Consider the following 48531-nt stretch of genomic DNA (forward strand, 5'->3'; position numbering starts at 1 on the left):
CGTTCGTCCTGAGCCAGGATCAAACTCTCCATGAAATATGGAAAGCCGATTGGCTCTCATTTCTCTTTTGGACCGATATATTGCTATATCAGCAAAGAAATTGCCGATTGCTATATGTTCATAGTAATCGATGTTAGATGCTCTCGCATCTCGACATCTGGCTTTACATCATATGATACATGATGTTCTGCATTGTTTAGTTTTCAAAGAACACCCGCGATTCCCTCCGGCGCGGTGCGCCTTTCGTGAATCAGCTTCTATATATTACCTCATCCGTTTCGGCTTGTCAAGAACCTTTTGAATTTATTTTCGCAAGCTCTCAAGGCCGCTTGGGATCCGGCTGCCAGCGGCTTTTGCGCTCGTGGCTGTCTGCCGCCGACTCATAATATATTACACGGTTCGATGCTCCCTGTCAATACTTTTTTCACAAAGTTTTTTCGTTTTCACAAAGTTTTTTGCTTTACTTTATTTAGTACCTAGTATAAAATTTATCTTGTTCCCAAATGATAATAGAAAGAAGGGTTATTTATGTTCGTACAAGATCTCGCCAAGCAGGGCCGTCCAGAGGATCTCGCCATCATCGATCATGAACGACGCTATACATATGAAGCATTCGCCCAGGCTGTGGAGAACTGCCGCGACCGCCTTGCAGCGGCAGGCGTCCGCCCGGGCGACCGCGTCGGCATCTTCTCGCGCAACAGCGCCGATTTCGTCTTCGCGTATTTCGGCATCGTGAGCCTCGGTGCGCTCGCCGTGCCAATCAACTTTCAGCTTTCGGCACGCGAAGTCGCATTCATCATCAAGGATGCGGGCATCAAGGAGATCCTGACCTACCAGCCGCTGAACCTCGTCGACGCACTCGCGCAGCTGCGCTACGATGCGCGCGTCACACAGCACGATATCAAGCTCGTGAGCAAGAAAAAGCCCGATCTGCCTCCCGCCCCTGCCCTCCCGGCTGCCTTTGACGATCAGCATCCCTGCGCGATCATCTATACGTCGGGTACGACGGGCACGCCGAAGGGCGCCGTGCTCTCACACCGCAATCTCATTGCCAACGCGCAGCAGATGGAGATCATGCACTGCCGCCCGGAGCACAAAGTGCTCTGCGTGCTGCCGATGTACCACGCCTTCGGCTGGACCTGTTCAGCGATTTATCCTTTCTACTGCGGCGCAACTGTCGTCATCCTCGATCAGTTCACGCCAAAGGAGACGATCAGCACAATCCGCCGCGAGGGCATCAACGATCTCTACGTAGTTCCTTCGATCTGCAGCCTCCTTACGAAGCTCACGACAAAGGAGGACATGCATACGCTGCGCCTCGTCGTCAGTGGCGGCACGACGCTGCCGCTCAAGATCGAGCAGGATTTCATGGAGAAATTCGGCGTCGATATCTGCGAGGGCTACGGTCTCTCGGAAACGAGCCCTGTCGTGACGATGAACCCGCCCGGCCATGCCAAGGTCGGCTCGATCGGCCCGGTCGTGAAAAACATCGACTGGCGCATCGTCGATGCCAACGGCAACGATGTTCCCTACGGCGAGGCCGGCGAGTTCCTCGTCAAGGGGCCGAACATCATGCTCGGCTACTGGAACAATGAGGAAGCCACACAGGAAGCTATGCGCGGCGGCTATTTCCATACAGGCGATGTCGCACGCCGGGACAAGGACGGCTATTTCTACATCATCGACCGACTCAAGGACATGATCATCAGCATGGGTGAAAATATCTATCCGCGCGAGGTCGAGGAGCTCATCTATCAGTTCCCCGGCATCGCCGAAGCGGCCGTCATCGGCATCGAGGACAAGCTGCGCGGTCAGGCGGGTGCCTGCTTCTACAGCCTGCACGAGGGCGCGACGATCAACATCCGCGAGCTCAAGAAATTCCTCCAGGCAAACCTCGCACTCTACAAGATTCCGCGCGAGTACCACGAGCTGCCGCACCTGCCGCGCACGGCGACAGGAAAGATTGCGAAACGCGTCATCCTCAAAGAATTCATGGATCAGAAGGCGCTGAAAAAATAAGCTGCGGTGTCTGTCCTGCGCGCAGCGCAGACAGGCAGTCCACTCGTGCCCCGCAACCACTTTCACCTAAATAGGTATCCTTCCCAAAACATGACGGCGTGCCGCTCTATGCGGCACGCCGTCATGTTTTGGGAAAATCTGGCCCGTCATTGAGGAATCTCCCCAATGCCTGCGACACCCCCATCCGCCCGTTACGCTTTCACCGGAAAGACCTCCCGTGCCGCGAGCCGACAGGCGAGGCGCACGCAATCGTGGCAGGGAAGCAGCGGTTTTCCCGTCGCCACGCCCTTGAGATCCTTGCAGTAGATGGCGCCTGCCTCCTGCTCGAACGCCTTCATGAGCGTGCGCGCGAGCGCCGCGGTCTGCGGCTTCGAGTCCGGGTGCTCGAGGTGCGCCGTGCTGCGCGAGAGCCCCGCGAGCATGACGGCCCCCACGAGCGCGCCGCAGACGCCCTGCATCGTGCCCATGCCGGAGCCGAAGCCCTCCGCGATGCGGAAGACCGTCGCCTTGTCCGCTCCTGCCTCCTCTGCAAAGACACAAGCCACCGCCTGTGCGCAATTATAGCCGTCTTTCATCAGCGCGACGGCTTTCTCTGACCGTTCTTCCATCTTGCTCCGCCTTTCCTTCTCCTGTGCGCCACGCGCAGGCGGCACCTATGCCCGCGTCAGCAGGCGTATGACCGCCGCCCGCTCTGCCCGCACAACCATCTATGTACGCGGCGCGCGATCCGCAGCCGCGCCGCACGCCGTCCGCTTCGCCAACGGCTCATCGGTCGCAGATCCGCCGTGTGCCGTCCGCCTGGCCATCGACTCAGCAGCCGCAGCTTCCCTGCGCGCCGTATGATCCATACACGGCATGCGCAGGCCGCGCCGCAGATAGCTCCGCTGCAGCGTGAAGACGCTCTGAATCAAACGCTCCTGCTCGCGGGCCGTGAGGCTTTTCTCTAGTGAGACACCGACATGGTAGACGCGCCCCGTCGGCGTCTCAACCGGCGTGCAGCGCTTGACGCGCGCGACGGCGGCCAGCCGCCCGTACTGCGGCAACTGCGGGATGTCGATGGCGATCTGCGCCGCCAGCATGACTTCCTCCGCACGCGCGAAGCAAAGCCCGCCGCCGCTGATATCGACGAGCGCCACCTCCTCCGCGTCATGCAGGCTGCCATGATCCCCCGGCAGGCGCACGGCGAGCGGCAGGCTGATCGGCACGCGCACATAGCGGCGCATCTGAATACGCGACACCGTCGCCGGCCGCTCGAGGAACCACAGGCGCTGTGGCAGGCGCGAGCTACCGCGCAGTCCCGCCGTGAACCGATAGACGCAGCCATCCCCCGCCGCTGCGCAGGCAACCTCCGTCCCCGCAGGCGGCGCACTGCAGAACACATCCGCCGCCACATCGAGCGCCACCGCGAGATACCGGCAGGCAATCTCCTGCAGCCGCCCAGAAACCTCGACGGGCGCATCCGCCACGCTGGTCTGCAGGCGGAGAAACTGCCCGGGATGCAGGACATCCTCCGCCCGTTTCGTATCCTTCGTCATGAGAATGTCCCCTTTCCCCAGCCGCGTCCCGCCCGCGATGGGGCGCGGTCATCTCACCCGCATCTCAGACAATCTGCTCGCCGTGATAGAGCTCGCCGCCGATATGCGGCGCGACGCCGTAGCCAAGTGCCCAGGCCGTCTTGTACTTGACCGCCTGCGCATGGATGGCCTCGACGCGGTTGATCTGCTTCTTCACCTCGCCCGGCACGCCGACGACGAGCGAGTTCGGCGGGATGACCGCGTTCTCCTTGACGAGCGCGCCCGCCGCGATGATCGAGCCGCTGCCGATCTTCGCGCCCGTGAGCACCGTCGCGTTCATGCCGATGAGCACATTGTCTCCCACCGTGCAGGCATGCACGATGGCGCCGTGACCGATCGTCACATAGTCACCGATGATGCACGGCCCCTCATCCGCGACATGCAGGCAGGCGACATCCTGGACATTCGACGCCTCGCCGATGCGGATATAGCTCACATCGCCGCGCACGACCGCGCCCGGCCAGAGACTCGCGTACTTTGCGATCTTCACATCACCGAGCACGACCGCCCCCGGCGCCACGAACGCCTCCGCGTCAATCTCTGGGAATTTGCCCATATAACCATCATTCGGAAGAGTATACATACCGCATCGCTCCTAACAAGTCAAAGCAATTTCAAGTCCAAACAAATCCATTATAACACAGCAGACGCTGCCGCAAAAGAGGTAGCCGCCGCCCCGCATCATGCAATGCGCAGCGCGCAAGCCTCCATTTCGCGGGCATCTTGCGCCCGCCGGAAGCACGCCCCGCCAAGCGCGCTGCGCCTGGGGATATACTGTCCATACGGAGCCGCGCTTCCTCATTGACGCGCCCCCTGCCCTGTGCTAGGCTAATAAGGATGGACGGTATTCCGCGAAGGAAACTGTACTATTTTTCTCCCCCCGGAGCAGCACATCACGAAAGGAGTGATGTGTATGAACATTGGTTTCATCGGCGCAGGCAAGGCCGGTTTCACCCTCGGCAAATATTTCCGCACGCATGGCATCGAAGTTACAGGCTATTACAGCCGCAGCATCCGATCCGCGCGCGAAGCCGCCGCGTTCACCTCATCGAATGTCTACGAGGACGCCGCAGGCGTCCTCTCGAAGAGCGATGTGCTGTTCCTCACCGTCCCCGACGGGAGCATCCGCCCCACCTACGAGGCGCTCGCCCGCGGGGATATCCGGGGAAAGATTTTCTGCCACGCAAGCGGCGCGCTCACAGCAGCCGCCGCTTTCCCGGGCATCGAGCAAAAAGGAGCCTCTGGCTTTTCCGTTCATCCGCTGCTCGCCATCAGCGACCGCTACCGGTCCTATCGCGAGTTAGCGGATTGTTTTTTTACCCTGGAAGGGCCGGAGGAGAGGCGATCTGCGCTGCGCAGCCTGCTCGAGCGGGCAGGGCTCCATGTGCAGATCATCCAAGGAGAGGACAAGGCGCGCTACCACCTCGCCGCCGCAACCGTGAGCAACCTCGTCTGCGCGCTCTTCGCCGCGGGCGAGACGCTGCTCACGCAGTGCGGCTTCTCCGAGGCTGCCGCGCGCGCGGCGCTCGCCCCGCTCTTTCTCGGCAACGCGCGCAGCGTCGCGGCCGCGGGCGCGAGGGACGCTCTGACGGGCCCCGTCGAGCGCGGCGACCTCGGCACGCTGCGCGCCCACCTCGCCTCGCTCGGCGCGCGCGAGGATCAGCTCCTCTACCTCCTCCTCACCGCGAAGCTCCTGCCGCTCGCAGGCGCACGCCATCCGGAGCGCGATGACTCGTCCATCAAAGAATTTCTCGAAGCAGAGACGGCACGCCGTCTCGGGAAAGGATGAGTCCAATGAAAAACACCGTCAAGACATTCGCCAAGATGAAAGCCGCCGGCGAGAAAATCTCCATGCTGACCTGCTACGACTACACGACCGCCAAGCTCGAGGAGGCCGCGGGCATCAACGCCATCCTCGTCGGCGACTCGCTCGGCAACGTCATGCTCGGCTACCCAGACACCCTCTCCGTCACGATGGAGGACATGATCACCTATGGCCGCGCCGTCGCGCGCGCCTGCCACGACACGATGGTCGTCATCGACATGCCATTCATGTCCTACCAGGTCTCCGCCTCCCAGGCGGTCGAGAACGCCGGCCGCCTCATGAAGGAGGGCCGCGCGAACGCCGTGAAGCTCGAGGGCGGCGCGGCCGTCTGCGCGCAGATCGACGCCATCACCGCCGCCGGCATCCCCGTCATGGCCCATCTCGGCATGACGCCGCAGTCCGTCAACGCCTTCGGCGGCAACCGCGTCCAGGGCAAGAGCGAAGACGCCGCCCAAAAGCTCCTCGCGGACGCGAAAGCCGTCGAGCGCGCGGGCGCCTTCGCCGTCGTCCTCGAGTGCATCCCCGCGGACCTCGCCGCCCGCATCACGAGAGAGCTCACCATCCCGACCATCGGCATCGGCGCGGGCGACGCCTGCGACGGGCAGATCCTCGTCTACATGGACATGCTCGGCATGTTCAGCGACTACACGCCGAAATTCGTCAAACACTTCGCGGAGCTCGGCAAAGAGATGAAAGAAGCCTTCGCCGCCTACGACCGCGAAGTCAAGTCCGGCGCGTTCCCCGACGCCGCGCACGCGTTCGGTGCGCCCGCAAAGGATTGAGGCAGACGCCCCGCCTGTACCGGAATATCCGCATGAAAAAAGCCGCCCGCAGGCGGCTTTTTTCATGCGCAGGCGCTGTGCGCGGGACTGGGCCGCGCAGATTCCTGCAGCTTATCGATCCATTTCCTTCTTCAGCTCGTTGAGACGCGGCCACATGATCTTCTTGTAGGCCTCGACGCCCGGCTGGTTGAACGCATCGACGTCCGCGAGCTCGCCCTCGTAGGCGATGGACATCGCGAGCATGTAGAGGAGCTCGCCGAGGTGGTAGGCGTTGAGCTCCGGCAGCGTGAACGTCGCGTTGTAGCGGTGGTTGCCCGTGAGCGCGTCGGCGTTCGACTGGCGCGCGGTCTCGAGGGCGTCGCTCATCGTGACGCCGGCGATGTCGGCGAGCTTCTTCGCCTCGGGGAAGACGTTCGGAATCTTGTAGTCGTGCTTCCAGTTCTTGACCTTGAGGAACTGGATGACCTTGTTGAGGCGGCCCTCCTGGTGCTGCTGCGTCATGGAGTGCATGTCGCGCGTACCGACGGCGACGATCGGCGTGCGGCCGTAGCAGACTTCCTTGCCCTCGCGGTTGTACTGCTTGCCGAGGGACTCGGCGAGGAGCTGGATATACCACATGGAGATGGACTCCATGTAGTCGCCGTAGGGCATCATGACCTCGATGTCGCGGCCGTGCTTCTCGCTCGCGGCGAACTTGAGCGCAGCGTTGAGCATCGCGGGGTTCTGCCAGAGGTCTTCCGTCTGGCAGGCCTTGTCCATGTCCTTCGCGCCGTCGAGGAACGCCTGGATGTCGAAGCCGACGCAGGCCGCGAGCGTGAGGCCGACCTCCGAGAAGATGGAGAAACGGCCGCCGACGCCGTCCGGCACCGCATACTGCGGCCAGCCCTTTTCGATGGCGAGCTTCTTGAGGAGCGTCTGGTTCTCCATGTTCGGATCCGTGACGGCGACGACCTCCTGGTCGATGTCGGCGCATTTGCCGAGCTCGTCGTAGATGACCATGAAGTTCGACATCGTGTCGAGCGTGCCGCCGGACTTCGAGATGACGAGCAGGAGCACCTTGAGCTTGCCGCCCTCATGGCACTTCTTGACCTCGGCCGCCTTCTCGAGGTAGTGGATGAGATCATAGGTGCGCTGCGGGTCGATGTTGTTGCCGCTGAAATAGACTTTCGGGAAGCCGCCGCGCTCTTCCTTCGTCATGCTGTTCCAGAACTCGCCGCACTGCACGTCGAAGATGACCTTGTCGCCGAGGTAGGAGCCGCCGATGCCGAGCGAGACGACGACGTCGACGTTGTCCTTGACGTGGTCGGTGAGCTCCTGCAGATGCTTCATCGAGCTCGGGGAGTTCAGATGGCCCTCCTCGACGTAGGGGAGCTGGGAGAAGAGCACCTTCTCCGGCTCGCCGTCCTTGCTGAGGTGCGCACGGATGAAGCCCTTCTCGCGCATGACCTTCATCGCCTCGTGGGCGCGCTTGAGGTCAGCCTCGTACGACTTGAGGTCGGCGTCTGTGACCTTGCCCTCGCCGTAGAGGTTGTCATAGTCAAATTCAAAACCGGATTTCAGTTTCAGACTCATGTAGAAATGACACTCCTTTTCTTGTCGGAACCGCTGGCAGCGAACGGCGCGCCGCGCGCAACAAACGTTTGCCGTCGCGCGCGGACAGCCGCCGCGGGGACTGCAGCAGCGATTGCCTCGCCTTCAGTCGGATATTCTTATCCCGCCATCATTATAGCATTGAACAAAATCGCTGTGAACCAGCCACAGCGATTTTGTATCATTGGACGCAAATTGTTCCGCAATCTGTAATTTTATGAGACACTTACGCGCGAATCTCTTTGAGGAGCTCCGCCGTCTTTTCCTCGCAGAGCTTCTTGTCGCCGCGCGTCTCGACGTTGAGGCGGATGACCGGTTCCGTGTTCGACTTGCGCAGGTTGAAGCGCCAGTTGTCGAACTCGACGGAAAGGCCGTCGACCTTCGTGACCTTGCCCTTCGGCCCGTAGTCCTTCTCGATGCGGTCGAGCACGGCCTGCGCGTCGGCTACCTTGCTGTTGATCTCACCGGAGATCGGGAATTTCTCCATGCGCTCCTTCATGAGATCCGAGAGCGACTTGCCGCCCGCCTGGGAGAGCAGCTCGAGCACGAGCAGCCAGGGGATCATGCCGCTGTCGCAGTAGGAGAAATCGCGGAAATAATGATGGGCGCTCATCTCGCCGCCGTAGACGGCGTTGACCTTGCGCATCTTGTCCTTGATGAACGCGTGGCCACTCTTGCAGAGCACCGCCTCGCCGCCGTTTTCCTCGCAGATCTCGATGGTGTTCCAGATGAGGCGCGGATCGTAGATGATCTTCGCGCCCGGGTTCTTCTGCAGGAACGCCTTGGCGAGGAAGCCGACCATGTAGTAGCCCTCGATGAAGCCGCCCTTCTCATCGAAGAGGAAGCAGCGGTCGAAGTCGCCGTCCCAGGCGACGCCGACGTCCGCGCCGCTCTCGCGCACGACCTTCGCGGTCGCCTCGCGGTTCTCCGGCAGGATCGGGTTCGGCACGCCGTTGGGGAAATTGCCGTCCGGCTCGTTGTAGACCTTGACGATGTCGAACGGCAGCTTTTTCTCGAGCGCGTTGATGATGGGGCCGGCCGCGCCGTTGCCCGTGTTCGCGACGACCTTGAACGGCTTGAGCTGCGAGAGGTCGATGTAGGAGAGGATGTGATCCACATAGACGTCGAGCACATCTTTCTGTTCGACCTTGCCCGTCGCGGCCTGCGGCGCGAACGTGCCCTCCATGACGGCCTTTTCGAGCTCCTTGAGGCCCGTGTCGCTCGAGATGGGGCGCGACTCCTTGCGCACGAACTTCATGCCGTTGTATTCCTTCGGGTTGTGGCTCGCCGTGATCATGATGCCGCCGTCGAGGCCGAAGTGCGCCGTCGTGAAGTAGATCATCTCCGTGCCGCACTGGCCGATGTCCATGACATCACAGCCCGCCTCCGTGAGGCCCTTGACGAGCGCGTCGCGCAGCGACGGGCCCGAGAGGCGGATGTCGTGACCGACGGCGACCTTCTTCGCGTTGAAGAGACCGGGGAACGCGCGGCCGATGCGGTACGCGAGCTCCTCGTTGACATCCTCAGGATAAATGCCGCGGATGTCGTAAGCGCCGAAACCTTTATTGCTGATTTTCATACGATAACCCCCCATAGCCAGGGAAACACGGCGGCCGCCGCGCTCCTCAATACAAACAGACGGATTTCACTTACTCCATACTATCCTATTCGCGGTTCATCGCCTATTTTCCTGTTTTGCTGCGGAATTTCCTGGAAAATCCTTGGAGCCGGGCAAAATGGGCCGCGTCACAGCGGCGGCCGCCTCACGCCTGCGCGTCCTCCGCCCTCCCGTAGCGCCGCCGGAAGCTGCGCCACGTCCAGAAAAAGGCGATGGCGAGCGGCACGCAGCTGCCGATCCACGCCATGGGATTCGCGAGGCAGGCGCCGAGATAGCCGAGCGAGCTCACGAGGAAGATGGCCGCGCCCGCGCGCATGAGAAGCTCCATGATGCCGGCGATCGTCGGCACGACGCTCTGTCCGAGCCCCTGCAGCGTGTAGCGGAAAATGAAGAGCAGCGAGAGGATCCAGTAGCAGACGCCGTTGACGATGAGGTACTCCTGACCGAGCGAAATGACCTCCTGCTCGCCTGCGCCGACGAAGAGCGCGAGCAGCGACGGGCCGAACGCGATGAGCCCCGCGCCCGCCGCCACGGCGAACGCGAGCGACATGTAGCTGCATTTCCTCACGCCCTCGCCGATGCGGTGGAACTTTCGCGCGCCGTAGTTCTGCGCCGTATAGGCCGCCATCGCGATGCCGAACGACATCATCGGCATCATCGCGATGGACTCGATCTTCTGCGAGGCGGCGTAGGCGGCGACGGCCGTCGGCCCGAGGTGGTTGAGCGCGACCTGCAATATGACGGCGCCGATCGCGATGATGCTCGACTGGAAGCCCATCGGCAGCGCGATGCGCAGATGCGCCCAGTAGAGCGATAGATCCGGCCGCCAGTCCGCGAGATGCGTGTGCAGCGCGGGCACGCGGCGCAGGATGAACGCGAGGCAGAGCAGATTGCCGCAGACCTGCGAGGCGAGCGTCGCGAGCGCCGCGCCCGGGATGCCCCAGCCGAGCACGAGGATCGCGATCGGCTCGAATACGATGTTGAGCGAGAGCCCTGCGGCGAGCAGGATGGTCGGCGTCTTGCTGTCGCCGAGCGCGCGCACGAGGTTCGTCTGCGTCTGGTAGAATACGAAGAGGCAGATGCCCGCGTAGACGAGGCTGATGAAGGAATACGCGCCCTCCATGATCTCCGCCGGTGTCTGCATCCAGAGGAGGAACTGGCGGCAGAAAAAGACGCCGCCAGCCGTGAGCACGATGCTCGCTAAGAGCGAGAGCACGGCGCACGCGGCGACGCTCCGCCGCACGCCCGCCTCGTCACGCGCGCCGAAGCGCTGCCCCGTATAGATGGAGAGCCCCGTCGAAAAGCCGATGACGAACCCGAGCATGAGGAACATCAAGGGCCCCGTCGAGCCGACGGCCGCGAGCGCCGCGACGCCGAGGAACCGCCCGACGATGAGCGTATCGACGAACGCGTAGAGCTGCTGGAAGATATTGCCCGCGATGAGCGGCAGGGTAAAAAAGAGGATGAGCCGCGCGGGCTCGCCCTCCGTGAGATTTTTCGTCATTCAAGATACCTCGTCACCAGTGTCCGCAGCGTCTCCTGCAGCACCGTTACATTGTCGAGCAGCGCCTCCGTCTGCGGGCGCAGCTTCGTATAGTGGAACACGGGATGATGCGTGACCTGGTAATCCGCCGGATACGGCACGACATCGATGCCCTGCTTCTTGAAATTGAGCACGGCGCGCTTCATGTGGAACGCGCTCGTCACGAGGATCGGCTGCGTGAGCCCCTGCGCGCGCAGGATCTCCGCCGAGTAGCGTGCGTTCTGCGTCGTGTTGACGCTCCGCGTCTCGACGAGGATCTGCTCCTCCGGCACGCCGAGGTCGATGAGCATGCGCCGCGCGATCTTCGCCTCCGCGCCCGTATCCTCGTAGACCTGCCCGCCCGAGAGCAGGATGGGCACGCCGAGCTTCCGCTGCAGGCGCACCGCCGTGAGGAGCCTGTTCGCGGGGCTCGCGCAGAGCGCGCCCACGCCATCGACATCGGGCGAGTCCGGCATCGCACCGCCGCCGAGCATGATGATGACGTCGCCCGCGGGCTCCGCCGGCGGCAGATACGCCTGCTCGAGGCTGCCGAGCGTCCGCTCCGCCACCAGCCCCGTGCAGAGCAGATAGAATACAAACGTCACGCCCGCGAGGCACGCGGCGAGCCGGCGCTCCCGCCGCCGCCACGCATACCACGCGAGCGCGAAGAATATCACGATGAAAATGCCCGGCGGCAGCACCCAGCTCGCGCCGAACTTCAGAAAATAAACCATGAATCTCCCTCCACGGCAAGATATCCCCGCCCCTTCCCGCATAACGCGCGACGCCCCACAGACCGCCGGGCAGCAGCCAAGAGAGGGGCCCTAGCGCCCGCAATGCGGACGCTCGTGCAGTCTACTATAACAAATTTTCCTAAAAAAAGAAAGGAAAGCCGCACGCCGCCTCAGCGCCTCAGCGCATTCTCGCGTAGCACTTGCAATTGTTTTGTTCATTTTCAGCGATAATTATCCTTATTTTTGGATTGTTTTTACGTTTTTCATTTCCTATACTAAGAATCAAGAAAGACACCTACCAGGAAGCGCGAAAGAATCCTGCTTCCGAAAAGAAAAAGGGAGGCGAACTACATGAGTGTCGCAATCCAAGCAGACCACGTCATCAAGCGCTACGGGGATCTCACGATCATCCCCGGGCTTTCCGAGAGCATCGAGAACGGCGAGTTCTTCACCCTGCTCGGTCCGTCCGGCTGCGGCAAGACAACGTTGCTGCGCATGATCGCAGGTTTCAATACGATCGAGGGCGGCGAAATCAAGTTCAACGACACGGTCATCAACGACATCCCCGCGCACAAGCGCAATATCGGCATGGTCTTCCAGAGCTACGCGATCTTCCCGCATCTCACCGTGCGCGAGAACGTCGAGTACGGACTGAAGCTCCGCAAAGTGCCGAAGGACGAGATGAAGCGCAAGGTCGACAAGATACTCGACGTCGTGCAGATCACAGAGTATCAGGACCGCCTGCCGGAACGCCTGTCGGGCGGCCAGCAGCAGCGCGTCGCACTCGCGCGCGCCATCGTCATCCATCCGAGCGTCCTCCTGATGGACGAGCCGCTCTCGAACCTCGATGCCAAGCTGCGCGTGGAGATGCGCTCGGCCATCCGCGAGGTGCAGAAGCAGGTCGGCATCACGACGGTCTACGTCACGCACGACCAGGAGGAGGCGCTCTCCATCTCCGACCGCATCGCCGTCATGAAGAAGGGTGAGATCCAGCAGACGGCGTCGCCGCACACGATCTACACGCGCCCCTACAACGTCTTCGTCTCGACCTTCATCGGCCACTCGAACCTCTTCCGCGCGACAGTACGAGACGCCGGCGGCACAAAGGCGATCGTCTTTGCCGACGGCTACACGGTGCCCATGGCGAATCTCTCGTCAGAGGCGACGGACGGCATGCCCGTCATTGTCGCCGTGCGCCCGGAGGAATTCTCCATCCGCGCGCCGGGCGACGGCCTCACCTGCCAGGTGCACAGCAAGGTCTTCCTCGGCAAATACATCACCTACGGCCTCACATTCCCCGAGGAGCTGGTGCTGCCGAAGCAGCCTTCCATCGAATTCAGCCAGGACCTCGGCCACGCGGAAAAGATCCTCGAGACGGGCGACACGGTGACGCTGCGGCCAAACGCGCGGAAGATCAACGTCTTCACCGCCGACGGCAGCCACAGCCTGATGGAAGGTGTGGTGCGTCATGAATAGGAGATTTCGCTGGGATTTCTGGGCGGGCATCACGCTGCTCTCCATCGCCGTCTTCGGCCTCTTCCTCATCTACCCGCTCTTTTCGCTCTTCGTGAGCGCCTTCCAGGATGCGGCGACCGGCAGCTGGTCGCTGGCGAACTTCGCGCACTTCTTCGAGCGCAAATACTACTACCAGTCGATGATCAACAGCTTCTCCGTCACGACCTGCGTGACGCTGCTCGCCGTCCTCATCGGCACGGCGCTCGCCTATTTCATGACGCTCTATCGCGTCCGCGCGAAGAGCGTCGTCGAGGTCTGCATCATCATCTCGCTGCTCTCCCCGCCCTTCATCGGCGCGTACTCCTGGATCCTCATCGGCGGGCGCAGCGGCATATTGACGCGCTGGCTTGCGGACTACGGCATCGACTTCCCATCGATCTATGGCTTCGCCGGCATCCTGCTCGTGCTGACGCTCAAGCTCTATCCGTTCATCTACCTCTACGTCGCGGGCGCGATGAAGAACATCGACTCCGCCCTCATCGAGGCGGCGGAAAGTCTCGGCTGCAGCGGCATCCGCAAAGTCGTGACAATCATCATCCCGCTCATCACACCGACCATCCTCGCAGGCGCGCTCATGGTCTTCATGAACGCCATGGCGGACTTCGGCACGCCGATGCTCATCGGCGAGGGCTTCAACGTCATGCCAGTCATGATCTACTCGGAGTTCATCAACGAGGTTGGCGATCAGGCCAACTTCGCCGCCGCCATGGCCGCCATCATGGTGCTCATCACCTCGACGATCTTCATGGTGCAGAAATACATCGTCAACCGCAAATCATTCACGATGAGCTCTCTGCGCCCCATGCAGACGGGCGCACTGCACGGCTGGAAGAACGTGCTCATGCACGCCTGCATCTACCTGCTCGTCGCGCTCTCGCTCATCCCGCAGCTCGTCGTCATCTACACGTCGTTCCTCAAGACGAGCGGCTCCATCTTCGTCGACGGCTACTCGCTCGACAGTTACCGCACGATCTTCGAGTCCCTCGGCACCGCCATCCGCAACACTTACCTCTTCAGCACGAGCGCGATCGTCATCATCATCTTCCTCGGCATGACGGTCGCCTACCTCACGACGCGCCGCAAGAGCTGGCTGACGGACATCATCGACACGCTGACGATGTTCCCGTACATCATCCCCGGCTCCGTCCTCGGCATCACGCTGCTCCTCGCCTTCAACGACGAGCCGCTGCTGCTCTCCGGCACGGCGTTCATCATCATCATCTCGCTCGTCATCCGGCGCCTGCCGTACACGCTGCGCTCGAGCTCCGCGATCCTCTATCAGCTGAGTCCGAGCATGGAGGAGGCCTCCATCAGCCTTGGCGCGTCACCACTCAAGACGTTCTTCAAGGTCACGGCGGTCATGATGCTTCCAGGCGTCATGAGCGGCGCGATCATCTCCTGGATCACCGCGATCAACGAACTGAGCTCATCCGTCATCCTCTTCACCGGCGCGACGAAGACGATGTCCGTCGCCATCTACACCGAGGTCATCCGCGCGAGCTACGGCACAGCCGCCGCACTCTCGACAATCCTCACACTCACGACCATCACGGCGATGGTGATCTTCTTCAAGGTCTCCGGCCGCCGCGATGTGACGCTGTAAACTCCGATGACGTTCCCATCATTTTCAAAAAGGAGGAATCCCCATGAAACTCAAGAAAGTTCTCGCCACGCTCCTGAGCGCGGCCCTGCTCACCACCTGCTTCGCCGGCTGCGGCGGCAGCAAGGATGCCTCTTCCGGCAGCGCCTCGGCAGGCGACGACGAAAACAAGCTCGTCATCTACTGCCCGCATCCGCTCTCGTTCATCAACCCGCTCGTTGAGGAATTCGAGAAGGAGAGCGGCATCAAGGTCGAAGTCGTCGCCGCCGGCACCGGCGAACTCCTCAAACGCGTCGAATCCGAGAAAGCGAACCCGCTCGCTGATATTTTCTGGGGCGGCTCCCTCTCCACGATGAAGCCGAAGGCCAACCTCTTCGAACCGTACAAATCGGCGAATGAAGAGCATGTACAGGATGCTTTCAAGAACACCGAGGGATCCATCACGCGCTTCACCGACATCCCGAGCGTCATCATGGTCAATACAGACCTCATCGGCGACATCAAAGTCGAAGGCTACGAAGACCTCCTGAACCCGGCGCTCAAGGGTAAGATTGCCATGGCCGATCCCTCGAAATCCTCCTCTTCCTACGAGCACCTCATCAACATGCTCTACGCCATGGGCAACGGCGATCCGGACAAGGGCTGGGACTACGTCGAGAAATTCTGCCGTAACCTCGACGGCAAGCTCCTCTCCGGCTCCTCCGCCGTCTACAAGGGCGTCGCGGACGGCGAGTACGTCGTCGGCTGCACCTTCGAGGAAGGCGGCGCAAAATACGTCGCGGACGGCGCACCCGTCAAACTCGTCTACATGAAGGAAGGCGTCATCTCCAAGCCGGACGGCATCTACATCATCAAGCATGCCAAACACATGGAAAACGCCAAGAAATTCATCGACTTCATCACGAGCAAGGAAGCCCAGACGCTGATCACGCAGAAGCTCCACCGCCGCAGCGTGCGCGATGACGTTCCCGCGCCCGCCGGTCTCCTCGAGAAATCCCAGATCCACATCATCACGGACGACGAGCAGGTCGTCAACAAGGACAAGAAAGCATGGCTGGATAAATTCAAAGACATCTTCACCAGCGTGCAGTGAGCATATTGCCTGCGGGTGCCGCACTTTTTCAAAGAAACGCTGAATGAATCAGTGCTTCCTTGAGGCGGCACCCTTTCTCATCGGCCCTCATTCCTTTATAATGGAAGAAACAGCAAAGGGGAAGCGCTGCCTAGCGCAGTGATTCCCCAAGGAAAGGAAGCGATGACTTGCATCACCAGTTCCAGGAGGAGGTGCGGCGCGCGCTCACGAAATACGCGCTTGTCCCCGTGCTGCTCCTCGCCTTCCTCGGCTCGCTGCTCATCTGCTTCAGCTGGCATCACTACATCGTCATGCGCAACGAGGCGAGTCGGCAGACGGCCGCCGAGGTGCTCACGGGCATCCTCACGGACTACGAGCAGCGCGCGGACCGCGTGGCGGAGCGGCTTGCAGACGGGCCGCAGCCCCTCGCGTCGCTCGGCGCGCCCAGCCCGCTGCGCACGGAGCTCTACGCCTATCTCTACCATGAAGTGAACATCACGCACGACGCGACGCAGTTCTTCCTACTCGACCGCAGCTGCCGCGTCCTCTTCGGCAGCCGTCACACACTCCCGGCCGCGCTCACGCCGCTCTCAGAAACCTGGGGCATCGTGCGTCGCCTCAAGGAGCAGCCGGCACGTGCGCAAGCGGAGTTCCTGACGCATCCCGGCGCAGCGAGCCGCGACCTGCTCGTCGGCCGCGCCATCGTGCAAGACGGCGCGCTCGCCGGCTACATGCTCTTCGTCGTGCCGGGCGAATACCTCACGCACAGCATCACCTCCCCCCATCTCTACTTCCTGCTCGCGGACGACTTCCAGAACGGCGTGCTCGCGACGGGCGGCGGCCCCTTCACGACGCGCTTCGGCAAGGTCGCAGACGTCGTGGCAGCCGCATCCAGCAAACGCATCACCTACCAGAAGGACGAATACTACATCACGCAGCAACCGCTCCCGCAGGGCTGCACGCTCTATGCCATCACACCCGTCACCGACCTCTTGCTGCGCTATCTCATCGGTGCTGGCCTGCTGCTCGCCATCGCGCTCATCATGGTGCCGATCATCCTCTGCAGCGTCGGTCAGGAGAGCGCGCGCCGTGCCAAGGCCGTCGACGAGCTCGTCGAGGCGTTCGCGCGCGCCAAGCGCGGCGACCTCTCCGCGCAGCTCACCGTGCGGAGAGGCAGCCAGCTCGAGGTCGTCACCGAAGCATACAACCACATGACGCACAGCCTCCGCGCGCTCATGCAGCAGCACGAAGCTGAGACGCGGGCGACCGTCATCTCCGAAGTGCGCCAGCTCGAGTCCCAGTTCCAGCCGCACTTCCTCTTCAACACACTCGAGAACATCAAATTCATGATCAAGCTCGACCCGGACGCGGCCATGCAGATGATCCATGCGCTCTCCTCCCTGCTGCGCTACAGCATCCGCACCGACGTGCGCCAGGTTACCGTCGACGAGGACCTCGCCTACACGCACAACTACCTGAAGATCCAGCAGTACCGCTTCGGCAGCCGCCTACGCTACGAGGAGGACATCGCGCGCGCCGCGCGCTGCGCTGCCATCCCGAAGCTCCTCTTCCAGCCCGTGCTCGAGAACGCCATCCGCTACGGCAGCGACGACGACGGCAACATCAGCGTCCGGCTCACCGTACGCCGCGACGGTGCGCTGCTCCGCGTTACGATCGAGGACCAGGGCAAGGGGCTCGGCGCCGCGAAGCTCGCGGAAATGCGCGCCCTGCTCAAGAGCCGGAACGCCTCGAGCCGCCACACGGGACTCTACAATGTCCACCGGCGCATCCAGCTCATGTACGGCGAGGCATACGGCCTCGCAATCGCCTGCCCCGAAACGAGCGGCACGCGCGTCACGCTGACCCTTCCCGCTGTCCGCAAAGAAGAAATGGAGGAATGCTCCCCATGAAGAAAATCTTCATCGTCGAGGACGAAGACATCATCCGGCGCGGCCTCGTCTGCACCATCGACTGGCTCCGCCTCGGCTGCAGCGTCGTCGGCGACGCGCCCGACGGTCTCGCCGCCCTGCCGCGCATCGAAGCCCTGCAACCAGACGTCGTCCTCACAGACATCCGCATGCCGCGTCTTGACGGGCTCGCGCTCGCGCGGCGTCTGAAAGAATGCGCGCACGCCCCTGCCATCATCTTCCTCACGAGCTACGCGGACTTTTCCTACGCGCAGGCTGCTCTCCGCCTGCAGGCCGCCGACTACCTCCTGAAGCCCGTCGACGAAGCCGAGCTCCAGCGCGTGCTCGAAAAGATTCCCGTACTCCCGCCAAGACAGCCAGACGAGGACGACACCGGAGAAAGCACGCGCGCCCTCAAGGACTGGGCGGCGCTGCGCGAACGCCTGCAGCAGGCGGAAAGCCCCTATGTCCGCGCCGTGCTCGCAGCCATCCAGACGCGCTACCGCGAGAAGCTCAGTCTCGAGCAGATTGCCTCTGAGCAGGGCGTCTCGCAAAGCTACCTCTCACGAAAGCTCAAGGACGCGACGGGACAGACCTTCGGCAGCCTGCTCGCCCGCTACCGCCTGCAGCAGAGCATCGACCTGCTCGCCGCAGGCACCTGGCGCGTCTACGAGATCGCCGAGCAGACAGGCTTCGGCGACTACAAGAATTTCTGCCAGGTCTTCAAGAAATACCTGCACACATCGCCCCGGGCCTTCCTGCGCCAGGCAGCAGGCGGCATCCGGCTGGAAGGAGATCGCCATGAAACCTTATGAAAACATCCTGCTCATCACCGATCTCGACGGCACGCTCGTCCCGCACGGCGGCCGCGTCTCGGACGAGAACCGCCGCGCCATCGAGACCTTCACCGCGGGCGGCGGCTGCTTCGGCATCGCGACGGGACGCACGCCCGAGGACTCCGTCGGCTTCGTAAAGGGCCTCCCCATCCAGGCACCGAGCATCTTCTACAACGGTGCCATGCTCTACGACTGGCAGCGAAAAACGCCGCTCTGCGTGCGCCCGCTCCCCTCGCCGCCTGAGGATCCCGCCTGCTGGCCGCGCTTCGCCGCCGCCTGCCAGCATCTCCTCCCCACCGCCTGCATCGAAATCTACACTGCGGACGGCTGCCACATCATCACGGATCCAGCCTATGACGATCCGAGGCTTGCCAAGGAATTCTTCCACATCGTACACACGGCGCTCGCGCCGCTCTCCGATCCCCAGGAGACGCCCTGGCTGAAATTCTTCGTCAACGATACGCCCGCGCAGCTGCGGCGCCTGGAAGCGGCCGTACACGCCCAGCACATGGACGCGCTCGCGACGACCTTCTACTCGGAGGTCAACTACTTCGAGTTCGTCGCCAAAGACGCCTCCAAGGGCGCCATGCTCGAGGAGCTCCGCCGTCTGCCGGCGGGAAGCGGCAAGATCATCATCGCCGCCGGTGACTTCCTCAACGACAACGAGATGCTGCGCGCGGCGGACGTCGGCGTCGCCTCCGGCAACGCTCACGCCGCGACGAAAGCGGCAGCCGACCTCGTCGGCTGCGCCGCCAGCGACCACCTCATGGCATGGATCCTCGAAAACGTCATCAAAAAACGCGCGTTTCTCCGCGCATAAAAGAGGAAAACACCCTCTGCGTGTCTAATAGATATAGCAGTCAGGAAACCATCAGAAAACAACCATCAGAGCAAAGGAGTCTTCACCATGGCATTCATCGAACCGAATCCCGTCCAGGCCACGGAAAAAGCAGGCGGCAAGGGCACCGTCACCATCGTACACCTCCTCACGGAGAAGGAGCTCGACGGCAAGTGCGGCATGTTCTCCAAGGTCATCATCCCGCCTTGCTGCTCGCTCGGCGTCCACGAGCACCACGGCAACACGGAGACCTACCACATCCTCTCCGGTACGGCGCTCTACAACGACAACGGCCGCGAGGTCACGCTCCATGCCGGCGCGACGACGTTCTGCGCCGACGGCGAAAAGCACGGCATCGAGAACGCGTCGAAGACGGAAGATCTCGTCTTCATGGCGCTGATCATCAACAAGTAAGAACGGCGGCCGTCCGCCTGCCCGTCCAGCCGCATGTGCCCGCCCCTGCCTTCGCAGGCTGCGGGCATTTGATTTGCCTGCCGCTCTTGCCATCCGCGTCATTTCTCGCTAAAATAGAATCATATGGATGCCAACGAGGGCAGTCACAGATGCGTGACTGCCCTCGTTCTATTTCAAGGAACGGTGTGTGATGATCATGGAACTGACGCGCTACGAGGTCTTCGCCGACGCGGCGAAGACGGGAAATTTCACGAAGACAGCCGACCGCATGGGCTACACACAACCCGGCGTGAGCCGCACGCTGCGGCTGCTCGAGCGGGAGCTCGGCTTTCCTCTGTTCTGCCGCAGCAAGAACGGCGTCGAGCTCACGTCCTCCGGGCAGGAGATCCTCCCCTATGTGCGCCGCCTGCTCGCAGAGAATAAATTGCTCGAGCAGCACATCGCGGACATCAAGGGGCTCTCGGAGGGCCATCTGACCATCGCCGCGTTCGCGAGCGTCTCCCGCGTGCTGCTGCCGCACTATCTCGCCGCCTTCCAGGAGAAATATCCGCGCATCACCATCGAGCTCATGGAAGGCGGCACGGATGACATCGTGCGCTGGGTCGCGGGCAACGTCGCGGATTTCGGCATCCTGAGCCACCGGCAGATCGGCGCGCTCCATTGGATGTCACTATGGAACGATCCGCTCATGGCCATCCTGCCGCGCGAAGCGCCTTACCTGTCCATGCAAACGTTTCCCGTCGAGCGCATGACGGACGCGCCCTTCATCCTCTCCGCGGACGGCACGGACTACGATATCCATCACATGCTCGAGACGACGCGCATCCGGCCGGACATCCGCCTCACCTCAAAGGACGACCACGCCATCGTCGCCATGGTCGCGAACCACCTCGGGCTGAGCATCCTGCCGAAGCTCGTGATTCTCGGCGTCGAGCGCCTCGTCCACGCCATCCCGCTCGCGCCGGAGTTCCACCGCGACCTCGGCATCGCCTACAAGGAGAAAGCCTCGCTCACGCCGGCGGCGCGCCGCTTCATCGACCAGATCGCCAAAAGCAGCGTCGCGCGGGACCTGCCGCCCGCCGCCGCAGCCTCGCTCACGCCCTGCCTCTAGGGCGCGCTGCTCCCCTAGAGGCGCTCCCCCGGCGGGCACACCTCCCCGGTGCGGCGGGGCAGAAACGTCTCACGCCTTGCGCGCGAGGAAGATGCCGAGCAGCACGAGCAGCAGGCCGAGCAGCGTACCGAAGCCCGGCTGCTCGCCGTAAAGGGCGATGCCGAGGAGCGCCGCGGTCACGGGCTCGATGGAGGCGATGATCGAGGCGCGCGCGCCGGAGAGCGTCCGCAGGCCGATGGTGTAGAGCAGAAACGGCGCGACGGTCGAGACGAGGCCGAGCGCGAGCATGAGCGCGAGCGCCTCCGGCGCGGCGGCCGCCGCGCGCAGGCGCGCCGTGCCATCCGCTAGACAGACGCAGAGCGCCGCGATGAGGAAGGTGTAGAAGGTGATCGTCGGCGCCTGGTAGCCGCGCGCGAGCGCATAACGGCCGAAGATCGTATAGAGCGCGTAGCCCAGCCCCGCGCCGAGCCCGATGAGGACGCCCGCGAGCGTGAGGCTCTGCTGTGCGCCGAATACACCCGTCACGCTCGCGCAGCCGAGGAAGGTGCAGAGGAGCGCCGCGATCCGGCGCCGCGTGAGCCGCTCGCCGAAGAGAGCGCTTGAGAGCAGCATGACGAACGCGGGCGCGGTGTAGAGCAGCACGGCGGCGCTCGCGAGCGACATCATGCGCACGGCGGTGAAATAGCAGTAGTTGAAAAAGACGATGCTGCAGAGCCCCGTGCCGAGGAAGCACCAGAGGTCGCGCGGCCGCACGAGGAGCGCGCGCCGGTCGGTCGCGAGCAGGAAGAGCAGCAGCGCCCCCGCCGCGACGAGCGCACGCACGCCCACGACATCGAACGGCGTCAGGCCGCTGTCGCCGAGCGCGCGCACGAAAAGCCCGAGGATGCCCCAGAGGATGCCCGCGAGCGCGACGCAGGCCGCGCCGCAGGCACTGTTTCCTTTCTGTTCCATAGATGTACCTCCTAAGAAATCGCTGATTGATTCGCTCTTCCCAAAAAAATCACCCCGAAAGCCCAAGAGCCTTCGGGGTTTCTTCATCCGTTATTATACATTATGGCGGTACTCGTAGGGAAGTACCTTGATCTGGTTGTAGCTCGGGCAGTCGCGCACCCATTCGAGGGATTCCTTGACGATGGCCGTCTGCATCGGGATGTTGTTCGGCTCGCCGGCGTTCGAGCCGATGGGGACGTGCGGCGCCGTGATGCGCGGCGCACCCTGCTGACGCGCGATGGGCGGCAGCGCCGCGATGACGCAGCAGCTCATGCCCGCGGCCTCGCAGCAGCGCGTGACGATGGTCGCCGAGCGGTGGCAGGTGCCGCAGCCGCCCGTGCAGAGCACGATGTCGACGTCCTGCGCCTTGAGCTTTTTCGCGATTTCCGGGCCGGTGGCGTTCCGGAATTTCTCGACGTTGCCGCCGCCACCCATGAACGTGTAGGTCTCAGCGGCCAGCGAGCCGATGAAGCCGGCCGCGACGAGCTCGTGCAGGCGGTCGATGGGGAACATCGCGTTGACGTCCTTGTTGATGTCGGAGTTGTCGAAGCCGCCATGCGTGACCATGAGCTCGCTCGACGGCGTGTCGAACTCGATGACGCGGTAGGAGAAGTCGCCTGAGGTGTTGAACGGCGTCTGGCTCTTCTTGTGGATGCCGCCCGCGGTGATGAATGCGACCTTGCATTCAGAGAGCGGCTTCTTGAGCTCGGTGAATACGGGCGGCGGCGTGAGGGGAACGAAAATCTCTGACTGCATTCCTGCAACGGTGGTAAGGCTCATGGCTGTATCCTCCCTTTCTCTACGAGATGCATGCAACTGAAATAGAACTCCGCGCACTGATGAACGGCGAGCGGCACGTCCGTGAATACCCAGCGGCGCGGCACGGCGACCGTGCCGAGGCCGCCTGTGACGGCGACCTTGACGGCGGTGTCGTTGACCTCCGTCACCTCGCCGCCGAGCAGCGCGGGGAAAATCTCCTCCGCCGGATCCATCGCGGCGGTCTCATAGTCGCCGCGGTGCGGCGCGATCCAAAGATAGCTGAAGAAGAACTTCACCTCCGCGCCAACGGCGAGACGCTCCTGCTCGACGACGAGCCTGCGCGGTACGGTCAGCACGCCGAGGCGGCCATGCAGATGGACTTTCACCTGGCCGTCCCGGAGTTCCCTGACCGTTCCGCCCATGAGGACGGGGCTGATCATGACGTCCGGCGCGTTCAATGGAGCGTGCCGCTTTCTACGAGCGCCGTCTCCGAAAGTCCGAGCAGACGGTTGTTCGCGTTGATGATCGCGTTGTTCCATTTCTTCTCCGGCGGCAGGATGGCGACGCCCGCCATCTTGTTCTTGAGCATCTGGATGGCGCGCGCGGCGACTTCCTTCGTCACGCAGGAGCAGCCCGCGATGTTGTTCTCGAAACCGCCCGCATCCATATTCTCCTCGACCATGGCCGTCGCGTACTTGTTGCCGACGACGAGCTGGCCCTGGTAGGCGCAGAACGAGACGCCGACGACGGGGATGCCGCGCTTGCCGGCCTGGCCGATGTGCTGGATGAAGTCGATGTGGTTGTTGCCGAATCCTTCCGTCGTGATGATGCAGCCGTCGATGTCGAGGCTCTCGAGCAGGGAGCCGAGGCGCTCGGAGACCCAGAGCTTCTCATCGTTGACCTGCGGCGAGCCGACGAAGACGACGCCGATGAGGTCGAGCTCGCTGTCGGCCGCGAGGCCTTCGACGAGCGGCTCGCGGATGTAGTGGCGCGTCATTTCCTTCGTCGCGGGACCGATGCAGGTGAGCGCGTGGATGGAGCCGTCGCGCACCTGGTTCGGCGTGAGCATGATGGGGACGTTGCCGCAGTCGACGTTTTTCTGGCCGCCCTTGACGCCGCAGGGCTCCTCGGGGCAGATGACGTTGTCGTGCATGGCGCCCTGTCCCATGATCTCCTTCACGAGGACGACGCGCGGGTTGCCCTCGCGGCGCAGGTCCTCGCAGAGCTCCTCGCGCACGACTTCGCCCTCGTAGCCTTTGAGCTGATCGCGCACGGCCTGGATGATGAAGTCCTCGCATTTGTGCGCGGCGAAGGGACCTGGGCGCGTCATGCCGGATTTCCTGGCGATGACGGCGTGGCAGCGGATGATGATGTCGTTTTCGTCAGCGCAGCCGGGGTGGCCGAAGTACATCTTCTCGTCGAGATAGCCCTCGGAGGAGCCGAATTCATGCACCTGCACACCGTCCTCGTCGACGCCCGTGAGGAGGAAGACGACGCCGTCCGCGACTTTCGTCGTGCCCTCGCCGAGCGCGCCCTCGACCTTCGTCGCGATGGGGCAGACGTCCATGATGGTGTCCGTGTAGATATGGCGCTCGTCCGGGTGGATGACGTCGAGCGTGAGGCGCTTGCAGAGCGGATCTTCCTTCACGGCGCGCTCGACGATGGCGCCGTCGATGGTGAGGATGCCGTCGGCAATCTTCGTCTCCGTGCCGATGACGGCGTCCTTGATGCGGATGTGCTGCTTCTTCAGCGTGCGGATGACTTTTTTCTTGCCCGCACCCGCAGCGGCGGCGGGCGCTGCGGGTGCGCCTGTCACCTTGGGCGCGCCGCCCGCGAGCGGCAGGTCGATGGAGAGACCGCGGATATGCTCGGCCGCATCGATGCGGATGTGGAGCGTGCCGTCGTCTCTGACGGCAGGGATCGCAGCGGGCGTGTCGGCGGCAGGCGCATCGGCAGCGGGCGTGTCGGTGGCGGGCGCCGCGGCGCGGGCCGCTGCCGGGGCGTTCACATGGTCAAGGACATCCTTCGTGATGGGCGTGAGGGCCTCGACGTCCTGCGTGAGCGTCGCGCCGAGCACCTCGGCGACGGTGAGGCCGTCAGGGCTGAGCTTCAGGAGCCCCGCCTCCTCCATGTCACTGAAGATGGACGGATCCTCGAGGTCGGCAGCGCTGATGGTGAGTCCTTTTTGACGGCGGCAGCAGAAGACTGCGGGATCTCCGAGATGCTGCTCGGCCAGTTCTTTGGTCATGGACATAGATGGTTCCCTCCTATGGCGCAATTATTTAGGATCAGTGGTTCCTTAGCGCCTTCATGCGATGTGTTCGTGGATCTTGCGGATGAGCCTTTCATTGACGGCGCGCAGCGCCTGATCCGTCACATGGTAGACGGGCAGGCCGAGCTGCGGCGCGCAGCTCATGACGGTGTTCGTGCAGTCGGTGCAGTTGCCGATGAGCACGGCCTCCGCACCGGCTTTCTTGAGCGCGAGGATCTTCGCGACCTGGCCGGGGCAGATGCCGGGGTTCTGGCACTTGCGCGCCGCCTTGACGGGCAGTGCCTGCTTGCAGCAGGCGACGCCCGCGACCTCCGAGCCGAGGGAGGCCGCGACCTCCCGCAGGCGCGCCTCGTCCGCGCTGCAGGCGCAGATGAGGAGGCCGATGCGCGCGGGCCCCTTGGGGAAGCACTCCGCCGCGATGAGACCGCCCGTCGTCTTGACGACAGGCGTCGCGGGCGTCGTGCGATGACCCGTGAACGGGCCGCCCATGAGGAGCTCGCCGTAGCTGTCCTCCGGCGGCAGGCCGCCGACGTCCGCGAAGACGGCGGCGACGCTGCGGCCGATGGGCACGTCGAGCAGCGGCAGGATCTCGCCGGGATGCGCGCGGAGCTTGCCGGCGACGGTGAGGTCCTTGTCGATGAGCGGCTTGCCGAGATCGACGGCCTCGTGGAGCCGGTAGATGGTCTCGGCGTTCGAGACGATGGCGCCCGCCTCGAGGGGCAGCGCCGTCACAGGCAGCAGCCTGCCGAGCACCTCCCGCACGAGCGCGCGCTCCTCGCCCATCGGGTAGAGGTTGCGCAGCAGGTGCAGCGAGATGTCGCGCCCGCCCGCGCCGTGGGCGATGGCCGTCTCGAGCGCGCGGACGGCGGCGGTGTGGATCGCCTTGATGGCGATGACGCCATGCGCCGCCTGCGCGAGATCCATCGCGAGGCAGAGCCCGCGCACGATGCCGTCCGGCTGACGTTCGGCGCGCAGCAGGTTGTGCGAGAGAATGGGCTCGCATTCCGCCGCGTTCACGATGACTGTGCCGCCCGCGGGGAGCGGCGACCTGTATTTCATCCAGGTCGGAAAGCCCGCGCCGCCGAGGCCGATGAGCCCCGAGGCGCGCAGCATGGAAAGCGGCGCTGCGGGCGCGAGCTTCTCATAGTCCTCGGCGCGCTCTCCCTCGATCACGATGGTGCCCTCCGTGCTGCGGACGAGCCCCGTGACGCTCGCGTGGATGGGCGCGCCGAGCGCGTCCGCGGGAGCGGCGGCGATGAGGGCGCCGCGGCGCACATGGTCGCCCGGCTGCACGACGGGCACGGCGGGCGCGCCGACGCCCTGACGCAGCGGATAATGCCATAGCTTCATATCTTCACCTTCTTGATGTCAAATTCTCTTCCTAGGCGCCGCAGAGACGGGCGCGCGGGCGTTCCTGCACGCCTTCTCCGTGCTCGGCCGTCTTGCAGGCGCGGCCGAGCAGGAAACCGTAGCGCAGCGCGTCGCGCTCGTCGAGCACCCAGTCGTTCATGCCTGTGATGTGGGCGCTGCCCGTGATCTGGGGGATGATGCCGACGAGCCCCGGCGCGCCCGCGATCTCTGTCTCTGCGAGCGCCTCGCCCGTAAAGATCGAGCCCGTGATGCTCTCGTAGCGGAACGGCTGGCGGAGCGGCAGCGCGCCGCGCGCGTGCAGGACGGCCATCTTGGCGCTCGTCCCCGTCCCGCAGGGCGAGCGGTCGATCTGCCCGTCACCGAAGACGACACAGTTCTTGAGGTCGGCCCCGGCGCTACAGCTGTGGCTGTAGAACTCGACGAGATCCACCGTATCGATGTCGAGCGCGGGATGATGGACGGGGACGCGCTCATTGACCGCCGCGCGGATGGCCATGCCAAGGCGCGATATTTTGTCAATATCTTCTGTCTTTAAAGCAAGTCCGAGGGCGTCGGCATCGACGAGGGCGAAGAACGAGCCGCCGAACGCGATGTCCGCCGTCACGCGCCGCCCGTCCGCCTCGACCGTGACGCCCTCCCGCGCGAGGAAGGCCGGCACGTTCTGGATGCTCGCGTACGCTGCGTGTCCGCCCTCGACGGCGACGCGCGCCCGGATGAGCCCCGACGGCGCGTCGAGCACGACCTCGGTATAGGGCTCACGCGCGGGAACGAGCCCCGTCTCGACGAGCATGGACGCCGTGCCGATGCTGCCGTGGCCGCACATGTTGAGGCAGCCGCCGCTGTCGAGGAAGATGACGCCGGCCGCCGCTTCCTCATGTACAGGCTCCGTGAGCACGGCACCGAACATATCGCGATGCCCCCGCGGCTCGAGCATGAGGGCCCGCCGCAAAAAGTCGTAATGCGCCAGGAGGTCCCGCTTTTTCTCCATCATGGTCGCGCCGCGCAGGCGGGGGAAGCCATCGTAGACGATCCGCGTGGATTCGCCCTCCGTATGGGAATCGATGGTCTTGATCTCGTACTCATACGTCCTGAGATGCGGCAGCAGGTGCATGGCCCTCCCTCCCCTCTCCGGGCGCGATGTCCGCGCCGAACCGCACGCGCGCGATGGCGGCGAGCGCCTGCGCCGTGCCCTCGACCTCGAGCAGCGCGCTGTTGACGATGATGTGGTTGTGTTCCGGGGCGTTCGCGGCGTAGCCCGCCCAGTAGCGGTGGTAGGCCGCGCGCGCCTTGTCGACGCCCGCGATCATCTTCTTGGCGACGGATTTCTCCATGTGGAGCGGCCCGACGCAGTTCGCGAGCCGGTCGGCATACGAGGCGTAGATGTAGATATTCATCACGCTCGGATGGTCCCGCAGCACATAGTCCGCGCAGCGGCCGACGATGATGCAGGACTGCTTCGACGCGACCTCCTGGATGAACGCCGCCTGCGTCTCGAAGAGCGTCCTTTGATGCGGCGCCGTATCGCGGCCGAGCGGGAAGAGCATGCTGAAGAACCCGGACGCCTTCCGCTCCTCCGCCTCGCTGATGACGGAGACGGGCTGATGGAGCTTCTTGGCCGTCGCCTCGACGATATCGCGGTCATAGTACTCGATGCCGAGCAGTTCCGCCAGGCGCTTCGCGATGGGCCGCCCGAGGCTGCCGAAATCGCGATTGATGGTGATGACAAAATTTCCCATTTCCTGACCTCCTCTCAGCCGTTCAGGAACCTGCGGAGGAACGCGCGCGTCCGCGCCTCCTTCGGATGGCCGAAGACTTCTGCGGGCGTCCCCTGCTCGACGATGTAGCCATCCGCCATGAAGACGACGCGATCCGCGACGTCGCGCGCGAACGCCATCTCATGCGTGACGATGACCATCGTCATGCCGTCGTGCGCGAGCGCTTTCATGACATTCAGCACTTCGTCGACGAGCTCGGGATCGAGCGCCGAGGTCGGCTCGTCGAAGAGCAGCGCCTCCGGCTCCATGGCGAGCGCCCGCGCGATGGCGACGCGCTGCTGCTGGCCGCCTGAGAGCATGGCCGGCCGCGCGTCCTCCTTGCCCGCGAGCCCGACCTTCGCGAGGAGCGATCGCGCGAGTTCCTCCGCCTCCTTTTTCTTCTTGTGGCCCGTGAGGACGGGCGCGAGCATGACATTTTCGAGCACGCTCTTGAGCGGGAACAGGTGGAAGCGCTGGAACACCATGCCGACCCGCTCGCGGAACGCGCGGATATCTGCGCCCTGTTCCATGAGATCCTGTCCGCGGTAGCGGATGCTGCCGCCCGTCGGCGTCTCGAGCTGGTTGAGGCAGCGCAAAAATGTGCTCTTGCCGGAGCCTGAGGGCCCGATGATGCAGACCACCTCTCCCTCGTGCACCGTCATGCTGATGTCCTTCAAGACCTCGAGGTCGTCGAACGTCTTGATGAGGTGCGTGACCTCAAGGATTGCGTCCTTCATATTGTCGCCTCATTTCTTGATCTTGTTTTCCACGACGTGCTGCAGGATCATGAGCGCCGAGAGTAGCACGAGGTAGAAGACGGCGCACATCGTGTAGGCCGGGATTGTCTGATACGTCCGCGCCACATAGTTCTGCGTCTGCCGCGTGATCTCGTTGACCGAGATGATGGAGAGCATCGCCGTGTCCTTGACCGAGATGATGAACTGGTTGAAGAGTGCGGGCAGCATCATCTTGAACGCCGGCGGGATCACGAGATGCCAGAGGATCTGGTGCTCGGTGAGACCGAGCGCGCGCCCCGCTTCGATCTGGCCGATCTCGACGCTCTCGAGCGCGCCCTTCACGATGGCGGAGATGAACGCGCCCGCGTTCACCGTGATGACGATGATGCCGGCGAGCACGCTGTCCATCGTGACCTGCTCCCCCTCGATGAGCGAGAGGATGGCCGGTACGACGAAGTAAATGTAGAGGGCCTGCACGACGATCGGCGTGCCGCGGATGAGCCAGATGTAGATGCCCGCCACGGTCCGCGCGACGCGGCATTTCCCCTGCAGCGCATAGCCGCTGACCGCGCCGAGCAGGAACCCCAGCAGGATGCCGACGACGGCGATCTCCATCGTCACCCAGAAGCCCTTGATGAGCATGGGCAGGACGGCCGAAATGATTGCTGTGTCCATACTTGCGCCTCCCTTGCCGCCCGCGGCTTATTCGCAATACTTTTTCTTCAGCTCGTCGAGCGTGCCATTCTCCTTGAGTTCCTGGAGCGCGCTGTTGAAATCATCGATGATGTGCGGATATTTCTTCACGATGTTCATCGAGAACGCGAGCGCGTACGGCGCCTGGCCCTTGTAGAACTCGTCGCCGACCGTCTTCACCTGGATGGCGCCGGTCTTGATGCCGTAGTTCGTGCCCGGCAGATCGTAGATGGTCGCATCCGCCTGCCCGTCCTCGACGGCCTTGTAGGCGAGCGCCTGAGAGTCGAACGACTGCAGGCTGCTCTCCGGCAGATTCGCAGCCGCGTACTCATAGGCGGCGCAGCCCGTCTGCACGGCGACCTTGTACTTCCCGGTCTTGAGGTCGTCCACGCTCTTGATCGCGGTGTTATCCTTCGCGACGATGACGACGATGCCCGCATCGTAGTAGGTGTCGCTGAACTTCATCGTCTTCTTGCGCTCATCCGTCGCGCAGAGCGCCGCCGCGCCGACATCGAGCTGTCCCTGGCTCAGCGAGGTGCCGAGCGGCCCGTAGTCCATGTCCTTCATCGCGCCGTCCTTGAGCGTGAAGCCGAGGATCTCCTGGAGCTTCCCCATGAGCTCGACGTCGTAGCCCGTGAGCGTCGTGCCGTCCTTGTCGAAATACGAGAACGGCGCGTAAGTGCCCGATGTGCCGACCGCGAGCTCCACGCCCTTGAGCGCGCCGTGGTAGTCTCCGGAGCCTGAGCCTGATGTCGAGGCCGCCGGCGAGCTGCCGCAGCCGGCGAGCAGGAAAACAGATAGCATGACGCTTGCCAATAGGCCGAACATTCTCTTTTTCATATTCCTCTCCTCCATTCCTTGTTGCCAGATCATCGCTTCTTTTTCTCTTTTCTTTCTGCTTTTTGAAGCATGGCTCTATCATAGCGGAACTTATGTCTCTTGTACAGAAACGCTTTCTCATGTCATCCATGACGGATCGTTATGCATGCGCACGGTGCCGTCAGCACACAAAGCTACATGCACAAACGTCCACTTCGTGGACATTGTGCGCCCGTCCTTGCAGTAAATCCTGCCAATCGCGCTGCGCCTACGGCTTGCGCTCTTGGGGATTTACATAGTAAACTCAACGCACAAACGTCCACTTCGTGGACATTGTGCGCCCGCCCTTGCAGTAAATCCTGCCAATCGCGCTGCGCCTACGGCTTGCGCTCTTGGGGATTTACATAGTAAAGCCCCTGCCGCACAGCCGGATGACTGTGCGGCAGGGGCTTGCCGAAGAAAGCTGCAGGCGCGCGCCTCACTCGTAGCGCAGCGCCTCGATGGGATCGAGCCTGGCGGCCTTCCGCGCCGGGTAGATGCCGAAGAAGAGGCCGATGCCGACGGAGAAGAGGAAGGAGACGAGGATCGGCGCCCAGGTGATGACGGTCGTGAAGCCCGCGACCCTCGCGATGATCTCCGAGGCGGCGCAGCCGACGCCGATGCCGATGATGCCGCCGATGATGCCGATGACCATCGACTCGATGAGGAACTGCATCATGATGTTGAGGAACGTCGCGCCGAGCGCCTTCCTGATGCCAATCTCGCGCGTGCGCTCGGTGACGGAGACCATCATGATGTTCATAATGCCGATGCCGCCGACGAGCAGCGAGATGCCCGCGATCGCGCCGAGGAGCAGCGTGAGCATGGAGGTGGACTGGCTCACGGTCTCCATGAGGCTCGTGAGGTTCCTGACGGTGAAGTCGTCCTCCTTGTGCGCCGCCGCGAGGTGGTGGCGCTGGCGCAGCAGCGTCTCGATCTCGTCCTGCACCTGGTCCATCTTCGTCGCGTCGCTGACCTGGACGTTGATGGACTGGACGTAGGTGATGCCGAGCATGCGCTCCATCGCCGTCGTGAGCGGGATGTAGATCATGTCGTCCTGATCCTGTCCCATCGAGGACTGGCCCTTGCTCTCGAGGAGGCCGACGACCTTGAACGGCTGGTTGTTGATGCGGATGTTCTGTCCGACGGGGTTCTTGTCCTCGAAGAGGTTCTCCGCGACGGTCGTGCCGATGACGGCGACGCGCTGGCGCTTGCTGAGGTCGTTCTCCGTGATGAACGAGCCGTTCGAGATGGAGAGCGAGCGGATGGAGAGGAGCTCCGGCGTCACGCCCTGGACGCTCGTGTTCCAATTGTTGTTGCCGTAGACGACCTGGTAGGAGGAGGAGACGGTCGGCGAGACGTAGTCGATGTTCTTGACCTTCTGCTCGATGGCCTTCGCGTCGTCGTACTTGAGCGTCTTCCTGGAGCCTGCCGCGCCGCGCACGCCGCCTTTCTGCGAGGCGCCCGGCGAGATGATGAGCATGTTCGAGCCGAGGCTCGCGATGGAGCTCGTGACGTTCGAGCGCACGCCCATGCCGACGGAGACGAGCGCGATGACGGCCGCGACGCCGATGATGATGCCGAGCATGGTGAGCAGGCTGCGCATCTTGTTCGCGTAGAGGGAGGTGAGCGCCATCTGGAAGCTCTCGCTAAACAACATCCATGACCACTCCCTTCCCTTCGTCGCGCGTGATGCGCCCGTCGCGCACGAGGAGCTGGCGGCTCGCGCAGGCGGCGATCTCCGGCTCGTGCGTGACGAGGATGATGGTGCGCCCCATCTCGTGCATGTGCTCGAAGATTTCCATGATTTCCTTCGTGGACTTCGTGTCGAGGTTGCCCGTCGGCTCGTCCGCCATGATGATGTGCGGATCGTTGACGAGGGCGCGCGCGATGGCGACGCGCTGGCGCTGGCCGCCCGAGAGCTCGTTCGGCTGGTGGTCGCCGCGGTCGCCGAGGCCGACGGCCTCGAGGAAATGCTGCGCGCGCTCGAGCCGCTCGTGCCGGCCGACGCCCGCGTAGACGAGCGGCAGCGCGACGTTCTCGAGCGCCGAGATGCGCGAGAGCAGGTTGAAGTTCTGGAATACGAAGCCGATCTTCTTGTTGCGCGTGACGGCGAGCGCGTCGTCGCTGAGGCCCGCGACCTCCTCGCCGTCGAGCTTGTAGGAGCCGCAGGTGGGCCGGTCGAGGCAGCCGAGGATGTTCATGAGCGTCGATTTGCCCGAGCCCGACGGCCCCATGAGCGCGGCGAACTCACCCCGATGGATGTCGAGGTCGATGCCCGCGAGGGCCGCGAGCTCCTCGCCGCCGATCTTGTAGATTTTCTTGATGCCGCGCAGCTCGATGGTGTTGACGTTCTTTGCTTCTGCCATAGCCATCCTCCCGCGCTTACATCGGCGGGCCGCCGGGGCCGCCGTGGCTGCTACTCTTGCTCGAGCTGCTTGACTTCTTCGCCGTGTAGGTGGAGACGACCTCCTCGCCCTCGCTGAGGCCGTCTACGATCTCGACGTAGTCGTCGCTGTAGATACCCGCCTGCACATAGCGGTTTTCCTGCGAGCCGTCCGGGTTCCTCACGATGACATAGGAGCCGTTCGCGTCGGTCTTGAGCGTCGAGATGGGCACGACGAGCGCGTCCGGCTTGTCGGCGGTATTGATCTCGACGCGCGCGGTCATCGCGGGGAGCAGCAGGTTCTCAGGGTCGTCGACCTCGAGCGTCACGTAGTAGTAGATGACGGCGGCCGACGAGGAGGTGCTCGCGGAGGAGCTCGAGGTGCTCGTGTCCCAGGTGTTCGCCGTGTCCGTCTGCGAGATCTTCGTCACGCGCGCCGTGAACGTCTTGTCCGTGTAGGCGTCAACGGTGAACGTCGCGCTCTGGCCGACCTTCACGCTGCCGATATCGGTCTCATCGACCTTCGCCATGATTTTCTTCGTGGAGAGGTCGGCGATGCGCATGATGACGGTCGGGTTGTCCGAGGTCGCAACGGCCATCGTGCCGACGGTCTTCGGCTCGCCGACGACGGTGCCGTCCATCGGCGCGAGGATGTTCGTCTCGCTCGCGTCGGACTCGGCCTGGCTCAGCGCGGAGACGGCCGTGTCGTAGTTCATCTGCGCGTCCTCGAGCTGCTTTTCCGTGTCGGCGCCGATGCTGTAGAGATAGCGGATGCGCTCGTACTCCGCCTGTGTGTTCGTGACCTTGTACTGCGCCTGGTCGCGCTTCGCCGCGTAGTCCTTCGCGTCGAGCGTCGCGACGACCTGTCCGGCCTTGACCTCGTCGTTCTCCTTGACCTCGACGGTCTTGAGGCGCGCCGTGATCTTCGAGCTGACCTCGACGGAGTCGACGGGGCGGATCGTGCCCGTCGCGGAGACCGTGGACTTGATGTCCATGCGGATGACGGGCGTCGTCTCGACGGCGGCCGCCTGCTTCGCTGCCTGCTGTGCCGTGTAGTAGTGCCAGCCGCCGAAGGCGCAGCCAGCGAGGAGGACGGCGAGGACGCCGGCCTTGAGTTTCCAGTTCAGTTTCATTCCGCTCCCTCATTTCCGGCGAGCTCGCCCGCCACGTCGTCTGCTGTCTCCTGGGCGTCCGCTGCGACGGCCCGTGCGTTCTCTCCCGCCTCAGCTGTGTCCGCTGCCTGAGGCGTGCCTGCCGCCTCCGCTGCCTTGGCGGCCGCCTGTCCCGGCTGCTCCGCGGCCGGCTGCTTCTCCGCCTGCCGCGCAGCGAGGCCTTTCGTCTCGCGGTCCTGGCGCGCGCCCGCCGGCGTTACGGCCTGCTGGAGCACGCTTGCGTCGAGCCTGGCCGCCGCGGCGCGCTCGCTGTCCGTGAGGCCCGTGCCCATCGCGTCGACGACCTGCGCCTTGCAGCGCACATAGTCGTACTGCGCGCTGATCTCGTTGAGGCGCGCCTTGGAGAGCGCGGTCTGCGCGTCGATGACGTCGAGCATGATGCCCTCGCCTGCGCGGTATTTCTCCCACGCGATGTAGTAGTCCTGCTGCGCCTGCCCCACGGCGTCCGCCGTCGAGCTCATGCGGTGCTCGGCCTCGCGCATGTTGTAGTAGGCCTCGCGCACGGCGAGGTCGACGTCCTGCCGCGCCTTATCGAGCGAGAGCGCCGCCTTGTCGCGCGCGGCCTCCGCCTCGTCGATGGCGGCCCGCGTCACGCCGCTGTCGAAGAGGTTCCAGCTCGCGGCGACCCCGGCGTTCCAGCTGTGGCTGTCACGGCCCTCCGGCTCGAAGTTCTGGCTGAGCCCCGTGCCCGCGGAGAGACTGACCGACGGGCGCAGCCCCGCCTTCGCCTCCTTGACCGCGAGCTCCTTCTGCTGGAGCGTATAGCGGTCCGCGAGGAGGTCCTTGCGGCTGCGCAGCGCGTAGCCGATGCAGTCGGAGAGGCTGATGTCGAAGGTGTCGTAGACGAAATCGTCCGTGAGCGTCAGCGGCTCGCTGCGGTCGATGTTCAGGAGGTTGCGCAGCGTCGCGAGATCCACCTCGTAGCTGTTTTGCGCCTTGATGAGCGTCTGGTGCGCGTCGGAGAGCTCGACGGAGGCGCGCAGCACGTCGATGCGCGCCTTGGAACCCGCCTCGTAGAGCTGCTGGACGTTCGTGAGGTGCGCCTGGTAGTTGTCGGCGCTCTCCTGGTCGACCGCGATGGTCTTGCGCGCCTCGAGCGCGTCGAAATACGCCTTGATGACGCTGTACTTGAGCTCTTCGCGCGCGCGCTCCGTCGTGAGCGCCGCGATGTCCGTGCCGAGCGCGGCCGCGTCGATGCGCGCCTCGTTCTTGCCACCCGTGTAGAGCGGCAGCGTGCCGTTTAGTTTCAGCGAGAGGCCGTCCGTGCGGTCCTCGCCCTTGCTCTGGCTCGCGTCGAGGCCGCCGCTCCCCGTAAGCGAGAAGCCATTCTGTCCCTTCGCCTGGCGGAGCTCCGCCGCCGCTGTCCTCTCGTCCTGCGCCGTCACGCGCAGGCCCGTGTTCGCCGCGAGCGCCTGCGCGATGGCGTCCGCGAGGCTCAGGTCGCGCGCCTGTGCCTGCGGCGCCTGCGCGAGCAGCAGCGCCACTGCCGCCAGGGCTGCCGCGCCCCTCCGGAAATATCGTTTCATGACATCCTCCCTCTCTGTCCCCTGTCACCATGATGCGCGCCGCCCGGATATGTGTGCGCAGCGGGCGGCTATCTCTCCCCAATGTATCATACGTAACGGATTTATGGTAAAATAGTGTCGTTGAACACGCTTTAGATGGCACTTACATTCGTGTTAAAACGTTTATCTTTTTGTAATCCGCAGGCGCGCATGCCGCGCGCTTGACCGATGCAGCAAAGGGACGGGCGTCCGGTGCGCCGCGTCCCCTTTCGCAATCTTTCGTAACGGAGGCATCCCCTCATGCAGAACCCAGACAGCTTTTCCCTTGACCAGGCGGCGGCGCTCTTGAAGAAATATTTCGGCTACGACGCGTTCCGCCCGGCGCAGCTTCCCGTCGTGCGCTCGCTGCTCGCGGGCCGCGACACCGTCGCCATCATGCCGACGGGCGCCGGCAAATCCATCTGTTTCCAGGTGCCGGCGCTGCTCTTTCCCGGCGTCACGCTCGTCATCTCGCCGCTCATCTCGCTGATGAAAGACCAGGTCGACGCGCTGAGGGACGCGGGCGTCCGCGCGACCTACATCAACAGCAGCCTCTCCTCCGCCGCGGCGCGCGAGCGCTACGCGGGCATCGCCGCCGGCGCCTACGACCTCATCTACGTCGCACCCGAGCGCCTCGACGCCGACGGCTTCCGCTCGCTCGTCTCAGGGCTCGCCATCTCGATGGTCGCCGTCGACGAGGCGCACTGCCTCTCGCAGTGGGGACACGATTTCCGCCCGAGCTATCAGGCGATCGCGCCCTTCATCGCCGCGCTGCCGCGCCGCCCGCTCGTCGCCGCCTTCACCGCGACGGCGACGCCCGAGGTGCGCGAGGACATCGTGCGCCTGCTCGCGCTCGCGGAGCCCGATGTGCACGTCACGGACTTCGACCGGCCGAACCTCTATTTCGAGGTGCGCCGCGGCGTGAAGAAGCGCGACTTCGCCGCGCGCTACGTCCTCGCGCACAAGGGCGAGGCGGGCATCATCTACGCCGCCACGCGCAAGGAGGTCGACAAGCTCTACGAGCACCTCACGAAGAAGCACATCGCCGCCGGCCGCTACCACGCGGGACTCAGCGACGAGGAGCGCACGCGCGTGCAGGACGATTTCCTCTACGACAACCTCGCGGTCATCGTCGCGACAAACGCGTTCGGCATGGGCATCGACAAGAGCAACGTGCGCTACGTGCTCCACTACAACATGCCGAAGAACATCGAGTCCTACTACCAGGAGGCGGGGCGCGCGGGCCGCGACGGCGAGCCGGGCGAGTGCCTGCTGCTCTACTCGCCGCAGGACGTCATGACGCAGCGCTACCTCATCGACGTCTCGACCGAGGACGCGGCGAGGAAGCGCATCGAGCTCGCGAAGCTCCAGCGCATGGTCGACTACTGCCACACGCCCGAATGCCTGCGCGCGTTCCTCATCCGCTATTTCGGCGGCGAGGCGGAGGATCGCTGCGACAACTGCGGCAACTGCCAGGCGGGCATGCGCGAGGTCGACGTCACGGTCGACGCGCAGAAGGTATTCTCCTGCGTCTACCGCATGCGCGAGCGCTACGGCGTCACGCTCGTCGCGCAGGTGCTCAAGGGCTCCGCCGACAAGCGCGTGAAAAGCCTCCACCTCGACGAGCTCTCGACCTACGGTCTCTATCCGAAAAAGAGCATCGAAGAAATCAAACTCATGATCCAGCGCTTCATCGCGACGGACTATCTCGCGCTCGCGGGCGGCGAGTATCCCGTCGTGCGCCTGCGTCCCCGCGCCTACGACGTGCTGCGCGGCCGCGCGCGCGTCACGCAGCACATCCTGCCGGAAAAGGAAGCGGCGCCCGCAAGCGACGGCCTCTTCGACCAGCTCCGCGCGCTGCGCAAGGACATCGCGCGGGAGGAGAACATCCCGCCCTACCTCATCTTCTCCGACAAGACGCTGCGCGGCATGTGCGAGCTGCGGCCAAAGACGGAGGAGGAGCTCGCAGACGTCAGCGGCGTCGGCGAGAAAAAGCTCGCGAAATACGGCGCGCGCTTCCTCGCCTGCCTGCGGGAAAACGCCTGAGACGCGCCGCAGCGCTTTTCGGCAACGCTGCCGAAAGAAAGTCTCCCTGCCAGCGCGCCGCGCGTAGGGAAATGAGGAAAGACACAGCGCCTGACGGAGAACGCAAGGCGCGGTGCCGCCTGCGCCGCGCGCAAAAAACAGCCGTCCCGCCTGTCAGATTGACAGGCGGGACGGCTGTTTGCCTTTTCGGAGTCACTTGCTCTTTTCAGCCGCCGCCATTTTCCCATTTGCCGGAGCAGGCCGCCGCGGCCGTCCAAAGTGCCGGATGAATCCGTGATTCCTCAAGACGCATCTCACGCGCGCGGCTCCCAGCCGTGGCGCGCGTAACATTTCATCTTGTCCTTGTACATCGCCGCGTCCGCTTCTGCCTTGAGCTCTTTATAACTCCGATGCGCAGCGTCGCATGCCGCGGTGCCGACGGCGATCGAGACGTCCATCTCCTCGAGCTGCTGCTGGATGTCGCGCAGACGCGCAGCGGCCTGCGATACCGCCATGTCCGTCACGAGCACGACGAACTCGTCGCCACCCACGCGGTAGACGCGCTCCTTGCCGAAGAGCGCCGCGAGATACTGCGCCGCCGTGCGCAGCAGCCGGTCGCCCGCGGCGTGGCCGAGGGTGTCGTTCGCTCGCTTGAGTCCGTTGACATCCGCCATGACGAACACCGTGCCCGGCCCCGGCGTCGCTGCGCCGTAGGAGGTCTCCTGCAGGTAGGCGTTGTGGTTGCAGACGCCCGTGAGCGCATCGGAGAGGCTGAGCTTCTCGAGCCGGTCGGCCTCCGCCTGCTCGTAGTGGATGCAGTTGTGGCAGTCGTTGAAGCCGTTGTAGATGGCCTTCATCATATCGGCACAGGTACTGTAGCCGCAGGAGGAGCAGTCGATGTGGCGCGAGGCCTCGTCGTATTTGTGCATGCTCTCGTAGATGGCGTCCGCCTCCTCAGGCGACGGTTCCCAGTCCTGGCACTGCGCCGAGCGATCCTGATACGTCCGCAGGTAGTCGGAGAGCTCGAGCCCCGCGTGACGCGCCTCGAAGAGCTCGCGCCGCTCCCAGGGCGGGAGCTTCCTGCTCCACGGGCCCTCGTGGTGCAGGTACTCGCAGCCGCGGCGGCGGCGCATGAGCGTATAGTACGCCTCATCGTGCCGGTTGCAGCCCTCCTCCGTCGCCGTGCCCTCGAGGCAGCCGTCCCGGCAGTTCAGCACGTCGATGAGCGTGAAGGGCATCCCGCCCGCCGCGATCTTTTCCGCGTTGCGCTCGAGCCACTCATACGCCGTGCGCTTTCCCGAGACGGAGCGCACGAGCTCCTCGTCGCCGAGGAACCAGTTGAGATTCGCCGCGAGCCCGTCGGGCGCCGGATAATAGAGGCCGAGTCCGTAGCTCAGCTCCTCCTGCGCCGTCTGCTCGCCCAGGCCGCGGGCGCGCAGGTATTTCATCAGCGAGCGGATCGTGATGTTGTACGCCACGCACTTGCGCTCCTGATTGCGCCATTTCTCGAACGCTTTGCCGATGCACGGACCGATGTAGGCGAACTTGTCCTCGATATGCAGATGTTTGCGCGCATAGACGGCCATGCACATCATCGGGCTCTGGATCGGCATGAGGGCGGGGATGAGCTCCGGATGGAAATGCTCGATGTAGGAAACGATGACCGGGCAGCGAGAGGAGATCATGCCCGTGCGCCGATGGCGCTTCAGGTACTGCAGCTGTGCCCAAGTGCAGATATCCGCGCCGAACGCCACGGGCAGGATGTGACGCACGCCCATCTGCCGCAGCGCGCCGAGGATGTTCCCATAGATGTCGGGATACTGCGCAAAGACCGCGGGCGAGATGAGCACGGAGATATGCTCTCCGCCCGCGAGCGCCTGGAAGAACTGCTCCGTATCATCGATATAGCCGCGCGCGCCGTGCGCACAGACGGTAAAGCACGCGCCGCAGGCCGTGCAGCGCAGCGGGTCGACACCGATGTGCGTCTGCCCTTTATATACCTGAGAAATGCAGGCCCCCATCGCGAGACAGACGCCGACGCATTTATTGCAGCCGATACAATTTTCGTTTGTGTAAATAAGACCTTCGTCTTTCAATTTGGGCACCGCCTTCCCATTAGTCTCAGTTCATTATAACACAAACGAAGGGTATTGTCTTGTTTATTTTCGTTTCATCGTTTTTTCTACCGTACTTTATTCCAGAGACTATGGGCGGAAATTCATGGATTTGACCGTGAGATGAAGCCCGCAGCATATCTGTAGATATTTATACGGCGTGTGGTACGCGAGGCAGCACCAGCTCCGGCGCGCGGCATCCAAAGCTACATACACAAACGTCCACTTCGCGGACATTGTGCATCGCCCTTACAGTAAAAGCGGGAAGGCTGAGACCTGGTCGTCGGTCCTGCCTTCCCGCTGCTTTTGTCCCTGACGGAATCGCGGATTCATCCGGCACCCTGCCTTTGCGCATCCGCACGGTCCTCTCATCCTCGACAAGCCTCAGCGCAAAACGCGGCGGAGCATTTCGGCTGTTACGCCTCCGGTTTGTCTTCTAGAGAGATTCCGCACATCTACGCGAATTCAGAGCACCTCATTTCATCAGCGCTTCCTTACGGCTGCGTCTGGAGTGCCTGGGGCACGGGCTTCTTCACGAGGCGGTCTGTGATCCACGGGAAATGCGCCGCGAGGTACGTGCCGATGCGTTCGCCGATCTCACGCTTGCCGTAGTCATCCGGGTGAAGCCCATCCGTCGTGTAGTGCGCGTCGAGCCAGCCGTTCGCGTCCTGCAGCGCGCTCGCCACATCGACAGCGTAGGTCTGCTCCATGATCCAGTGGTTGATGTAGTCGCGGTGCACCTGCCAGTCTGCGGGCGGCACCTCGATCTGTCCGTAGCGCAGAATCAGGCCGGGGTTGATGGGCGTCACGGTCGCAAAGACGGGAATGATGCCGTAGGCATCGCATTTCGCGCGGATGGCCTCGAGGTTCGCGACGGTCTCTGAGCCGTACGTCGTGCCACGGTAGTCGTTGACGCCGCCCATGATGACGAGCACGCGCGGCGAGAACGGCAGCACATCGCGCTCAAAGCGCTCGAGCATGGCCGCCGTCGTGTTGCCGCTGTAACCGAGATTCTTGACCGGCACGGGCGAGTAGGTCTCCCAGTCATAGATGAGATACCCTGGCGGCACGGACATCGCGCCGCCGCCGTGCGTGATGCTGTCGCCGAGCGCCGCCACGGGCGTCGGCGCCGTCACCTCGAACGAGGAAAAGGCGGACCAGTCAGAGATGGGCATACCCGCATCATCGACGGCGCGGACGCGCCAGTCATAGCGGCCCGGCACCGTGTAGCCGCCCTCCTCATAGACGTCGTATTCACCGCCCGTGAGTGTGCGCACGAGCTTTTTCTCCCCATCGCGCTCGCGGTAGACCTCGATGATGTGGTGCTTCGCGCCGAGCGTCGGGATCCAGGAAAAGACGGGATAGAGCGGCGCGTAGTCCATCTGCTCGAACTCCGTCGTCGGCAGCGGCGCCGTGGGATCCGGCGTGCCGGACGCAATGGGCAGCGGCGTCGTGCTGTCCGCGATGGCATGGCCGTCATGGTCGAGCGGATAGACCTTCCAGTAGAGTCCCGCCGCATCATCGCCATAAGGCGTGAGGTCGAGCTCGACGCCGTTCGTATAGATATAGTCCTGCCGCGCGACAACATTGTCCGGCGTATCCTCCGGGCCGCTCAGCAGCACGACCTCATAGCGCACGGCGCGCGCCACGACGGGCCAGACGATGCGCACGCGCCGCGCGTGAAACGCGATCTGCGGCGCAGCTGCCGCCTCGCTGCCGCCCAGTGGCACCTGCGCCGCACTGCTGCCGGCCGCCGCCTGGTCATCCGCCAGCAGGCGGTTCGCCGCCTGGCCGTTCCCCGCCTGGCGATTCATCGCCTGGTCAGGCATCGCCTGATCGTCGTTTGCCCGGCCGCCGTTTGCCTGGCCATTCGTCGCCTGGCCAGCCATCGCCTGACTGGCCGCAGCGACTGCCGCCGCAGCAGCCTGCGGCTGCGCCGCCGCGGACGCCAGTGAAAAAGCCTCCGCGAGGCACAAGAGCCCCGCGAGGAGGATGCATGTTTTCCCCGTCTTTCTCAACTCAATCTCCCTGTCTTCCATATCCCCGCGCCTGCCGCGCAAGCGCGTCCTCCAATGACCAGCCATGCCAGAGCGGGCCGCGGCCCCGGCCGAGCGCGAGGCCGTAGCCGATGGCGCCCGTCAGGTACGCTTTCGCGCCCGCGACGGCTGCCGTGAGCGTCTCGCCCTGCGCGAGATGGGCCGCGATGGCGCTCGAGAGCGTGCAGCCCGTGCCGTGCGTATTCCTGTTGCTGCTGCGCGGCGCCCGGAAATGCCGCAGCGTGCCATCCGGCAGCGCGAGTACATCATGCGCCTCCCGGCCCGTGAAATGACCGCCCTTCGCGAGCACGGCCGTTCCATAGGCGCGCGCCGCGCGGACCGCTGCCTTGCAGAAAGAATCCTCATCAAGAATGCCGATCCCCGTGAGCCGCGTGAGTTCCGGGATGTTCGGCGTCACGACCTCCGCGAGCGGCAGCAGCCGCTCCACAAGCGTCTCCATGGCATCCGCGGCAAGAAGCGGCGCCCCGCTCGTCGCGACCATCACGGGGTCGACGACAACGTGCGCCGCCTGGTATTCCTGGAGCTTCGCTGCGATTACCTCGATGAGCGCCCGCGACGATGTCATGCCGATCTTGACCGCGCGCGGCGGAATATCGGTAAATACCGCGTCGATCTCCGCCGCGAGGAATTCCGGCGTCACCTCGGCCGTCGCCTGCACCCCCTGCGTGTTCTGCGCCGTGAGCGCCGTGATGACGCTCATACCGTAAACTCCCTGGGCGAGGAACGTCTTGAGGTCCGCCTGGATGCCGGCGCCGCCGCTCGTATCGCTGCCGGCAATCGTGAGGACGGGTACGATCTCCCTGCTCATTTCGTCTGCGCCTCCTGCTGCGCTGCAATCTGCGCGCGCACGCTCTCCTGCGTCGGCGGCGCGTAGCCAGCGGCCACGGCAGGCGGCACCGCGGGAATCTGCGCCTGCGGCGTCAGTGCTGACGCTGCGGCCTGCGCTGGTACCGCGCCATCTGCCGAGGCCTGCACTGACGCCGCTGACGCTACGGGGGCAGCAGCCTGCGGCGCTGCCGGTGCTACAGGCACCGCTGCGCTCATGGCCTGCTGCGGTGCAGCCTGCGGCGCAGCAGCCGCCTGCGCGGACTGCGGCATACCGGAGACCTGCGCGCCCTGCGTCATTCCCGGGGCTTGCGCGGCCTGCGGCGCAAATGCAGCATTTCCCTGCGCGCCCGCATCCGACGGAGAGACAGGAGCCTGCGCCTGCCGCGGCGCGGGCTCCGGCGCGTTCATCGCCGCCGTCAGCGCGCTCTGCGCCTTCTTGAATTCCCTCAAGCCTCTGCCGAGCGCACGCCCGGCCTCCGGCAGCTTGCCGGGGCCGAATACGATGAGGCCGACGATGAGGATGAGGATGAGTTCTGGAAATCCGATGCCAAACATATCGTAGCTCCTTAAGGAATTAGAAATTCCGCTGTCCGATGAAATCCGCCACCTGCTCGCAGGCATCGCGGATCTCCTCCGGCAACGCCTCCGGCAAGACCTCCTTCGCACGTGCGAGATATGCTTCCGCCTTCGCCTGCGCGAACGCCGCGCCGTCCGTCGCGCGGACGATGCTGAGCGCTCGCGCGACCATCTCGTCCGTCATAGCGGGATTCGTCACGATGGCGAGCAGCTCCTCGCGCGCGGGGCTTACCGCGAGCGCGCGCAGCACCGGCAACGTCACGATGCCCTGGCGGATATCATTGCCCGCCGGCTTGCCGATCTGCTCGCTCGTCTCGAGGATGTCGAGCAGATCATCCGTGATCTGGAACGCCATGCCGATGGAATGGCCGTACTCCGCGAGCTTTTCTGCCGCCGCAGCGTCCATGCCGCCGACGAGCGCGCCGAGCTCACAGCATATCTCGAGGAAGTCCGCCGTCTTCTTCTGGATGCGCGCATAGTAGTCCGCCTCGTCTCGCGCGGCCTTGTGCATCTGCTTGTCCTGGATGATCTCCCCGACGCTGAGATTGCCGACGAGCTGGGCGAGGCGGTTCGCCACATGGTCGCCGTAATTGTTCTCCGCCACGAGGCGGAACGCGCGCGCAAAGATATAATCACCGGCGAGAATGGCGATCTTGTTATCCCATTTCGCATTGGCCGTCGGCGCGCCACGCCGCGTGTCCGCCTTGTCGATGACATCATCATGCACGAGCGATGCCGTGTGGATGAGCTCGAGCGCCGCCGCGAGCGGCAGCGTATGCGCAAGAGAAAACGCCGGACCGCCGTGCGCGGCGAGCAGGCAGAGCGCGGGACGGATCCGCTTGCCTCCTGAGGTCACGAGGTGCGTCCCCACCTCCGTTACGAGCTCATCCTCCGGGGACGAGACCGCCTCGATGAGCCGCTCCTCGAGCTGCTCCAGGTCGCCCTTTATCACATCAAACATCGCGTTCGACAAAACCATCACCTACAACTATTCTACAAAAACGAGGCTTTGTTTTCCTGTTTTTTGCATGACTCTGACTAAGCATACTGTATTATTCTACTATGTAAATCCCAAGAGCGCAAGCAAAAGGCGCAGCGCGCCTGTCTGGAAAACGAACCAAGACCGCGCAGCGCGCGCCGCAGCCTAAGTGCGCCGCCCGCCGCGCCATCCCCGGCTCCGAAACGCCTTGGGCGGGCCGATGATGGCCGCGAGCACGACGGCCTCGCGCGCTGTCTGCGGCGTAAGCCGCCGACGATGCGCTGCGTCCTCCCGCAGACCGGGAAGCTTGGCCTCGCTTGCGTAGCGCGCGGCCTCCTCGGCGCGCGCCCTCGCCTCCTCAGCGCGGCGCGCCAGCGCATACGCCTCCGCGCGCGCCGCGTCCGCCATCTGCTCGCGCAGGCGCTCGGCAGCCTCCGAGGCGAGCACGCCGGGCTCGCGCACGACGCCTTCCGCATCGGTCCATGCATCCTCATTCGTGAGCACGCGTCCCTCTGTCGTGGGAGGCAGCGCAAGCTGCGCATCTGCCGCGCCCCGCCGCGGACGCATCTCCTGCGGCTGCGGTTCCCGGTAGACGCCATCCCTATCTGGCCCTGCTGGCGGCTGCGGCGCCCCCTTGAGATGGGGGATGGCAAAGCCGAGCGGCCGTTTTTCCCCTGTCGCCTGCGAGCGCGGCGCAGGCTGCGGAGCCTGCTGCGGCATCTGCGGCAGCGGCAATCCTGTGCCCCGCGGCTTTTTCTTTTTCCCGTTCGCCAGCGTGGAGAGGAGGCGCACCTTCCTGCGGCTCCTCCGCAAAGCTCTGTTCTTTTTCCCGTTCGCCAGCACAGAGAGGAGGCAGACCGCCGCGATCAGGAGGAGCTTGACGATGTTGCCAATTTCCATCACGATCCCCTCACTTCACGGCCGGCGGCTGCGGCGCGAGCTTCTCCCCGCCTGCCTGGCTGATGGAATTGCGCATCTCCGTATCCGCCTGCACATTGTTCAGGTTGTAGTAGTCCATGACGCCGAGCTTGCCCTCTCTGAGCGCCTGTGCGAGCGCATGCGGCACCTCCGCCTGCGCCTCGACGACGCGCGCCTCCATCTCCTGCGTGTAGGCCTTCATCTCCTGCTCTTTCGCGACGGCCATCGCGCGGCGCTCCTCCGCCTTGGCCTGCGCGATGCGTTTGTCCGCCTCCGCCTGGTCCGTCTGCAGCTCCGCGCCGATGTTACGCCCGACATCGACATCCGCGATATCGATGGAGAGGATTTCGAACGCCGTGCCCGCATCGAGGCCCTTGCCCAGCACCGTCTTGCTGATGTCGTCCGGATTCGCGAGCACATCGTTGTGGCTCTCCGACGAGCCGACCGTCGTTACGATACCCTCGCCGACGCGCGCGATGATCGTCGGCTCACCCGCGCCGCCCACGAGGCGGTCGATGTTCGCGCGCACCGTCACGCGCGCCTTGATCTTGAGCTCGATGCCATTCTTCGCGACTGCCGAGACGACCGGCGTCTCGATGACCTTCGGATTGACGCTCATCTGCACCGCTTCGAGCACGTCGCGCCCCGCGAGGTCGATGGCCGCGCTGCGCTCGAACGGCAGCGGGATCTGCGCGCGATGCGCCGCGATCAGCGCGTCGACCACCTTGTCGACGTTGCCGCCCGCGAGATAATGCGCCTCGAGCTGGTTGACCTGCACGTCGAGCCCCGCCTTGTTCGCCTTGATGAGCGGCAGGATGATCGCCGCCGGCGGCACGCGGCGCATCCGCATGCCGACGAGCGTCAGGATGCCCACATTCACATCCGCGGCCAGCGCAGAGATCCAGAGCCCGAGCGGCACGAAATGCAAAAACAGCAGCACCGCGAAAAAGACCAGCAGCAGCAAGAATCCGGAACCAATCAGAGAAGCCATAACATACTCCTTTCACCCACGGGCAGCAGCGCGCGCCGCCCGTATCTCCAGCAACAGGCGGAAACGCCCCATGCACCATCTTTCTTCCTACAGAGGAGCGTACCACCCACCGACCTTCTCCGGCCAGCGGCAACGCACCGCCCCGTCTTTCTCCATCCGCGTGATCCGCGCGATCTGCGCGCGGACGTCAACGCGTCTCCGTCTCCTCCTCGCGGCGCACCACGACGCGCATGCCCTCCACGGCGATGACGCGCACCGCCGTCCCCTTGGGCAGGAACGCGCCCTCCGACACGACATCGACCGGCCTGCCGTCGATCAGCGCCGTTCCAGCCGGACGCAGCTCCGTGCGCACGACGCCCCGCTTGCCGACGAGCGACTCCCGCGGCGGTGCACTCACGAAGCCGCGGCGCGACGTCGAGGCATCCTTGAGCACGAGCCGCCGCCAGAGGCGGCTCGACGGCAGGCGCCTCACGATGAGCGCGAACACCGCCGCCGCCAGCAGAGCAGCGCCGAGCAGCACGCCGATCGCTGACACATCGCCGCCGAGCGCCAGCACGAGACTGTAGAGCAGCAGCGCCGCACCGACGCCCGCGAGCAATCCCGCCGTCGGCAGCAGCATCTCCACGCCGATGCAGAGAATCCCCGCAAAGAACACCGCGACCATATAGAGGCTCACGAGTCCCTCGACATACTGACTGCCCCAGAATACAGCAGCCGCGACCAGCCCGAGCAGCACGCCGGCCCCCATGCCGCCCGTCTTGACCTCCACGAGAATGCCGAGCAGCATGATGGCGACCAAGAGCATCTTGACCGCCGGCAGCGTAACCACAGCCACATCCATCTCCTCCTCTCTCCTTGCCGACACCGCGCAGCCAGCACACGGCAAAACCACGCTTTCCCTGCCTATATTCGCCATCCCCACCGCAAAGTCCTGCCAATCCGCCGCACGGCACGGTGCAGAAAATTTCACAGGGGGCTTGTCTAATTTCTTGACTTGTGCTATCCTAGTGTCAAACAAACACGGACATATATGACAGGCCGCCTCAGCCTGTGAAAGGAGCAAGCATCATGAAACTCGCACAGAAACTCCTCCAGCTCAGGAGACAGAGAGAACTCTCCCAGAAAACCGTCGCGGCAGGCTGCGGCATCAGCCGTCAGACCTACAACGGCTACGAGACCGGCCTCCGCTACCCCCGCCAGCGCGCGACCTACGAGGCGATGGCCAAATTCTTCGATGTCGACGTCAATTACCTCTTCGGCGAGAACGAGCAATTCGTCACCGATGCCAGCGACCGCTACGGCGCACACGGCATGGCGCAAGCGCGCGCCCTCGTCGGCGAGCTCGCCGGCATGTTCGCGGGCGGCGAGCTCACCGAGGAGGACAAGGTCGCCGTCATGCGCTCCCTCGAACAGGCCTTCTGGCTGGCCAAGGAAGAGAACAAGAAATACGCCCCCAAGCGTTTCAGGAAGTGATCGCCATGAACTCTCTTGCCTGTTACCAGCGAGCCACGCAGCTCCGCAAACTCGCCGGCCCTTCCCATGACCTCCTGCAGCTCGCCGCGGACATCGGCATCCACGTCCTCTTCGATTCCGGCTACAAGAAACTGCTCGGCATGTACTGCAGCCTGCTCAAGGGACGCTTCATCTTCCTCAACGACCGCCTCGACGAGACATGGCTCCCCATGGTCCTCGCCCACGAGATTGGTCACGACCAGCTCCATCGCTCTCTCGCGCGCTACGGCCTGCAGGAGTTCGAGCTCTTCCGCATGAACAGCCGCACGGAATACGAGGCCAACGCCTTCGCCGCCCATCTCCTGCTCGACAGCGACGAGGTCTACGACGCGCTGCGCGAAGGCATGGATATCGCCTCCGTCGCGCAGTCCACGAACTGCAACATCAATCTCGTCCTCATCAAGCTCAACGAGATGCACCGCCTCGGCTACGACATCCGACTCACCGACACCGCCGACAGTGCGTTCTTGAAGAAAATCCGCAGCTGAAAGGAGCGTATCCTCATGCTGACCACCATCACTTTTCTGCTCGGCATCATCCTGCTTGCCGCCGCCGTCTATGAAACCATCCGCATCGAACAACTTCGCCGCAGCGAGCGGCTCCCCCGCTCCCTCAGAAACACTTCGCACAGGGCATCCACCCGCCCAGCCAGCAGAGCCGCCTGACGCCCGATATATCTTTCCAAAAACAAACAAAATGCGCGTCCCATAGAAGCGTCGTCATAGCCGCTCCTGCCGGACGCGCAGTCAAGGGGCTGTTGCACGTATCAACAACGTGTAGCAGCCCCTTTTAGTTTGCAAAAAATGTTGCCAAGGACTTAAAAATCCTTGGCAACAGGCGTAAAATATAGATATGCAAAATCAAATTTTACAAGGAGATTATACATCCCTCGGCGGAAGTTTTCAACTCTGCCTTCCCTTAAATTTTGAATTTCAAATTCCAAAGGATGACCCGGTCCGTCTGCTACGCCACTTTGTGGATGAAATGGATTTATCCGCACTTTACCAGACATTCTCTCAGGCCAATAAGAACCGAGTG

At 63.9% G+C, this 48531-nt stretch carries 45 protein-coding genes; 15 read left to right on the top strand and 30 right to left on the bottom strand.

Features of this window, described 5'->3' with window-relative positions; translation table 11 throughout:
• Nucleotides 1-528 precede the first annotated feature (528 nt).
• The gene (locus F599_RS0109265) at nt 529-2019 is read left to right on the top strand and encodes a class I adenylate-forming enzyme family protein (RefSeq protein ID WP_019543250.1); all 1491 of its coding nucleotides are present in this window, start codon (nt 529-531) and stop codon (nt 2017-2019) included.
• Nucleotides 2020-2210: 191 nt separating this feature from the next.
• Here F599_RS0109265 and F599_RS0109270 read toward each other — a convergent pair whose 3' ends face one another.
• The 3 genes from F599_RS0109270 to F599_RS0109280 form a co-directional block, all read right to left on the bottom strand.
• Nucleotides 2211-2627 carry a C-GCAxxG-C-C family protein gene (locus tag F599_RS0109270; RefSeq protein ID WP_019543251.1) on the bottom strand — a complete coding sequence of 139 codons (417 nt, stop codon included), beginning with the start codon at nt 2625-2627 and terminating at the stop codon, nt 2211-2213.
• 99 nt (nt 2628-2726) lie between these two features.
• On the bottom strand, nt 2727-3554 hold the full coding sequence (locus tag F599_RS14035) for a flagellar brake protein (RefSeq protein WP_019543252.1): 828 nt from the start codon (nt 3552-3554) through the stop codon (nt 2727-2729).
• A gap of 64 nt (nt 3555-3618) precedes the next feature.
• Nucleotides 3619-4176, bottom strand: coding sequence for a gamma carbonic anhydrase family protein (locus F599_RS0109280; protein ID WP_019543253.1), 558 nt, complete (start codon nt 4174-4176; stop codon nt 3619-3621).
• Between the two features lie 330 nt (nt 4177-4506).
• Between F599_RS0109280 and F599_RS0109285 the strand changes: the two genes are divergently transcribed.
• Complete coding sequence (locus tag F599_RS0109285) at nt 4507-5382, top strand: Rossmann-like and DUF2520 domain-containing protein (protein WP_019543254.1); 876 nt, start codon at nt 4507-4509, stop codon at nt 5380-5382.
• Nucleotides 5383-5387: 5 nt separating this feature from the next.
• Nucleotides 5388-6200: a 3-methyl-2-oxobutanoate hydroxymethyltransferase gene (gene panB, locus F599_RS0109290; protein ID WP_019543255.1), complete on the top strand. Its 813-nt coding sequence runs from the start codon at nt 5388-5390 to the stop codon at nt 6198-6200.
• 111 nt (nt 6201-6311) lie between these two features.
• Here the strand turns inward: panB and F599_RS0109295 are convergent, their stop codons facing one another.
• From F599_RS0109295 to F599_RS0109310, 4 genes are all read right to left on the bottom strand, one after another.
• Nucleotides 6312-7772 (bottom strand): glucose-6-phosphate isomerase, encoded by a 1461-nt coding sequence (locus F599_RS0109295; protein WP_019543256.1) that lies wholly within the window; start codon nt 7770-7772, stop codon nt 6312-6314.
• A 244-nt stretch (nt 7773-8016) separates the two neighbouring features.
• Nucleotides 8017-9369, bottom strand: coding sequence for a phosphohexomutase domain-containing protein (locus F599_RS0109300; protein ID WP_019543257.1), 1353 nt, complete (start codon nt 9367-9369; stop codon nt 8017-8019).
• Nucleotides 9370-9553: 184 nt separating this feature from the next.
• Nucleotides 9554-10912 carry an MATE family efflux transporter gene (locus F599_RS0109305; protein WP_019543258.1) on the bottom strand — a complete coding sequence of 453 codons (1359 nt, stop codon included), beginning with the start codon at nt 10910-10912 and terminating at the stop codon, nt 9554-9556.
• Nucleotides 10909-11664 (bottom strand): YdcF family protein, encoded by a 756-nt coding sequence (locus F599_RS0109310; protein ID WP_019543259.1) that lies wholly within the window; start codon nt 11662-11664, stop codon nt 10909-10911. The genes F599_RS0109305 and F599_RS0109310 overlap by 4 nt, the downstream gene beginning before the upstream one ends.
• Nucleotides 11665-12015: 351 nt before the next feature.
• Here F599_RS0109310 and F599_RS0109315 point away from each other — a divergent pair, with 351 nt between their 5' ends.
• The 8 genes from F599_RS0109315 (at nt 12016) to F599_RS0109350 (ending at nt 20957) form a co-directional block, all read left to right on the top strand.
• Nucleotides 12016-13140 (top strand): ABC transporter ATP-binding protein, encoded by a 1125-nt coding sequence (locus tag F599_RS0109315; RefSeq protein ID WP_019543260.1) that lies wholly within the window; start codon nt 12016-12018, stop codon nt 13138-13140.
• Nucleotides 13133-14782: an ABC transporter permease gene (locus F599_RS0109320; RefSeq protein WP_019543261.1), complete on the top strand. Its 1650-nt coding sequence runs from the start codon at nt 13133-13135 to the stop codon at nt 14780-14782. Before F599_RS0109315 ends, F599_RS0109320 begins: the two co-directional genes overlap by 8 nt.
• A 43-nt stretch (nt 14783-14825) precedes the next feature.
• Nucleotides 14826-15872, top strand: coding sequence for an ABC transporter substrate-binding protein (locus F599_RS0109325; protein WP_019543262.1), 1047 nt, complete (start codon nt 14826-14828; stop codon nt 15870-15872).
• Nucleotides 15873-16039: 167 nt separating this feature from the next.
• Nucleotides 16040-17761, top strand: coding sequence for a sensor histidine kinase (locus F599_RS0109330; RefSeq protein WP_019543263.1), 1722 nt, complete (start codon nt 16040-16042; stop codon nt 17759-17761).
• Complete coding sequence (locus tag F599_RS0109335) at nt 17758-18573, top strand: response regulator transcription factor (protein ID WP_019543264.1); 816 nt, start codon at nt 17758-17760, stop codon at nt 18571-18573. Before F599_RS0109330 ends, F599_RS0109335 begins: the two co-directional genes overlap by 4 nt.
• Nucleotides 18560-19414, top strand: a complete 855-nt coding sequence (locus F599_RS0109340; protein WP_019543265.1) for an HAD hydrolase family protein — start codon at nt 18560-18562, stop codon at nt 19412-19414. The genes F599_RS0109335 and F599_RS0109340 overlap by 14 nt, the downstream gene beginning before the upstream one ends.
• A gap of 87 nt (nt 19415-19501) precedes the next feature.
• On the top strand, nt 19502-19846 hold the full coding sequence (locus F599_RS0109345; RefSeq protein ID WP_019543266.1) for a cupin domain-containing protein: 345 nt from the start codon (nt 19502-19504) through the stop codon (nt 19844-19846).
• Between the two features lie 190 nt (nt 19847-20036).
• Nucleotides 20037-20957 (top strand): LysR family transcriptional regulator, encoded by a 921-nt coding sequence (locus F599_RS0109350; RefSeq protein ID WP_019543267.1) that lies wholly within the window; start codon nt 20037-20039, stop codon nt 20955-20957.
• 69 nt (nt 20958-21026) lie between these two features.
• Here the strand turns inward: F599_RS0109350 and F599_RS14040 are convergent, their stop codons facing one another.
• From F599_RS14040 to F599_RS0109420, 14 genes are all read right to left on the bottom strand, one after another.
• Nucleotides 21027-21908: a DMT family transporter gene (locus F599_RS14040; RefSeq protein WP_019543268.1), complete on the bottom strand. Its 882-nt coding sequence runs from the start codon at nt 21906-21908 to the stop codon at nt 21027-21029.
• Between the two features lie 93 nt (nt 21909-22001).
• A complete protein-coding gene (gene prdB / locus F599_RS0109360; RefSeq protein ID WP_026327928.1) occupies nt 22002-22727 on the bottom strand; it encodes a D-proline reductase (dithiol) protein PrdB in 726 nt (241 codons plus the stop codon).
• On the bottom strand, nt 22724-23164 hold the full coding sequence (locus F599_RS15870; RefSeq protein WP_019543270.1) for a CBO2463/CBO2479 domain-containing protein: 441 nt from the start codon (nt 23162-23164) through the stop codon (nt 22724-22726). Before F599_RS15870 ends, prdB begins: the two co-directional genes overlap by 4 nt.
• Entirely contained in the window at nt 23161-24960 is a 1800-nt protein-coding gene (prdA, locus tag F599_RS0109370; RefSeq protein ID WP_019543271.1) for a D-proline reductase (dithiol) proprotein PrdA, read from the bottom strand. Before prdA ends, F599_RS15870 begins: the two co-directional genes overlap by 4 nt.
• Nucleotides 24961-25014: 54 nt before the next feature.
• A complete protein-coding gene (gene prdC, locus F599_RS0109375) occupies nt 25015-26328 on the bottom strand; it encodes a proline reductase-associated electron transfer protein PrdC (RefSeq protein ID WP_019543272.1) in 1314 nt (437 codons plus the stop codon).
• A 31-nt stretch (nt 26329-26359) separates the two neighbouring features.
• Nucleotides 26360-27460, bottom strand: coding sequence for a proline racemase family protein (locus F599_RS0109380; protein ID WP_019543273.1), 1101 nt, complete (start codon nt 27458-27460; stop codon nt 26360-26362).
• Nucleotides 27429-28085 carry a cytidylate kinase-like family protein gene (locus F599_RS0109385; protein WP_019543274.1) on the bottom strand — a complete coding sequence of 219 codons (657 nt, stop codon included), beginning with the start codon at nt 28083-28085 and terminating at the stop codon, nt 27429-27431. The genes F599_RS0109380 and F599_RS0109385 overlap by 32 nt, the downstream gene beginning before the upstream one ends.
• A gap of 14 nt (nt 28086-28099) precedes the next feature.
• The gene (locus F599_RS0109390; protein ID WP_026327929.1) at nt 28100-28828 is read right to left on the bottom strand and encodes an amino acid ABC transporter ATP-binding protein; all 729 of its coding nucleotides are present in this window, start codon (nt 28826-28828) and stop codon (nt 28100-28102) included.
• A 21-nt stretch (nt 28829-28849) separates the two neighbouring features.
• Nucleotides 28850-29515, bottom strand: a complete 666-nt coding sequence (locus tag F599_RS0109395; RefSeq protein ID WP_019543276.1) for an amino acid ABC transporter permease — start codon at nt 29513-29515, stop codon at nt 28850-28852.
• A gap of 27 nt (nt 29516-29542) precedes the next feature.
• Nucleotides 29543-30373, bottom strand: a complete 831-nt coding sequence (locus tag F599_RS0109400; protein WP_019543277.1) for an ABC transporter substrate-binding protein — start codon at nt 30371-30373, stop codon at nt 29543-29545.
• 457 nt (nt 30374-30830) lie between these two features.
• Complete coding sequence (locus tag F599_RS0109405) at nt 30831-32051, bottom strand: ABC transporter permease (protein WP_020700557.1); 1221 nt, start codon at nt 32049-32051, stop codon at nt 30831-30833.
• On the bottom strand, nt 32041-32760 hold the full coding sequence (locus F599_RS0109410) for an ABC transporter ATP-binding protein (protein ID WP_019543279.1): 720 nt from the start codon (nt 32758-32760) through the stop codon (nt 32041-32043). Before F599_RS0109410 ends, F599_RS0109405 begins: the two co-directional genes overlap by 11 nt.
• 16 nt (nt 32761-32776) lie before the next feature.
• Nucleotides 32777-33910, bottom strand: coding sequence for an efflux RND transporter periplasmic adaptor subunit (locus tag F599_RS0109415; protein WP_019543280.1), 1134 nt, complete (start codon nt 33908-33910; stop codon nt 32777-32779).
• Nucleotides 33907-35475: a TolC family protein gene (locus F599_RS0109420; protein WP_019543281.1), complete on the bottom strand. Its 1569-nt coding sequence runs from the start codon at nt 35473-35475 to the stop codon at nt 33907-33909. Before F599_RS0109420 ends, F599_RS0109415 begins: the two co-directional genes overlap by 4 nt.
• 279 nt (nt 35476-35754) lie before the next feature.
• Between F599_RS0109420 and recQ the strand changes: the two genes are divergently transcribed.
• Nucleotides 35755-37539 carry a DNA helicase RecQ gene (gene recQ, locus F599_RS0109425; RefSeq protein WP_019543282.1) on the top strand — a complete coding sequence of 595 codons (1785 nt, stop codon included), beginning with the start codon at nt 35755-35757 and terminating at the stop codon, nt 37537-37539.
• A 293-nt stretch (nt 37540-37832) separates the two neighbouring features.
• On the opposite strand, the gene F599_RS14050 is transcribed toward recQ, so the two are convergent.
• The 8 genes from F599_RS14050 to F599_RS0109465 all read right to left on the bottom strand — a co-directional run bounded on the left by F599_RS14050 (nt 37833) and on the right by F599_RS0109465 (nt 46822).
• A complete protein-coding gene (locus F599_RS14050; protein WP_019543283.1) occupies nt 37833-39614 on the bottom strand; it encodes a [Fe-Fe] hydrogenase large subunit C-terminal domain-containing protein in 1782 nt (593 codons plus the stop codon).
• A 512-nt stretch (nt 39615-40126) separates the two neighbouring features.
• On the bottom strand, nt 40127-41671 hold the full coding sequence (locus tag F599_RS0109435) for an SGNH/GDSL hydrolase family protein (protein ID WP_019543284.1): 1545 nt from the start codon (nt 41669-41671) through the stop codon (nt 40127-40129).
• Complete coding sequence (gene thiD / locus F599_RS0109440) at nt 41652-42497, bottom strand: bifunctional hydroxymethylpyrimidine kinase/phosphomethylpyrimidine kinase (protein WP_019543285.1); 846 nt, start codon at nt 42495-42497, stop codon at nt 41652-41654. Before thiD ends, F599_RS0109435 begins: the two co-directional genes overlap by 20 nt.
• On the bottom strand, nt 42494-43072 hold the full coding sequence (gene tatA, locus F599_RS16270; RefSeq protein ID WP_019543286.1) for a twin-arginine translocase TatA/TatE family subunit: 579 nt from the start codon (nt 43070-43072) through the stop codon (nt 42494-42496). The genes thiD and tatA overlap by 4 nt, the downstream gene beginning before the upstream one ends.
• 19 nt (nt 43073-43091) lie before the next feature.
• Nucleotides 43092-44066, bottom strand: coding sequence for a polyprenyl synthetase family protein (locus F599_RS0109450; RefSeq protein WP_020700559.1), 975 nt, complete (start codon nt 44064-44066; stop codon nt 43092-43094).
• Between the two features lie 171 nt (nt 44067-44237).
• Nucleotides 44238-44972, bottom strand: a complete 735-nt coding sequence (locus F599_RS0109455) for a hypothetical protein (RefSeq protein WP_019543288.1) — start codon at nt 44970-44972, stop codon at nt 44238-44240.
• 10 nt (nt 44973-44982) lie between these two features.
• Nucleotides 44983-45981 carry a flotillin-like protein FloA gene (gene floA / locus F599_RS0109460; protein WP_026327931.1) on the bottom strand — a complete coding sequence of 333 codons (999 nt, stop codon included), beginning with the start codon at nt 45979-45981 and terminating at the stop codon, nt 44983-44985.
• 187 nt (nt 45982-46168) lie between these two features.
• Nucleotides 46169-46822: an NfeD family protein gene (locus tag F599_RS0109465; RefSeq protein WP_019543290.1), complete on the bottom strand. Its 654-nt coding sequence runs from the start codon at nt 46820-46822 to the stop codon at nt 46169-46171.
• Nucleotides 46823-47049: 227 nt separating this feature from the next.
• Here F599_RS0109465 and F599_RS0109470 point away from each other — a divergent pair, with 227 nt between their 5' ends.
• The 3 genes from F599_RS0109470 to F599_RS15585 are packed head-to-tail and all read left to right on the top strand — an operon-like array spanning nt 47050 to nt 48158.
• Entirely contained in the window at nt 47050-47454 is a 405-nt protein-coding gene (locus F599_RS0109470; protein ID WP_019543291.1) for a helix-turn-helix transcriptional regulator, read from the top strand.
• Nucleotides 47455-47459: 5 nt separating this feature from the next.
• Entirely contained in the window at nt 47460-47981 is a 522-nt protein-coding gene (locus F599_RS0109475) for an ImmA/IrrE family metallo-endopeptidase (RefSeq protein ID WP_019543292.1), read from the top strand.
• A gap of 15 nt (nt 47982-47996) precedes the next feature.
• The gene (locus tag F599_RS15585; protein ID WP_019543293.1) at nt 47997-48158 is read left to right on the top strand and encodes a hypothetical protein; all 162 of its coding nucleotides are present in this window, start codon (nt 47997-47999) and stop codon (nt 48156-48158) included.
• Between the two features lie 152 nt (nt 48159-48310).
• Here F599_RS15585 and F599_RS15875 read toward each other — a convergent pair.
• A partial coding sequence (locus F599_RS15875) for a hypothetical protein (RefSeq protein WP_211209086.1) occupies nt 48311-48531 on the bottom strand: 221 nt, incomplete at its 5' end.

Source organism: Selenomonas bovis DSM 23594 (assembly GCF_000381005.1).
Taxonomy (GTDB): domain Bacteria; phylum Bacillota; class Negativicutes; order Selenomonadales; family Selenomonadaceae; genus Selenomonas_C; species Selenomonas_C bovis.

What these genes read in the sequence shown, in the direction of transcription:
- F599_RS0109265 (WP_019543250.1), top strand. Translation starts at nt 529, where the DNA reads ATGTTCGTACAAGATCTCGCCAAGCAGGGCCGTCCAGAGGATCTCGCC.
- F599_RS0109270 (WP_019543251.1), bottom strand. Translation starts at nt 2,627, where the DNA reads ATGGAAGAACGGTCAGAGAAAGCCGTCGCGCTGATGAAAGACGGCTAT.
- F599_RS14035 (WP_019543252.1), bottom strand. Translation starts at nt 3,554, where the DNA reads ATGACGAAGGATACGAAACGGGCGGAGGATGTCCTGCATCCCGGGCAG.
- F599_RS0109280 (WP_019543253.1), bottom strand. Translation starts at nt 4,176, where the DNA reads ATGTATACTCTTCCGAATGATGGTTATATGGGCAAATTCCCAGAGATT.
- F599_RS0109285 (WP_019543254.1), top strand. Translation starts at nt 4,507, where the DNA reads ATGAACATTGGTTTCATCGGCGCAGGCAAGGCCGGTTTCACCCTCGGC.
- panB (WP_019543255.1), top strand. Translation starts at nt 5,388, where the DNA reads ATGAAAAACACCGTCAAGACATTCGCCAAGATGAAAGCCGCCGGCGAG.
- F599_RS0109295 (WP_019543256.1), bottom strand. Translation starts at nt 7,772, where the DNA reads ATGAGTCTGAAACTGAAATCCGGTTTTGAATTTGACTATGACAACCTC.
- F599_RS0109300 (WP_019543257.1), bottom strand. Translation starts at nt 9,369, where the DNA reads ATGAAAATCAGCAATAAAGGTTTCGGCGCTTACGACATCCGCGGCATT.
- F599_RS0109305 (WP_019543258.1), bottom strand. Translation starts at nt 10,912, where the DNA reads ATGACGAAAAATCTCACGGAGGGCGAGCCCGCGCGGCTCATCCTCTTT.
- F599_RS0109310 (WP_019543259.1), bottom strand. Translation starts at nt 11,664, where the DNA reads ATGGTTTATTTTCTGAAGTTCGGCGCGAGCTGGGTGCTGCCGCCGGGC.
- F599_RS0109315 (WP_019543260.1), top strand. Translation starts at nt 12,016, where the DNA reads ATGAGTGTCGCAATCCAAGCAGACCACGTCATCAAGCGCTACGGGGAT.
- F599_RS0109320 (WP_019543261.1), top strand. Translation starts at nt 13,133, where the DNA reads ATGAATAGGAGATTTCGCTGGGATTTCTGGGCGGGCATCACGCTGCTC.
- F599_RS0109325 (WP_019543262.1), top strand. Translation starts at nt 14,826, where the DNA reads ATGAAACTCAAGAAAGTTCTCGCCACGCTCCTGAGCGCGGCCCTGCTC.
- F599_RS0109335 (WP_019543264.1), top strand. Translation starts at nt 17,758, where the DNA reads ATGAAGAAAATCTTCATCGTCGAGGACGAAGACATCATCCGGCGCGGC.
- F599_RS0109340 (WP_019543265.1), top strand. Translation starts at nt 18,560, where the DNA reads ATGAAACCTTATGAAAACATCCTGCTCATCACCGATCTCGACGGCACG.
- F599_RS0109345 (WP_019543266.1), top strand. Translation starts at nt 19,502, where the DNA reads ATGGCATTCATCGAACCGAATCCCGTCCAGGCCACGGAAAAAGCAGGC.
- F599_RS0109350 (WP_019543267.1), top strand. Translation starts at nt 20,037, where the DNA reads ATGATCATGGAACTGACGCGCTACGAGGTCTTCGCCGACGCGGCGAAG.
- F599_RS14040 (WP_019543268.1), bottom strand. Translation starts at nt 21,908, where the DNA reads ATGGAACAGAAAGGAAACAGTGCCTGCGGCGCGGCCTGCGTCGCGCTC.
- prdB (WP_026327928.1), bottom strand. Translation starts at nt 22,727, where the DNA reads ATGAGCCTTACCACCGTTGCAGGAATGCAGTCAGAGATTTTCGTTCCC.
- prdA (WP_019543271.1), bottom strand. Translation starts at nt 24,960, where the DNA reads ATGTCCATGACCAAAGAACTGGCCGAGCAGCATCTCGGAGATCCCGCA.
- prdC (WP_019543272.1), bottom strand. Translation starts at nt 26,328, where the DNA reads ATGAAGCTATGGCATTATCCGCTGCGTCAGGGCGTCGGCGCGCCCGCC.
- F599_RS0109380 (WP_019543273.1), bottom strand. Translation starts at nt 27,460, where the DNA reads ATGCACCTGCTGCCGCATCTCAGGACGTATGAGTACGAGATCAAGACC.
- F599_RS0109385 (WP_019543274.1), bottom strand. Translation starts at nt 28,085, where the DNA reads ATGGGAAATTTTGTCATCACCATCAATCGCGATTTCGGCAGCCTCGGG.
- F599_RS0109395 (WP_019543276.1), bottom strand. Translation starts at nt 29,515, where the DNA reads ATGGACACAGCAATCATTTCGGCCGTCCTGCCCATGCTCATCAAGGGC.
- F599_RS0109400 (WP_019543277.1), bottom strand. Translation starts at nt 30,373, where the DNA reads ATGAAAAAGAGAATGTTCGGCCTATTGGCAAGCGTCATGCTATCTGTT.
- F599_RS0109405 (WP_020700557.1), bottom strand. Translation starts at nt 32,051, where the DNA reads ATGTTGTTTAGCGAGAGCTTCCAGATGGCGCTCACCTCCCTCTACGCG.
- F599_RS0109410 (WP_019543279.1), bottom strand. Translation starts at nt 32,760, where the DNA reads ATGGCAGAAGCAAAGAACGTCAACACCATCGAGCTGCGCGGCATCAAG.
- F599_RS0109415 (WP_019543280.1), bottom strand. Translation starts at nt 33,910, where the DNA reads ATGAAACTGAACTGGAAACTCAAGGCCGGCGTCCTCGCCGTCCTCCTC.
- F599_RS0109420 (WP_019543281.1), bottom strand. Translation starts at nt 35,475, where the DNA reads ATGAAACGATATTTCCGGAGGGGCGCGGCAGCCCTGGCGGCAGTGGCG.
- recQ (WP_019543282.1), top strand. Translation starts at nt 35,755, where the DNA reads ATGCAGAACCCAGACAGCTTTTCCCTTGACCAGGCGGCGGCGCTCTTG.
- F599_RS0109435 (WP_019543284.1), bottom strand. Translation starts at nt 41,671, where the DNA reads ATGGAAGACAGGGAGATTGAGTTGAGAAAGACGGGGAAAACATGCATC.
- thiD (WP_019543285.1), bottom strand. Translation starts at nt 42,497, where the DNA reads ATGAGCAGGGAGATCGTACCCGTCCTCACGATTGCCGGCAGCGATACG.
- tatA (WP_019543286.1), bottom strand. Translation starts at nt 43,072, where the DNA reads ATGTTTGGCATCGGATTTCCAGAACTCATCCTCATCCTCATCGTCGGC.
- F599_RS0109455 (WP_019543288.1), bottom strand. Translation starts at nt 44,972, where the DNA reads ATGGAAATTGGCAACATCGTCAAGCTCCTCCTGATCGCGGCGGTCTGC.
- floA (WP_026327931.1), bottom strand. Translation starts at nt 45,981, where the DNA reads ATGGCTTCTCTGATTGGTTCCGGATTCTTGCTGCTGCTGGTCTTTTTC.
- F599_RS0109465 (WP_019543290.1), bottom strand. Translation starts at nt 46,822, where the DNA reads ATGGATGTGGCTGTGGTTACGCTGCCGGCGGTCAAGATGCTCTTGGTC.
- F599_RS0109470 (WP_019543291.1), top strand. Translation starts at nt 47,050, where the DNA reads ATGAAACTCGCACAGAAACTCCTCCAGCTCAGGAGACAGAGAGAACTC.
- F599_RS0109475 (WP_019543292.1), top strand. Translation starts at nt 47,460, where the DNA reads ATGAACTCTCTTGCCTGTTACCAGCGAGCCACGCAGCTCCGCAAACTC.
- F599_RS15585 (WP_019543293.1), top strand. Translation starts at nt 47,997, where the DNA reads ATGCTGACCACCATCACTTTTCTGCTCGGCATCATCCTGCTTGCCGCC.